Raw genomic sequence first — 46,195 nt, 5'->3', positions numbered from 1 at the left:
CACCTACGCCCGGCAATGGCGGCGGAGACAACAATGCACTAACTAACAACCCGGACCACCCGGTGGGGGCTGCTCATGGCCGTCGAAGTGAGTGGTGGTGCGATAGTGTGAGTATCCACTGCAGCGGGTGGAGCAAGTGACCCGGCAATGTTCGGGACAGCGCTTTACGAAACAGGGAGCGGTGCCTCTCGCCAACTCGCATGCGATCGGTGGGAGAGGTTGTTTGACCCACACTCCCCCCCGCCGAATCACCTCGACGCGCGTTCATTTGATCGCATTTCGTCTGACGATGTTTTCCGTACATTTTCCGTACGGCCGTCGCGCTGCTGCGCTAAGTCATTGAAAAGATGGCGCACCCGACAGGATTCGAACCTGTGGCCTCTGCCTTCGGAGGGCAGCGCTCTATCCAGCTGAGCTACGGGTGCGTGGGCAGTCCGCCTAGCAAAGCAAATCGGCGAAGGCCAGCCCGTTTCGCCGGACTACGCATTTCCGATGTAGGAAAGCCTATGCCGCTTTTCCTGCGGGCGGCGGCGTCTTCGGTTTGAAGGCGCACAGATCCGCCACCGGGCAGCGCCAGCAATCGGGAGTCCGTGCCTTGCAGATATAGCGGCCGTGCAGGATCAGCCAGTGATGGGCGTGCAGCCGGAAGGGCTGCGGCACGGCCTTTTCCAGCTTCTGCTCCACCGCCAGCGGCGTCTTGCCCGGCGCCAGCCCGGTGCGGTTGCAGACGCGGAACAAATGGGTGTCGACGGCAAAGGTCTCGTGGCCGAACGCCACGTTCATCACCACATTGGCGGTCTTGCGGCCGACGCCGGGGAGCTGCTCCAGCGCGTCCCGATCGGCGGGCACCTCCCCGCCATGATCGCGAAGCAGGGCCTCGGAAAGGGCGATGACGTTCTTGGCCTTGGTGTTGAACAGGCCGATCGTCTTGATGTGTTCCTTCAGCCCCGCCTCGCCGAGGGCGATCATCTTTTCGGGCGTATCGACGGTGGCGAACAAGCGGCGGGTGGCCTTGTTGACGCCTGCGTCGGTCGCCTGGGCGGAAAGCACGACCGCCACGAGCAGCGTGAAGGTGTTGACCGATTCGAGTTCGGTTTCCGGATGCGGATTGTCCGCCGCCAGCCGAGCAAAGAACGCGACGACGTCTGCCTTCTTCACACGCCGAGAACCTGGTCCATCGTGTAGCGGCCGGGTTCGCGGCCCGCGAGCCACAGCGCCGCGCGGATCGCTCCCTTGGCGAAAATCGCGCGATCGTCGGCGCGGTGGGTCAATTCGATCCGTTCGCCTTCGGTTGCGAAGACGACGCTGTGATCACCGATCACCGATCCGCCGCGCAGGCTGGCCATGCCGATGGTTCCGGCGGCGCGCGGGCCGGTGAGGCCGGCGCGCCCGCTCACCCCCGCTTCGGCCAGCGTCGTGCCGGTCGCCTCGGCGGCGGCGGTGCCCAGCATCAGTGCCGTGCCTGACGGCGCATCCGCCTTGTTGCGATGATGCATCTCGACGATCTCGATATCCCAATCCTGGCCGAGCCGGCTCGCTGCCTCGCGCACCAGCGCGGCGAGCAGGCCGATGCCGAGCGAGGTGTTGCCGGTCTGCAGAACCGCGATTTCGGCGGTGGCGGCATCGATCATCCGGTGGTGGCGCTCGGCCAGGCCGGTGGTGCCGACGACAATCGGGGTTCGTGCCGCGCGTGCAGCGGCGAGATGCGCCTCAAGCGCTGCAGGTGCCGAGAAATCAACGATCACATCGGCCTTGCGGGCCAGCGCCGCGGGATCGCCGCCCACGTCCACGCCGCCCGCTGCCTGCGCGCCGAATTCGGGAAGGGCGGCGCTGATCGCCTGGCCCATCCGCCCCATGCTGCCGAAGATGCCGATGCTCGTCATGGCTCGCGCTGTTGCACGATCCCGGCGCCGAACGACAGAGGCTATTTTTGATCGGCCTGCGGCTTTTTCTTGTGCCTGCCGAGCGGGATCCGAAGGGTGACCATCGCGGCCGGCACCACGGCGATGCCGGCATCGTGCGGCACCGCCCCCGCCCGTGCCTCGCTCCCGTCTGGCAACCGCACCGCCGGTACGAAACCTCTGCGGCGGGGCAGATCGGGAAGGCGGCCCAGCCGGTCGCCGTTCGGATCGGCACGCCGGCACACGACGATCTCGTCGCCTCGATTCTCGCGGCAGCCCCGTTGTCGGGTGCGGCCGGTGCCGTCGTCATCGGCGACCGGGCCGCGCACTTGCAGTTGCGGCAGCAGGAGAAGCACCAGGGCGAGCGCGTGCATGATCGTCTCCAGCGATGAGGCGTTGATCCAAACGTCGGTTTGCGGCGAAGATAGGGCGGAGCGGGAGAGACCATGCCGAACATGCGCAATATCCTCGTCCTCACCGGAGCCGGCATTTCGGCGGAAAGCGGCGTCGCGACCTTCCGGGGACCCGGCGGCCTGTGGGAAGGGCATCGAGTGGAGGATGTCTGCACCCCCGAGGCGCTGGCGCGGGATCCGGCGCTCGTGCACCGCTTCTACGATCTGCGGCGGACGGCGCTGGCCGGCGTGATGCCCAACGCGGCGCACCGGGCGTTGGCGCGGCTGGATGCGGCATGGCCGGGCGGGTTGCTGATCGTCACCCAGAATGTGGACGATCTGCACGAGCGCGCGGGTGCCCGGCGGCTGCTCCACATGCATGGCGAGTTGCTGTCCGCGCTGTGTGCGGCGTGCGGCGTGCGCGAACCTTGGGGCGACGCACTGCCGCCGCAATCCGAATGTCCCAATTGCGGGATGCTGGCATTGCGCCCCGACATCGTGTTCTTCGGCGAGATGCCCTATCAGATGGAACGGATCGAAGCAGCGCTCGCGGAAGCGGACCTGTTCGTCTCGATCGGAACGTCGGGCGCGGTCTATCCGGCGGCCGGATTCGTACGGCTGGCGCGGCATCATGGCGCGGATACGCTGGAGATGAATTTGGAGCCATCCGAAGGCAGCCACTGGTTCGCGGAGACCCGGAGGGGCCCCGCCGGCAGGTTGGTGCCCGACTGGGTGGAAACGCTGCTGGCCGATGCGGGATAGCGCTTCTTTCCGCCACTCGGCAGACGGCCGCTTGATCCCGCGGGCGGCGCGTCCCATGTGGGCGCCATGCTGATCGAGACCGAACTGACGCCAAACCCCGCCACCATCAAGTTCCTGCCCGGACGGGTGGTGATGGAGGTAGGCACGCGCGACTTCGCCAGCCCCGAGGATGCGGAGGCGTCGCCGCTCGCGATCGCGCTGTTCGGGCTGGGCGACGTGACCGGCGTGTTCTTCGGGCGGGACTTCATTTCGGTGACGGCTGCACCCGGCGTCGACTGGGCCGGGCTCAAACCGGACGTGCTCGGCATCCTGCTCGATCATTTTTCGGCCAACATGCCGCTGTTCGTGCAAGGTGCCGCCGGCTTCAGCGTGCCGCCCGAAAGTGCCGATTTCGGTGACAATCCCGAGGATGCCGATATCGTCGCCCAGATCCGTGAATTGATCGATACACGCATCCGCCCGGCGGTGGCCAATGACGGCGGCGACATCATCTATCGCGGGTTCGATGCGGGGAAGGTTTATTTGCAGATGCAGGGTGCCTGCGCCGGTTGCCCTTCGTCCACCGCGACGCTGAAGAATGGTATCGAGCAATTGCTGAAATATTATGTTCCAGAAGTGACTGAGGTGCGCGCCGTCTGAGCGTTGTCGCCTTCGTCTTCCTCCCCAAGCTGAAAAGGACTGAATTCGATGGGCCAGCCGCTCAACGATGTCGCGCTCGACACAATCTTCCGCACCGCGCGCAGCTATAACGGCTATACCGATGCGCCGGTCACCGAGGCGGATATCGCGCGCATCTATGATCTACTCAAGATGGGGCCGACGTCCGTCAACCAGCAGTCGGCCCGGTTCGTCTGGATCCTCAGCCAGGAAGGCAAGGACAGGCTCGCGAGCTTCGCCAGCGGCAGCAATGCCGATAAGATCCGCAAGGCTCCGGCCAGCGTTATCATCGGCTACGACATGGACTTCCACGAACATCTGCCGGAACTGTTCCCGCATGCCCCCGAAGCCAGGAACTGGTTCCCCACCGACGAAGGCCGGCGCGAGCATGCGTTCCGCAATTCTTCGCTGCAGGGCGCCTATTTCATCATCGCCGCGCGTGCGCTGGGCTTCGATACCGGCCCGATGTCGGGCTTCGACAACGCCAAGGTCGACGAAGCCTTCTTCGCGGATCAGCCGCGCGTCAAATCCAACTTCATCTCGACGCTCGGCGTTGGCGATCCGTCGACGATCTACGATCGGTCGCCGCGGCCTGCCTTTGATCGCTTCAATCGCGTCATTTGACCTTTTGTCCAACTTCTGGCTAGCGCGGGGCAATGGCTGAAGCCCCGCGAACGCTTATCATCGAAACCGCCACGGCCGCCTGTTCGGTGGCATTGCTGGCGGGGGATATCCTGCTGGCCGAGCGGCACGAAGTGGTCGGACGCGGCCATGCCGAACGGCTGATCCCGATGATCGCCGAGTTGCCCGGCGGTGGCCGGGCCGATGCCATCCTTGTGGATGTCGGCCCGGGCAGCTTCACGGGCGTCCGCGTTGGCCTGGCGGCGGCGCGCGGTCTGGCGATCGGTTGGGGCGTGCCGGTGCGGGGCTATTCCTCGATGGCGCTGCTCGCAGCGGCGGCCTTCGCTGCGGAGCGCGATCTCGACCGCCTGGCCGTTGTGTTGGAAGGCGGTCATGGCGAAGTCTTCGTCCAACATTTCACGGGCGGACCATTGCTTGAAACCGGCCCGCTGGCGTCGCTGGTGCCGGAGGCGGCGCTGCAGGAACTGGATGGCCGGCCGGCGGTCGGCAGCGGTGTCCGCCGCTTGATCGCGCTGGCGGGGGAGCTGGATGTCCGCGATGCGCTGCCGCGCGCGGCCGATGCGGTGCTGCTTCCACCCGCCTGCACGGAACTGGCACCGCGCCCGCTCTATGGCAGGGCGCCCGATGCGAAAACGCTCGCGGAGCGCGGACTGGCATGAGCACGACTCTTCTTCCCATCGAACTGCGCGAAGGCGGCGCGCAGGATCTCGCGTCGGTCAATGTCATCATGCAGGCGGCCTTCGATCCCCAATATGGTGAGGCCTGGACCACCCCGCAGTGCATGGGGATGATGGCGCTTTCCGGGGTCTGGCTGACCATCGCAAGTATCGACGGCAAGGATTGCGGCTTCGCGATGGCGCGGGCGATGCTGGACGAAGCGGAATTGTTGTTGCTGGCTACCCATCCCGAAATGCGCGGGCGGGGCATCGGCGGTGCTTTGTTACGTGCAGTGATCGCAGAGGCGCTCGGACGTCGTGCCGTTAAATTGCATCTCGAAGTGCGCGCCGGCAATGATGCCATGCGGCTTTATCATCGCCAGGGCTTTTGTAAGATTGGTGAAAGGCGCGGCTATTATCGTGGAACTTCTGGGCAATCTTTCGATGCTCTCACATTGGCACGATCGCTAGGATAAAAATTTTTCTGGACTTGTGATGTCATCTCTTGCCATTCGTTCGACTTGGTACGATAGGGCTGTTCAGGCGGCACGCTTGATAGTCGCCAGTATAACGGGTCGAAAGGAATATCATGGACGCTTCATCTGACATTCACGAAACGCTTATTGCGCTGACCGCTGATATTGTTGCTGCGCACGTCAGCAATAACAGCGTCGCCGTTTCGGACGTTCCGCAGCTCATTCAGAACGTGCACACGGCGCTGACGGGCCTCGGCACCGTGCAGCCCGAGCCGGAAGTGAAGCAGGAGCCCGCGGTTTCGGTACGCGCTTCGGTGAAGCCGGATTACATCGTCTGCCTCGAAGACGGCAAGAAGCTGAAGATGCTGAAGCGTCACCTGATGACTCACTATCAGATGACCCCGGAACAGTATCGCGCCAAGTGGAATCTCCCGGCCGATTATCCGATGGTTGCGCCGAACTATGCGGAACAGCGCCGCAGCCTGGCGAAGAAGATCGGTCTCGGCACCAAGCGTCGCAAGACGCGCTGATCGGCTTCGATCCTCGGGATCAGCAATTGCGAACGCCGGCCTGGGGGATGCCCCCGGGCCGGCGTTTTCGCATGGGATCGATCAGCGTGATAGCAAGACATGCTCTTTTCCCTGCGGCGTAATCGGGCTACACGGGCGCAATGTCTCGCAAGATCGATCTCGAAGCGCTGTGCCACGAAAAGGGGTTGCGCATCACCGAACAGCGCAAGGTGATCGCGCGCGTTCTCTCCGACGCCGACGACCACCCCGATGTGGAAAAGGTCTATGAACGTGCCGCAGCGATCGATCCGGGCATCTCGATTGCCACGGTGTATCGCACCGTGCGGCTGTTCGAAGAGGCGGGCATTCTCGACCGACATGATTTTGGCGATGGCCGCGCCCGCTACGAGCCGGCGCCCGAGGCGCATCACGATCATCTGATCGACGTCGAAAGCGGCAAGGTGATCGAGTTCGTCGATCCCGAGCTCGAGTTGCTGCAGAAGCAGATCGCAGAACGGCTGGGCTTCCGCCTGGTCGATCACCGCATGGAACTGTACGGGGTTGCGCTCGACCGCAAGAACTGAGCGCGCCCGGCGCCGCCGCGAGGAAGCGACCCAGGGGCTGCCGACGCAGCTGACCGCCAGCGAGCGCGCGCGCGTCTGGTTCCGCGTCGCTCGGTTGGTGCTGGCGGTGCTGATCCATGTGCCGCTCCATTATCTGTTCCGGTTGGTGCGGCTGCCCTCGCCCTGGCCGCGCCTGTTCCTGGCCAGCGCAGCGCGGATCGCCGGCGCCAAGGTGCGGTGCGTCGGTACGCCGCTCAAGCGCGACGTGTTCTACGTATCCAACCATCTCAGCTGGATCGACATCCTGGCGCTGGGCGGGGCGAGCGGCACCGCCTTCGTCGCCAAGGCGGAGATCGGCGCCTCGCCGCTGGTCGGCTGGCTCGCCGGGCTCAACCGCACCGTCTATGTGAAGCGCGAGAACCGCATGGGCGTGGCCGAGCAGATTAACCAGCTGCGCGATGCGCTGGCCGAGACCTGGGCGGTCACCGTCTTCCCCGAAGGCACGACGACCGACGGCAAGTCGCTGCTGCCGTTCAAGACGCCGATGCTGCGCGTGCTGGAACCGCCGCCGCCCGGCGTGATGGTGCAGCCGGTGATGCTCGATTACGGCGCGGCGGGCGAGGACATCGCCTGGATCGGGCAGGAACGGGGCCTCAACAACGCCAAGCGCGTGCTGGCCCGCAGGCAGCGTTTCCGGCTGCGCGTCCATTTCCTCGAGCCCTTCGATCCGCGCGACTTCCCCGGCCGAAAGGCGATCGCTGCGGAGAGTCGGCGGCGGATCGAGGAGGCGATGGTGCGCGCGCTAGGACATCCACTGCGGCCCTTCCGGTTCGCGGAAGACCCGATCGGGTACAAGGCGCCGCGAGCGGGCGCGACGGCGCAAGCCTCATAAGTCGTCGTCCCGGCGAAAGCCGGGAGGACGGTGCGGGTGTGGTGCTCGCGTAAACATGCCCAAGGCCTGTTTCTCGCCTGCTTTTGCGCGTATAGGCGCGCCGATCATGACCACCCCAAAGACCTATCACGTCAAGTCGTACGGCTGCCAGATGAACGTCTATGACGGCGAGCGCATGGGCGAGCTGATGGCCGCCCAGGGCCTTGTCGCCGCCGAGGCGGATCAGGCCGATCTCGTCGTGCTCAACACCTGCCACATCCGCGAAAAGGCGACCGAGAAGGTCTATTCGGAGATCGGGCGGCTCAAGCTGCGCGAGGCCGGCAAGCCCATGATCGCGGTCGCCGGCTGCGTCGCGCAAGCCGAGGGCGAGGAGATCGCCCGTCGCGCCAAGGTGGACGTGGTGGTCGGCCCGCAGGCCTATCACAACCTGCCCGATCTGGTCGCCAAGGCGGCCGAGGGCCAGCTCGGCCTGGATACGGACATGCCGATCGCCAGCAAGTTCGGCAAGCTGCCCGCGCGGCGCAAGGTGGGGCCGAGCGCGTTCCTCACCGTGCAGGAAGGCTGCGACAAGTTCTGCACCTACTGCGTGGTACCCTATACGCGCGGCGCCGAGGTCAGCCGGCCTTATGCAGCGATCGTCGACGAGGCGAAGGCGCTGGTCGATGCCGGCGCCCGCGAGATCACGCTGCTCGGCCAGAACGTCAACGCCTGGGGCGACGCCGATGGCCGCGGCCTGCACGACCTGATCGTGGCGCTGGACCGGATCGAGGGGCTCGCCCGTATCCGCTACACCACCAGCCATCCCAACGACATGGCCGAGGGGTTGATCGAGGCGCATGCCTCGGTGGCCAAGCTGATGCCGTTCCTCCACCTGCCGGTGCAGGCGGGCAGCGACCGCATCCTCAAGGCGATGAACCGGAGCCACACCCGCGACTCCTACCTGCGGATCCTGGAGCGCGTCCGCGCCGCGCGGCCGGACATCGCGCTCTCGGGCGACTTCATCGTCGCCTTCCCCGGCGAGACCGAGGCCGAGTTCGAGGAGACGCTGCAGCTGGTCGACGCGGTCGGCTATGCCCAGTGTTTCAGCTTCAAATACTCGCCGCGTCCCGGCACGCCGGCGGCCGAGATGGTCGATCAGTATTTGCCAGCGGACGTGGCGGACGTGCGGCTGCAGCGGCTGCAGGCCGCGCTGGGCCGCCATTCGCAGGCATTCAACGACGCCAGCGTCGGTCGGCGCTGTTCGGTGCTGATCGAGCGGGTGGGGCGGCGCCCCGGCCAGATGATCGGCAAATCGCCCTGGCTGCAATCGGTCCATCTGGAAACGGACGCGAAGATCGGCGATCTGATCGAGGTCGAGCTGGTCAGCGCCGGCCCCAACTCGCTGGCTGGCAGGATCGTCGCGGCCGGCTGAAGCGCGGCGACGTTGCGAATGTCGCATGTGCGTCACACCGAGCTACTATCGCGGCTTTGGGCATCTAAGCCCTGTGCAGCCGCGATTTCCTCTGCCATCCTCGTTTTCGATCATGCCGCAAGGAACCTCCGCACCATGCCAAGGTTTGCCCCGCCGGGGCCGCGTGATCCGCGTGACTGCTCCCAGCATTGAAAGGACCGCATGAGCCGCAAGCCTGTCCCCGCCCAGTCCGGTGAACGCTCCCGGGTAGAGGTGAATTTCGACAAGCCCCAGCTCCTGCCGCAGCTCTTCGGGGAGTTCGACGCAAACCTGCTGATGCTGGAGGAGCGCCTTGGCGTGTATATCCACGCGCGCGGCCAGCGCGTCGTGATCGAAGGCACGGCGGAAGCGGTCGCCCACGCTCGGGAAGTGCTGCAGGAACTGCACAGCCGGGTGATCCGCGGCGAGGAAGTCGATGGCGGGCTGATCGATGCCGTGATCGCGATGTCGAGCGAACCGATGTTCACCGGCATCGTCCGTGCCGAGCCGGCCGGCAATGCGCCCAAGCCCTCGGTCATGATTCGAACCCGGAAGAAGACGATCGTGCCGCGTTCGGTGACGCAGACGCATTACATGCGCGAGCTTGCCTCGAACGACCTGATCTTCGCGCTCGGGCCGGCGGGCACGGGCAAGACCTATCTCGCCGTTGCCCAGGCGGTGGCGCAGCTGATCACCGGCAGCGTCCAGCGGCTGATCCTGTCGCGTCCGGCGGTGGAGGCGGGCGAGCGGCTCGGCTTCCTGCCCGGCGACATGAAGGAGAAGGTCGATCCCTATCTTCGCCCGATCTACGATGCATTGTACGACTGCCTGCCCGCCGAGCAGGTCGAACGGCGCATTGCCTCGGGCGAGATCGAGATCGCGCCGATCGCCTTCATGCGCGGCCGCACGCTGGCGGACGCGTTCGTGATCCTCGACGAGGCGCAGAACACCACGCCGATGCAGATGAAGATGTTCCTCACCCGCTTCGGCCAGAACAGCCGGATGGTGATCTGCGGCGATCCCAAACAGACCGATCTGCCCGGTGGCCCGAACGCCTCGGGGCTCAACGACGCGGTCAACCGGCTGGAAGGCGTGGAGGGCATCTCGATGGTGCGCTTCGGCGTGGGTGACGTGGTGCGGCACCCGATCGTCGGTCGCATCGTCGCGGCGTATGAGGGCGACGACGTTGCATAGTCGCTGGCGTTACGTGCGCTGCCTTCCGACCAAGGCTACCATGCACCTTTTCTTCAAGACGGACCTCGCCTGATGCTCGACGTTGCCGCCCTTCCCGAAACTCCCTGGCCGGAAGGCGATTGGGATGCGCTCGCGTTGCGCGCGGCCGAAGCGGCGATCGCCCAGACGCCCTATGCCGAATGGCGTGGCTTGCCCACGGTGATCGAAGTCGCGGTGCGCTTCACCAGCGACGACGAAGTCCACGCGCTCAACCGGCAATATCGCGACAAGGACAAGCCGACCAACGTGCTGTCCTTCCCGATGATCCAGCCCGATCTGCTCGATGCCGTCACCCAGAACAGCGACGATGGCGAAGTATTGCTGGGCGATATCGTGCTTGCGCACGGCGTCTGTTCGGTGGAAGCCGGTGAGCGCGGCATTTCCGTGGACGATCATGCCACGCATCTGATTGTCCATGGGATGCTGCATCTGCTAGGCTATGACCATATGGGGGATGCCGAAGCGGAAGCCATGGAAGCAATGGAACAGGCCGCGATGGCAGCCCTGAATCTGCACGATCCCTATCCCGTACGCGAGGACTGAACACCAACATGAAAGAGGGCCCCAGTACCGGCTCGCCCGACCATCAACACGAAAGCGGCGGCATCTGGCGCAGCTTGCGCGCGCTTCTGTTCGGCGAGGAACAGGAAGAAACGCTGCGCGAGCGCCTGGAAGAAGCCATCGACGAGCATGAAAGCGACGGCGCCCGTGCGCCGGCCGGCGATCTTGCGCCGATCGAACGGCAGATGCTCAAGAACCTGCTGCATTTCGGCGAGCGCGATGCGGGTGACGTCGGCGTACCCCGCGCAGACATCATCGCGGTGGAGGAGCAGACCAGCTTCGCCGACCTCGTCCAGCTCTTCGCCGAGGCGGGACACAGCCGCCTGCCGGTCTATCGCGAGGAACTCGATACGATCATCGGCATGGTCCATATCAAGGACGTGTTCGAGATCCTGGCCAAGGGCGAGGACCATCCCGCCAGCATCGCCGGTCTGATCCGCCAGCCGCTCTACGTGCCGCAATCGATGGGCGCGCTCGATCTGCTCGCGCAGATGCGGGTGAAGCGCACCCACCTCGCCGTGGTGCTCGACGAATATTCGGGTACCGAGGGGCTGATCACGATCGAGGACCTGATCGAGGAAATCGTCGGCGAGATCGAGGACGAGCATGACGAGGCCCCCGCCGCGTTGATCGTGCCGATCGATGGCGGCGGCTGGGAAGCCGATGCCAGGGCCGAGCTGGAGGACGTCGCCGAGATGGTCGATCCTCGGCTGGCCGAGGTGGAGGAAGATGTCGATACGATCGGCGGCCTCGCCTTCGTGCTGGCGGGCCATGTCCCCGAAGTCGGCGAATGCCTCGAACATGGCAGCGGCTGGACGCTGGAAGTGATCGACGCCGACGAGCGCAAGGTGAACCGCTTGCGCCTCCATCCCCCCGAAATCCTGGTGGAAGACGCGGCCTAACGGCCGCGTCGTCTATCCGGCCAATCCGATCAGGCTGATCTGTCGCCCGTAATCGGGCTCGCCGCGGTGCGTCGCGCGGCGAAAGCTGAAGAAGCGGGCCTCGTTCGCATAGGTGTCCATGCCCAGCGCTTCGATCGTCCGCAGTCCGGCCAGCGCCAGGCGGTGGACGACATAGGCCTCCAGGTCGAACTGGAAATGCTCTGGCTGGCCATCGGCGAAGAAGCGTTCGTTGGCCGGGTCCTGCTCGCAGAAGCGCTGGAAGAAGGCGGCATCGACCTCGTAGCTGGCGCGGGCGATGCACGGGCCGACCGCGGCGGCGATCCGATCGCGGCGCGCGCCAAGCGCTTCCATCGCCGCGATCGTCGAATCCGTCACGCCGCCGATCGCGCCTTTCCAGCCGGCATGGGCGGCGGCGACCACGCCCGCCTCGCGATCGGCGAACAGCACCGGCGCGCAATCGGCCGTCAGAATGCCGAGCACGAGCCCGGGCCGGCGGGTCGCCAGCGCATCGGCGCGGGGGCGATGACCGTCCTCGAACGGGGCGATCACCGAAACCGCGTCGGCCGAATGCACCTGATAGGCCGTCACCAACGGCGCGCCCGGCAATACCGCTCGCACCGCTCGGCAGCGATTCTCGGCAATCGCGGCAGGATCGTCGTTCGATCCGGTGCCGACGTTCAGCCCCGCGACCAGCCCGGTCGAAACCCCGCCGGCGCGGCCGAGAAAGCCGTGCGCCACGCCGTCAAGTGCGCGGGCGCGGATCGTTTCCACGCCGCTCACAGCGCCAGCCGCATCAGCCGATCCTCATCGGCATGGTTGCCCACCATGAAGGCATAGGGTCCCCGATCTTCAAAGCCGTAGCGCTGGTAGAAGCGCCTGGCGCGGTGATTGTCGATATAGACGGAAAGCCAGAGCTCCGCCGCGCCGCGCGCGCGCGCGGTGGCCAGGGCCCAGCCCATCAGCGTCTGGGCAGCGCCGCTGCCCTTGGCGCGATCGCGCAGATAGAGCTGGCGCAGCTCGATCGCCGGTCCCTCGGGCGTCACGGGCAGGCTGGTAGGGCCGAGCTTGCAATAGCCGGCCAGCCCTTCGCCATCCTCGATCACCCGGAACGCGAAATCGGGGCTGGCGAGTTCCCCAGTCCAGCCCGCCACGGTGAAGCCGGCAAAGAAACTGGCGAGATCCTCCGGCGCATAGAGGTGCGCAAAGGTCGCCGCGAAGCTTTCGCGGAACAGGGCGTCGATCGCAGCGGCATCGGCTGGCGTGGCCTCGCGATCGTTCATGCGAACCCGGCCGGCACCGGCCATCCCGGCGCGGTCAATGCCAGCACCTTGAACAGCGATCCCATCTGATCGTCCGCGACCAGCCGGTTGCGATCGGCGGCGATCGCGTCGCCACGCTCGGGCGCGCTGCGGGCGAGCGCCCGGGCGCGCGCGTCGATGCCAAGCGCTTTCAGGAAATCGCCCTGCGTCACCGGGCCATGGACGGTGAGCCCTTCGGCCGCCGCGGCTTCCTTGAGCGTGCCGAAATCGACATGCGCGGTCAGGTCCGCCTCACCGGGCGCGTCGAACGGATTGGCGAAGGCATGGCCGCGCACCGCCTGCAGCGTGTCGCCGATCGCCGGGCCTTCATAGCCATAGTCGAGGATCAGCGCCGCGCCGCCTTGCGCGCGCAGCCGCTGGGCGAGCGCGCGCAGCAGGGCCACGCAGGCCGGCGAGGTTTCCAGGATCGCACCAGGCGCGGCGTGACGCAGCGCGGGGGGGATCACCGCGTCGAAGCCGCGATCGCCGATCACCGGCAGGAACAGCGTGTCCTGGCAGGCGACCAGGCGTTCGCGCCAGCCCTGCGCAGTATGCACCAGCTGGCGGATCGGCAGTGCGTCGAAAAATTCGTTGGCCACCACCAGCAGCGGCGCATCGTCGGGCAGGCCGGCAAGGTCGAGATGCCATGCTGCGTGCGGCACGCGCTCCTTCTGGGCGGCGCGCAGCACCGGGCTGGTCTCCAGAAAGTCGACCGGCGGCGCGAACCCGGCCTTGCCCATCGCCCGCAGCGCGTCCGCCGCCAGCGTGCCGCGGCCGGGACCGAATTCGACATAGCGGGCAGGCTCCGGGCGGCCGGCGCGGTCCCACAGATCGGCCAGCCACAGGCCGATCAGTTCGCCGAACATCTGGCTGATCTCGGGCGCGGTGGTGAAGTCGCCGCGCGCGCCCAGCGGATCGCGGGTGCCGTAATAATGCGCGTTCGCCGCACCCATGAACTGGGAGAGCGGGATCGGCCCGGCAAGGGTGATCGCCCGCGCCAGCCGCTCGGGCAGCGCAGGCTCCGCGGCATTGTCGCGGCGGTCTTCGGGCTTGGCGTCGAGAGGATTGGTCATCGCCGGCAGGTCAGGCCACGCTCGGCCCGGTGATCGCTTCCACGCGCTTGCGGCGCCCCTTGGCGGTGACGATCAGCAGGATGCCGCCCGCGATCATCGGCAGGCACAGCCACTGGCCCATGTGCAGCCCCGTCCGGTCCACCAGCCAGATCAGCTGGCGATCGGGTTCGCGGAAGAATTCGACGAAGAAGCGGCACAGGCCATAGCCGAGCAGGAAGATGCCGGCGAGCTTGCCGGGCTGGTAGCGCGCATCGGTGCGCCAGAAGAAGAACCAAAGGATGACGAACAGCAGCAGGCCTTCCAGCCCCGCTTCGTACAGCTGGCTCGGGTGGCGGGCCGGCTCGATCAGGCCGGCGCGAACCGTGCCCGGAAACACGATCGCCCAGGGCACGTCGCCCGGCTTGCCCCACAGCTCGCCGTTCACGAAATTGGCGAGCCGGCCGAAGAACAGCCCGAACGGCGCGCAGCAGACGACATAGTCGTGGATGCGCAGCCAATCGAGCTTGTGCTGGCGGGCGAGCCACAGGATCGCCAGCGAGGTGCCGATCACGCCGCCATGGAAGCTCATGCCGCCTTCCCACAGCATCAGGATCTGCAGCGGGTGAGTCAGCATTTCCGGCGCGTAGAACAGCACATAGCCCAGCCGTCCGCCCAGGATGATGCCCAGCGTCGCATAGAATACCAGATCGTCGGCATGGCGTTTGGCCATCGGCGCGCCCGGTGCAGCCAGCAGCTTCATCAGATACAGCCAGCCCAGCAGGATGCCGCTGATATAGGCCAGCGAATACCATTTGATGTGAAAGAAGCCGAGGTTGATGGCCACCGGATCCAGATGGAGATCGGTGAAATGAAGATGGCCGCCGGCAGCGGCGAGCAGGGTGGGCAGCACGTTCGATCCCCGGCGTAAGAAACAGTGGTGCCTGCGATAGAGCCAAAACGCGCCGAACCCAAGGGGGCGATCAGGGTGATCGAAAGCCCATGCTGGCATCCCGCGTGCACCCGCGATAGAGCGGGCCGATGGCTGGCAAACCCGCATCCCGCATCAGGCTCGATCGGCGCAGGCTGTTGATCGGCGGCGGGGCGGGGCTGGGGCTCGTCGTCGCCTGGAGTTTCTGGCCGCGCAGCTATGCGCCCAACCTCACAGCCGCGCCGGGGGAAAGCCTGTTCGGCGCCTGGCTGAAGATCGGGCGGGACGGCCATGTCGCCATTGCCGTTCCCCAGGCGGAAATGGGCCAGGGCGTCTATACCGCTCTGCCGCAGATCCTCGCCGATGAACTGGGCGCCGATTGGCAGCGCGTCGGTGTGGAGCCGGCGCCGCTGAACCCGTTATATGCCAATCCGCTTGCGGCGCGCAGCCTGTTCGAACTGGCGCTGGGTGGCCTGCCGGAACAGTTGCAACGCAGCCATGCCGCGCGCGCCGGGCTGGTGCTCACCGCCTGCTCCACCTCGGTGCGGAATTTCGAGGAGCCGTTGCGCCAGGCCGGCGCGGCCGCCCGCGTGCTGTTGTGCAAGGCAGCCGCAGCCCGCTGGGGGGTTGATTGGCAAGCCTGCGGCACTGCCCACGGCGTGGTGATTCATGGCAACCAGCGGCTCGGCTTCGGCGAACTGGCCGAAGCGGCGGCGCGCCATCGGCCGCCGTCGCAACTGCCGCTGCGGGGGGAGGGCGCCCGGCTGTACGGCCAGCCGCTGCCGCGGCTCGATGCGCCGGCGAAGATCGATGGCAGCGCCAATTTCGCGGCCGATGTCCGCCTGCCCGGCATGGTGTTCGCGGCGATCCGCCAGGGGCCTATCGGGGAAACCGAATTGGCGCAGGTCGATCGTGCCGCGGCCGATCGCGTGCGCGGCGTGCTTTCGGTCGTCACCACACGGCATTGGGTGGCGGCGGTCGCGACGAACTGGTGGGCGGCGGAACGCGCACTGCACGCGATGCGCCCGCGCTTCCGCCTGCCCGCGGCGGTGGTCAACGATGATTCGATCGACGCCGCGCTCACCACGGCCTTTGATGGCGATGGCCGCCGGATCGAGGAGCGGGGCGATCTCGCCACCGCGTTTCGCGGCGCGCGGGTGGTGACGGCGGAATATCAGGTCGGCCTTGCCCCCCATGCGGCGCTGGAACCGATGACCTGCACGGCCGACTATGCCCATGGTCGCCTTTCCCTGTGGCTGCCCACCGAGGCGCCGGGCCTGGCGCGGGCGGCGGCGGCGGATGCGCTGGGGATCGATCCGGCGCGGGTGATCGTGCATCCGATGCTGGGCGGTGGCGCGTTCGGCGCGAGGCTGGAACATGCGGTGGCAGTGCAGGCGGCGCTGCTCTCGCAATCCGTGGCGCGGCCGGTGCAACTCACCTGGCCGCGGGACGAAGATCTGCGCCGCGATCGTTTCCGTCCCCCGGCGGCGGCGCGGCTCACCGCGAAGCTGGGGCAGGGGGGCACGATCGAGGCGTGGCTGGCCAAGGTCGCCGCCCCGGAAACCGGGCGTGAACTGGCATCGCGGCTGATCGGCGGGGATCCGGTGGTGGCGGCATCGCTGGCGCTTCCGGGCGGCGGCGATCCTTCGGCAGTGGCGGGGGCGATGCCGGCCTATGCGATTCCCCATGCCGCGATCGATCATCATCCTGCCGAAATCGGCGTGCCCACCGGCTATTGGCGTTCAGGCGCACATAGTTACACCTGCTTCTTCGCCGAAAGCTTCGTCGATGAACTGGCGCATGTCGCCAATCGCGATCCGTTGTCGTTCCGCATGGCGATGCTCGGCGATCAGCCGCGACTGGCGCGCTGCCTGCAGACGGCGGCGCAACTCGGCGGCTGGCAGGGGGGCGAACCGGGCAGCGGCCAGGGGCTTGCGGCGCACGCCTTTCGCGGATCGTTCATCGCGGTGATGGCCGAGGCGCGGCTGACGCCGCAGCGCGAGATCGTCGTGGAGCGGCTGGTGGCCGCGGTGGATTGCGGCCGCGTGGTCAACCCCGATCTCGTGCGTCAGCAGATCGAAGGCGGCCTGCTCTTCGGCCTGGCCGCCGCGCTGGGCGCGAGCACCAGCTTCACCGAAAATGTCGCCGATGCGCAGGGCCTTGCCGATCTTGGCCTGCCCACGCTTGCCGGCACGCCCGACATCACCGTCGAGATCCTGCCCAGCGGATCGGATCCCGGCGGGGTGAGCGAACTGGCGGTTCCGCCGACCGCGCCGGCGATCGCCAATGCGCTGCAAACCGCCACCGGCACCCGTTTCCGGCGCCTTCCCCTGCTATCGGAGGTCGAATGACCCTGCCTGCCGACCATCCCGCGATCCCGCCCGCCCGCATCGGCGTGCTCCTCACCAATCTCGGAACGCCCGACGCGCCCGACGCGCCGGCGGTGAAGCGCTATCTGGGCGAGTTCCTGTCCGATCGGCGGGTGGTGGAGATCCCGCCGCTCCTTTGGCAGCCGATCCTGCGGGGCATCATCCTGCGCACCCGGCCCAAAAAGTCGGCCCATGCCTATGCGCAGGTCTGGCGCGAGGACGGTTCCCCGCTCGCCGCGATCACCAAGGCCCAGGCACGCGCGCTGGAAGGCGCGTTCGGGCCGCAGGTGCTGGTCGATTATGCGATGCGATATGGCCGGCCCTCGATCGGCGACCAGCTTGCCGCGATGAAGGCGAAGGGGTGTGAGCGCATCCTGATCGCGCCGCTCTATCCGCAATATTGCGCGGCGACGACCGCGACCGCGAACGACAGTGCCTTTGCCGCGCTGGCGGCGATGCGCTGGCAGCCGGCGATCCGCACACTGCCGCCCTATCACGACGATCCGGCCTATATCGCCGCGCTGAAGGCCAGCGTGGAGGGGGCAATCGCCGCGCTCGATTTCGTGCCCGATGCGGTGATCGCCAGTTTCCACGGGATGCCGCAGCGCACGCTCGAACTGGGCGATCCCTATCACTGCCATTGCCGCAAGACCGGGCGCTTGCTCGGCGAGGCGCTGGGCCGTGACCTGATCGTTACCTTCCAGTCGCGCTTTGGCCGCGCCAAATGGTTGGAGCCGGCAACCGATACGGTGCTGGAAGCATTGCCCGGCAAGGGCGTGAAGCGCATCGCGATCGTCGCGCCGGGCTTTTCCGCCGACTGTCTGGAAACGCTGGAGGAACTCGCGATTCGTGGCCGCGAATCCTTTCTCGCTGCGGGCGGCACGGATTTCGCATATTTGCCTTGTCTCAATGATAGCGCGCCGGGCATGGAGTTGCTCAGCAATATCATCGGGCGCGAACTTTCCGGCTGGGTGGTCCCCGCCTAGCCATTTCTTGGGTTGATTGTGGAGAGGAAGGCATATGGCACGAGTAGCGATCGTTACCGGTGGTACCCGCGGTATCGGTGAGGCGATCAGTCTGGCGCTCAAGGACGCGGGGGTCACCGTCGCTGCCAACTATGCCGGCAATGACGAAAAGGCTGCGGCCTTCACCGAACGCACCGGTATCAAGGCGTATAAGTGGGATGTCGGCGATTTCGATGCCTGTGCCGAAGGCGTGAAGAAGGTCGAGGCGGATCTCGGCCCCGTCGATATCGTCGTCAACAATGCCGGCATCACCCGCGACGGCACCATCCTGAAGATGTCGCGCGAGATGTGGGAAGACGTGATCCGCATCAACCTGGGCGGCTGTTTCAACATGGCCCATGCGGTGTTCCCAGGCATGCGCACGCGCAAATGGGGCCGCATCGTCAATATCGGCTCGATCAACGGTCAGGCCGGTCAGTACGGCCAGGTGAACTATGCCGCTGCCAAGTCCGGCATCCACGGCTTCACCAAGGCACTTTCGCAGGAAGGCGCGCGCTTCGGCGTTACGGTCAATGCGATCGCCCCGGGCTATATCGATACGGACATGGTCTCGGCGGTTCCCGCCGACGTGCTGGAAAAAATCGTCGCCAAGATTCCGGTCGGTCGCCTCGGCCAGGCGCATGAAATCGCCCGCGGCGTGGCATTTCTCTGCTCGGAAGATGCCGGCTTCGTCACTGGTTCGACGCTGTCGATCAACGGCGGGCAGCACATGTACTGAAAAACAGAGGGGGGCCGGACCCTTGCGGTCCCGGCCCCCCTTCGCCTCTCGATACGCTACGCGAGAAGCTGGTACGCGCTTACAACAAAGCCTCTCTATCGCAGTTCCCTTGATCGAACGCTGAACGAGATGGTTATCCTGCGTTCATATTCGCACGTGCAGCGCTGGTCGTGCCGCATCGAACCGCTAAGGAGGGGCGATGCGTTCCTGGCTCCGAATTGTCGCCTTTCCGCCCCTGGCGTTGGCGCTGCTGTCGCTCAGCGCGTCGGGCAAGGTCTTGCGAACGCCGATCGGTCGGATTCCGGTGATGGCGGCGCAGCCCGTTCCCTTGGCACCGGGGGACCCAGTCCGTACGCGAATCGGCAGGCTTCGCTATCTGGGCGGGGTGCGGCTCACCAGCCCGGATCGCGGCTTTTCCGGCTTCTCCGCACTGCAGGTGATCGGCGACCAGATCGTCCTGCTCAGCGATCGCGGCAATATCGTCCGGTTCCGCATGGGCGCCGACTGGCAGCCGTTCGACATCCGATTCGGCGAAGTTCCGAACGGCCCGGGGATTGCCGCGTTCAAGGGTGATCGCGACTCCGAATCGCTAACCCGCGATCCCGCGACCGGAAAATTCTGGGTAGGCTTCGAATCGCATAACGCCATCTGGCGCTATGACGCGGATTTCCGCCATGGCGAGCGGGTGGCACACCCGCCCGAGATGCGGAATTGGCCTGCCAATGGCGGGCCCGAATCGATGGCGCGCCTGCCCGATGGCCGCTTCGTCGTTATCGGCGAAACGGCGAGGCCGCCCGGCAAGGGGCACGGTGCGGAACGCGACGTACTGCTGTTTCCGGGGGATCCAGTCCGCGATTCGCCGCGCCCGATCCGTCTGCGCTTTGTGCCGCCGCCCGGCTATGATCCCAGCGACGCGGTGGCGCTGCCGGACGGGCGCTTGCTGGTGCTGGAACGGCGATTCGGGTTCCCTGCGCTATTCACCGTCAAGATCGACCTGGTCGATCTGCGCGGTGCAGCGGCGGGCGACGTGCTGCGTGGAACCGAGATCGCCGACTTCTCGCCGCCGTTCCAGCATGACAATTTCGAAGGCCTCGCGGTCGCGCGCGAAGGCAATGCGCTCGTCCTGTGGATGGTCTCTGATGACAATGAGCAATGGTGGCAGCAGACGCTGCTGCTCAAATTCCGGCTGGAGCTCTGAGTCGTTTCGATTCGGGCGGCCGCGCCGGATCGATCGAGACCTCCGCCGGCATCGGGCGTCGGTGCCGGCGTCGCCCACGACAAAACCCGCTGCCGCGATGCGCCAGCGGGTTTTGTTCGTACCTGTACGAAGAATCAGGCGGCAGCGGTGCCGGCGCTGGCCTTGCGCACTTCGCGCTTCAGACGGCGCGCACGCAGCGACAGATCCTCGTCATTGGTCTTCAGCAGCCAGTTGTCCAGGCCGCCGACATGCTCCACCGAACGCAGGCCATGGGTGGAAACGCGCAGACGCACGCCCTTGCCCAGCGCGTCGGAGAGCAGCGTCACGTTCTGCAGGTTCGGCAGGAACGTACGCTTGGTCTTGTTATTGGCGTGGGAAACATTGTGTCCCACCTGCCGGCCCTTGCCGGTCAGCTCGCAAATGCGCGACATCGCTTCAAATCCTGAGTTGGGCAGAAAGCCGGAAAGGCCGCGCAGGTAGCGGCAAAGCGGGCCGCCGTCAACCGATTCACCGCGATCCGGGCGCAACTCGCGCGGGGCGCAAGGCGTTAGGCAGGTGAAACGATTAGGAGATACGGGTCATGCGCGCAATATTGGGGCTGTTGGGCATTCTCGTGCTGATTGCCGTGGTGCTGATTGCGCTGGGTTTTATCAATCTCGATGTTCGCGGCGGCAAGTTGCCGACGGTTTCGGCCGAGACCGGATCGGTAACAGTGGGCGAATCGAACAGCACCGTGCGCGTGCCGACCGTCGAAATGAAGGAAAAGCGCGTTTCGGTGCCGACGATCGACGTGAAGAAGGCGCCGGCGCCCGCGCCCTCGCCTGCACAGTGACGCCGCCACCTACCGGCCGGATCGCCGCCGCGGCCCTGCTGCCGCCGCTCGGCGTCTATCTGGCGGAGGGACCGGGCCGGGCCTTCGGCATCGCCTGTGGATTGACGGCATTGGGGTTCCTGCCCGGCTCCGGCTATGCGCTGTGGCGACTATTCCATCCCGCGCCGGGCGGCTAAGCGGGTGCGATGTTCCCGCTCCCCCCCGCCATGCGTGCCGCGCTCGATGCTGCCGCGCAGGCTGCTGCCGAAGGCGAGGTTCCGGTTGGCGCCGTCGTGGTACGCCATGCGATAATCGTTGCGGTGGCGGGCAACGCGCCGCGGCGACTGCACGATCCCAGCGCCCATGCCGAAATGCGCGCGATTCGCGCGGCGGCGAAGGCGCTGGGCCGCGATCGACTGGAGGATTGCGACCTTTGGGTGACGCTCGAGCCATGTGCGATGTGCGCAGGCGCGATCGCCCATGCCCGGATCGCCAGGCTCTATTACGGTGCCGGCGATCCCAAGGGCGGTGCCGTCGAACACGGGCCTCGACTGTTCGGCCAGCCCACCTGCCACCACCGCCCCGAGGTCTATCCGGGGATCGGCGAGCGCGAGGCCGCGCTGTTGCTCCGGGACTTCTTCCGCGACCGCCGCTGACGTCGTCGCGTCGACTCCAGCCCGGATTCGTGCGAGACTTGATTGCTGCCCTTCGGAGTGGAGGTTGTGATGCGCGCCGTCCATTGCCTTTTCCTGCTGCCCCTGCTCGCGCCGCAGGTGGCGCTTGCAGCCAAGCCGCCGATGCTGAGTTGGGGCAAGCCCGGCGTTACGCTGGCAACCTATCGCGACGATGCGGTCGCCTGCGGTCGCGAAGGCTATTATCTCGACGTCTCCAACACCGAAGCGGCAAAGGTGTTCAAGGATGCGTCGAAACAGCTCGAGAACAACGAGAACAATCTCGGCGTCTCGGCGATGACGGGCGACGTCAACCGCATGATGGGCGTTGCCGTCGATTCGGCGCGAATCGTCGAACGGACGCAGCCTGCCCGCCGGATGAAGCAAGTGCGGACGTTGCTTCAGGATACGGTCGCCGCCTGTCTGCGCGCGCGGGGCTATCGTCAGTTCCGGCTCAGCGATGCGCAGCAGCGGCAGTTGCGCGCCTTTCGCTTGGGTTCGCCGGAACGTCACGCCTATCTCCACGCCTTGGCGAGCGACCCGGCAATCCTGGCGGCGCAGCAGCTTTGATGCTTCTATTCCATCGGTAGGAACTTCCGATTCGCATCGCTGGGCACCCGCCGTCCGACGGTGGCAGAGGCTATGATTGCCGGCGTGGTTTCGGTCTGCGACGTCGGAAGCGGGCAGATTCGCGGCACTGCCGTGCGAATTGCACCTGCGAAAGGTTGTGAACGGGGCGCGGCTGCTTGTATGGGGGTGTCGCACCATGAGCGCGCCCTTTCCCTGGATCGACCTTGCGATCATCTTCGTGCTGATCGCGATCAACGGCATCTTTTCCATGTCCGAGCTGGCGATTGTTTCCGCCCGCCCGGCGCGGCTGGAGGCGTTGGCCCGTGTCGGCCGGCGCGGCGCCAAGATGGCGATCGAGCTGGCGGCCGATCCCGGCAAGTTCCTTTCCACGGTTCAGATCGGCATCACGCTGATCGGCATCGCCACCGGCGCCTATTCGGGCGCCAGCCTGGGCGGGCCCGTGGCCGAACGCATGGCGGCGCTGGGCGTCCCGGCGGATATCGCCGATACCGTGGCGATCACCCTCGTGATCGGGCTCACTACCTTCTTCTCGCTGGTGGTCGGCGAGCTGGTGCCCAAGCAGTTCGCGCTGCGCTCGCCCGAACCGATCGCCGCGGCGGTTGCGCTGCCGATGCGCTGGCTTTCCGGCGCTACCGCACCTCTGGTCTGGCTGCTCGATTCGTCGACCGGGCTGGTCTTCCGCGTGCTCGGGCTGAAGCGCGAATCGGAAAATCGCGTAACGGCAGAGGAACTGCACCTGATCGTCGCCGAAGCCAGCAAGTCCGGCGTGATCGAGGAGCATGAACGCTCGATCATCTCCGGTGTGGTGCGCCTGGCCGATCGGCCGGTGCGCGAAGTGATGACGCCGCGTACCCAGGTCGACTGGCTCGACGTGAATCTCGACGGGGCGGGCATCCGCGAGGAACTGCTGGCCACGCCGCATACCCGGCTGCCGGTGGCGGAAGGATCGATCGATTCGGTGATCGGCGTCGTGCAGGCGCGCGATATCGCTGCCGCGCTGTTCCGCGGCGAGCCGTTGGACCTGCGCAAGCTGATGCGCCGCGCCCCGATTCTGCCCGATCAGGTCGATGCGATGGATGCGCTCACCGCGCTGCGCCAGGCGGAAGTGCCGATGGGGCTGGTCCATGACGAATATGGCCATTTCGAAGGCATCGTCACGCCTGCCAATCTGCTGGCCGCCATCGCCGGCGAGTTCGCTTCGGATGCCGAGCCGGGCGATAATCCCAACATCGTCGTGCGCGACGACGGCTCGCTGCTCGTCGCCGGCGCGACGCCGGCGGATACGCTGGCCGAACGGCTCGGTATCGAATTGCCCGACGATCGCGATTACGCAACGGTGGCGGGGCTGGCGTTGGCGGTACTCAAGCATCTGCCCGGCGAAGGCGAATCCTTCCTGGTGGAAGGCTGGAAATTCGAGATTGTCGATCTCGACGGCCGCAAGATCGACAAGCTTCTGGTGCGCCGGGAGCAGGCGTAAGCAGCCTCCGGCGCCGGCCCGGCGCCGGTTTCCAGGCCAGGGTGTCAGAGCTTTCCGAACACCGCCTCATATCCGGCCTTATCCCCGGCCGCCAGGAAGCGCGCCTGTTCGATCCAGCGATCGCGGAACATCCGGCCTTGGAAACTGCCGAGCTGGGCGTCGAGGGCGTGGGCCTGGGCATCATCCAACGCAGCCAGCGCGGCGAAGCCGGTGATTCCCAGTTCTCCCAGCCGGGCCGCGAGCTTCGGGCCGACGCCCTTCAGCCGGGTGAGGTCCTCCTGTGCGGCAGGGGCGGGAGGTTGGGCGGCCGCCGCGTCGGCGGCCAGCGTCGCCGGGCTTTCCGTCAGCGCGGCGGCAGCGGCGATCGGCTCGTCGGCGATCGGCGTGGGCGCCGGCTGGGAAGGGGACTCGGGTGTCGTCGCTGCCGGCAGTTCCGCGGCCGGGGCAGGCGGGTCGGCATCATGGACGGGCAGTTCGCCACGCTCTGCCAGTTCGGCGCGGGCCTGCCTGCGCTTGACCGCCAGACGCGTGCCCCAGAACAGAATGAACAGGGCCAACGCGATCCCGATCGCAATCAGTACGAACGACAGGGTCAGCCACCCCGATTCCGTGGTCGCCGCCACTGTTCCATATCCCTGCGCCGCCTGATCGTTCATGTCCTACGCTCCGGATCCGTCGATGTTTCTGCATTAGCGCGCGTTGCCGCCGCGTCCAGCGCTTCGCCATGGACCCCGCGCGGGAAATCCGGCAGGCAAGGTGGTGCGCGCATTCGCCCGGCGAACGGGAGCAAATATGCGGGGCGGGTAGAAAGGTGAATCGATGAAAATGCTGGTGTTGGCGGCGCTTGCCAGCCTGTCGCTTGCGGCCCAGGCCGAGGCGCAGGTGCGATCCTCCGATCCGCAGAGCGTAGCTCGGGCGCTGAAGGATGCAGGGTATAAGTCGGAACTCACCAAGGACGGCGAAGGCGATCCGATTATCCGCAGCGTCGCTTCCGGGTACAAGTTTACGATCTTCTTCCTCAATTGCGAAGCGCACCGGAATTGCGGCGATATCCAGTTCTATATCGGTTGGACGAACAAATTGTCCCCGGAGCGCGCCAATGTCTGGAACAGCAAGCATCGCTTTGCCCGCGCCTATTCGGACGGACAGGGCGAAGCCGCGCTCGAATATGACGTGAATTTCGAAGATCAGGCGATTCCCGACGCGCTGTTTCGCAAGGATCTGGAACTGTGGGACATGCTGGTCGGGCGCTTCGCGACGTTCGTCGACGAAAAGCCCTGAGGCTAGGCGCTTCGGGGGCAGCCGCGGCTGCCGCTGCCCCCGGCGCATTTCAGCCCCTGGTGCGTGCCACTTCGCGCCAGCCAATGTCGCGGCGGCAGAATCCGGTAGGGAAATCGATCGCGTCGATGCCGCGATAGGCGGCGGCCTGGGCGGCGAGGATATCCGGCCCGATCGCGGTGACGTTCAGCACCCGGCCGCCGCTTGCCACCAGCGCATCGCCCTGGCGCCGGGTGCCGGCGTGGAACACCTGCACGCCCCCCGCCTCGGCCGCCGCAAGGCCCTCGATCCGGCCGCCGGTCTCCGGCGTGCCGGGATAGCCGCGTGCCGCCATCACCACGGTCAGCGCCGTATCGGGGCGGAAGCGCGGGGCGGGGCGGCCGGCCAGCTCGCCGCGCGCGGTGGCGAGCAGCAACGCCAGCAGGTCGTCCTCCAGCCGCAGCATCAGCACCTGGCATTCGGGATCGCCGAAGCGGGCGTTGTATTCGATCAGCTTGGGGCCGGTCTTCGTCAGCATCAGCCCGGCATAGAGCACGCCCGAATAGGGAATGCCCTCGGCGGCGAGCGTGGCGATGGTGGGCAGCACGATCTGATCCATCGCGGCGCGCTCCTGCGCGGGCGTGAGCACGGGGGCGGGGCTATAGGCGCCCATGCCGCCGGTATTGGGGCCGACATCGCCTTCGCCGACGCGCTTGTGGTCCTGCGCCGATCCGAACAGCACGGCATCCGTCCCGTCGGTGATGACGAACAGGCTGGCTTCCTCGCCGTCGAGAAACTCTTCGATCACCGCGCTCGCGCCGGCATCGGCGAAGATCGCGGTAAGTGCGCCCATCGCCTCGTCGCGGGTCATGGCCACCGTCACGCCCTTGCCGGCGGCGAGGCCGTCGGCCTTTACGACGACCGGCAGGCCGAACGGCTCCAGCGCCGCCAGTGCCTCGTCGAGCGCATGGACGTGGACATAGCCGGCGGTGGGGATGCCGGCGCGGGCGCACAGATCCTTGGTGAAACCCTTCGATCCTTCCAGCTGCGCCGGCAGGCGATTCGGCCCGAACACGGGGATGCCGGCGTCGCGCAGCACATCGCCGACGCCCGCCACCAGCGGCGCTTCGGGGCCGACGACGACCAGGCCGATGGCATGCGCCTGCGCGAAGGCGAGCACAGCCGCCGGATCGGTCGCGGCGAGGTCGACGCAGGTCGCATGCGCCGCTATGCCCGGATTGCCCGGTGCGGCGAAGAGCTGCGTCAGCAGCGGCGATTGCGCGAGTTTCCAGGCGAGCGCATGTTCGCGACCCCCCGACCCCAGTAGCAGGACGTTCATGGCCGACCCCCTTTTCGAGACTTCATCGGCGCGGCTCGTAGCCGAGGCGGTGCCCGGGGACAACGCGGCACCGATGAGCGTGAGCGAACTCTCCGGCCGGCTGAAGCGGATGGTGGAGGGCGAGTTCGGCCATGTCCGCCTGCGCGGCGAGATTTCGGGCTGGAAGCGCGCCGCCTCGGGGCACGCCTATCTGGCGCTCAAGGACATGGACGCGGTGATCGACGGGGTGATCTGGCGCGGCGCGGCCTCGGCGCTGCCGTTCCAGCCGCAGGACGGGCTGGAGGTGATCGCCACCGGCAAGCTCACCATCTATCCCGGCCGCTCCAAATACCAGATCGTCATCGAGCGGATGGAGCTGGCCGGCGAAGGCGCGCTGATGGCGCTGCTGGAGAAGCTCAAGGCCAAGCTGGCGGGCGAGGGGCTGTTCGACCGGGAGCGGAAACAGCCGCTGCCCTATATGCCGAATGTGATCGGCGTGGTGACCTCGCCTACGGGCGCGGTGATCCGCGACATTCTCCACCGGCTGGAGGACCGCTTCCCCAGCCATGTTCTCGTCTGGCCGGTGAAGGTGCAGGGCGACGGATCGGCGCAGGAGGTCGCTCGGGCGGTGCGCGGGTTCGATGCGATCGCGCCCGGCGGCCCAGTGCCGCGCCCGGACCTGGTGATCGTCGCGCGCGGCGGCGGCTCGGTCGAGGACCTGTGGTCGTTCAACGAGGAAGTCGTGGTGCGGGCGGTGGCCGAGTGCCGCATTCCCATCATCTCGGCGGTGGGCCACGAGACCGATACGACGTTGTGCGACTTCGCTGCCGATCTCCGCGCACCGACGCCCACCGCGGCGGCGGAGATCGCGGTGCCGGTGCTGGCGGAGGTGCGCCACGGCATCGCCACGCTGGCGCACCGCACCGAGCGCTGCGTGCGCCGCTACCACGAACGCGCCGGCGAGCAGCTGGCGGCGCTCGTCCGCGTGTTGCCGCGCCGCGATGCGCTGCTGGGGCCGCAGCGCCAGCGACTTGACGATGCTGGCGCGCGGCTAGGCCTTGGGCTCGAGCGACGGGTGACGGCAGCGCGCGGCCAGCTGGATCGCGCCGGCGCCGCGCTGCGCCCGGCGACGCTGGAGCAGCGGCTGGCGACGGCACGGCAGCGGCTGGGCGGCATCGCGCTCGATCGGGCTGCGGATCGCGAGCTGGCAGCACTCCGCCAGCGTTTCGCCCGCCCGGCCGAGGCGCTCAAGCTCGCCAGCCTCGAACGCCGCTTCGCCACCGCCGCCGAACGGCTGGCGGCGATGGGCCGGCATCTCGAACTGCTCGATCCCGAACTGCCGCTGAAGAAGGGCTATGCCTGGGTGGAGGGGCGCGGCACCGGCAAGGTGGTCGCCTCGGCCGAGGATGCGCGGGCGGCACAGGCCGTGACGCTGCATTTCGCCGACGGATCGGTGGATGCCCGGGTTGAGCGCGGGCAGGCCAAGGCCTATGTTCCGCCCAAGCCCGAGCAGCCGACGCTGCTGTGAGGCGCACCCGAACCACCACTGAATTGCAGGAATGGCGCCGCCCATGCTGATGTCCAACACTGCCCGCGTCGCCAAGCTGCACTATATGGCCAATGGCTTCCGCGTGCTCGCGCCCGGCGACCATGTGCTGTGCGCCGTCACCGGCGAGCGGATCCCGATTGACGAGCTTCGGTATTGGAGCGTCGGTCGGCAGGAGCCCTATGTGAGCGCCGAAGCGGCCGTTAAGGCGCTTTCCGCCTGATGCTCGGCCGGCGGCGGTTCGCCGCGGGGCTGGTAGCACTGTCCTCGTTGGCCGGTACGCGCGCTGCGGCGCTCGCCGCCCCGACTGGCCCGTTCGCGCTGGATGGTCGGATGGAGCAAGGGGGGTGGGCGCTGGGGCGCGTCCCCCCTGGCACCGTTCGGCTCAGCCTGGAGGCGCAGCCGATCGCCTTTGCGGCGGACGGGTGCTTTCCGATCGCTTTCGACCGCGATGCCGCGCCCGTCGCCAGGCTGGAGGCGGTGCTGCGAGATGGCGGCAGCGTTCGGGAGGACCTCGCCATTGCCGTTCGGCACTGGAAGATTTCGCGGCTCGACAGCCTTCCCAAATATCCCGTGCCCAGCGCCGAATTTGCGGCCCGCCGTCCGGCCGAACTCGCGCAGATCGTTGCCGCGCGTGCACGCGAAACCGGTGCCGACGGTTGGCGGCAGGCCTTTCGCTGGCCGGCAATCGGCCGGATTTCCACCCTGTTCGGTTCGCAGCGCATTTATGCCGGCGAGCCTGGGGCCTATCATTCGGGCATTGATCTGGCCCTGCCCACCGGAGCGCCGGTGCGTGCGCCTGCGGACGGCGTGGTGATCCTGGCCGCGGAGGCGCCCTTCACGCTGGAAGGCCATCTGCTGATGCTCGATCATGGGATGGGCCTGTCGAGCGCTTTTCTTCACCTGTCGCGGATCGATGTGCGTCTCGGTGATCGCATTGCCCAGGGACAACCCATCGCCGCCGTCGGCGCGACCGGCCGGGCGACGGGACCGCACCTGCATTGGGGCCTGATGTGGCGCGGCGCGCGGATCGACCCGCTTCTGGTTGCGGGCGCGATGCCACGGATGCGCTGAACTTCGCAAAAAAATAGGGGCGGTACTCCGAATAGTACCGCCCCCAAACCTTTCGGTTCCGATCGGATCAGAACTTGAAGGTCGCACCCATGTACAGCATGCGGCCGTACAGGTCGTAGGTGTCGGCCACGGTCTGCGTGCCCGGCCAGGTCACCGGGTTGGTGTCGCCGAAGCGCGGCGGCTTGGTGTCGAGCAGGTTGTTGATGCCGGCATACAGCTCCATCCTCTGCTTGCCGCCCACCATCACCTTGCCCTGCAGGTTGTGGTAGACATAGGCCGAGATCCGGGTCGGCGGCGTGCTGCCGTCGAGGTTGTCGGTCAGCGGGCCCATATAGTCGAGGCGGTAGTTCAGCTGGAACTTCGGCGCGCTGAACGTGACGTTCGCCACGCCGCGATCCTTGAATCCCGAACCGAGGCGGCCGCAGCTATAGCAATCGGCCTGGCCCAGTTCGTTCTGCACCGGACCACCCGGGAACGGCGTCTGCTCCTGCTTGAAGCGGTGGTTGTACATCACGTCGAAGTCGAACCGCGACGCACCGACCGGGATGGCATAGCGCGCCTCGACGTCGATGCCCGAAACCAGGAACGAGCCCGTGTTCAGGTTGAGCGCGTTGACCCGGCTGATGAAGCCGTTGGCATCGCGCACGATGTTGCTGCAGAACAGCGGGTTGTTCGTCTGGAAGCACTGGCTCACCGAAACCTGCTGGCCGATGATGCCGATCGCGTTCTTCACCTTGATGTGGTAATAATCCACGGTCATGCTGAAGTTCTTGAAGAACGTCGGCGTGATCACCGTGCCGACGGTGATCGTGTCGGCGGTTTCTTCGCGCAGCTTCGGGTTGCCGCCCAGCAGACCGTCGATCGTCTGGATCTGCGAGGTGGTGTAGGCGAACGAACCGCGCGTGGCGACCGTGTTGGCGATACCTGGGATGGTCCGGCACGCCGCCGGCAGCGCACCGATCGCGGCGCCGTCGCCATTGCCGCCGCCCTGGTCGCACGGATCGGTGACGGCCGGGAAGGTCTGGCTCAGCGACGAATAGAGTTCGCCGATGTTCGGGGCGCGGGTCGCGCGCGAATAGATCGCGCGGAAACGGATGTCGCTGGTCGGGGCATAGCTGCCGCCGCCCTTGAAGCTCCACACGCCGCCAACGGTCGAATAGTCGGCATAGCAGGCGGCGCCTTCGAGGCCGAGATAGTGCAGGCCCGGACGGTTTTCCACGATCGGCGCGACGACTTCGACGAAGCCTTCCTTGACGTTGAAGCTGCCCTTGGTGTTGGTGATCTGGTTACCCGAGCTGAGGCCGGCCTGGGTGAACGGATCATAGACTTCGGTGCTCTTCTCGTGGCGATATTCGCCGCCGAACGAGATCGCCACCGGGCCGCCCCACAGCGAGAACAGGTCGCCGTTGATGCTGCCGGACACCACGTCCTGCTTCACCTTCGCCAGATAGTCGAACGCGACGTTCGAGCCGTTGGTCAGCTGGACGGTGTTGCCGTCGACCAGCGTGACGTTGCGGGTCGGGCCGGTATAGGTCTGCAGGAACTTGGCGGGCGCCGCGGTGACGGTGTTGAAGCCGAAGATGTTGATCGGCACGCAGCCCGCAGCCCGCGCCGCCGCATCCGAACAGCGCACATTGCCGTCCGGCCCGATCTCGTTGTTCAGCGCCGCACCATAGTTGGGCGTGTAGATCGCCTGCGCGGTGGTGTGATCGCGGCTTTCCGAGTGCTCGTAATAGAGGTCGTACGACCAGGTCGTGCCGGCGTTGAACTCGCCCTTCGCGCCGATCACGCCGCGATAGAAATCGCGATCGTTCTTGTTGCTGCGGCTGAAGATGTCGTTCGAACGGCGACGGAACTGGATCACGTTGGTGCCGTTGGCGATCGCCGCTGCGCGGATTGCGGCCGGCACGTACGGGCTGGTGATCGGGATGCCGGCATAGGGCGATCCGTCGAAGCTCAGCGCCGCGCCGGGGCCGGTGTTGGCGATGGCCGAGGGCTCGAGCGAGGCGTTCGAGTTGGTGTGGGTGTACTGGCCCTGGGCGTAGAGCTTGAACGCATCCGAGAAGTCGTAATGCGCCAGCAGCGCACCCTGGTAGCGCTCGACCGGCACCGACAGCAGGCGATCGCCGTTGCGGTTATAGCCGTCGGTGTTCGCGCCCTGATAGCCCTTCAGGTTGTTCGCGCCGTTGAAGGTGAAGGTGCGTCCGGTGCTCGGCGAGAATTGGGTCTGGTTCGGGTTGCTGACGTCGAACAGGCCCTGCGCGGCATAGGAGCTGCGGTTCGGCACGTCGGTCGCCGAGAAGCTGCGGTTGCGCGACGGCAGGCCGTGGTCGTTGTCATAGCTGAAGTTGGCGGTGACGTTACCGCGACCTTCGGCGAAATTGTGCCCGCCGGTGATCGATACATACTGGCGCGGCGCATCGCCCTTGTCCGACACGGTGTTCTGTGCGCGCAAGCGCAGGCCTTCGAAGTTGTTCTTGAGGACGAAGTTCACCACGCCCGCAACCGCTTCGGAACCGTACACCGCGGAGGCGCCGCCGGTAACGACTTCGACGCGCTCTACCAGATCTGTTGGAATGTTGTTGACGTCCACTGCCGAGCTGCCGGCGATGCCGAGCGAACGGCGGCCATCGATCAGCACCAGAGTGCGCGAAGAACCGAGGTTGCGCAGATTGACGGTTGCGGTGCCGTTGCCAGTGTTCGAGAAGTTCGAGCTGGTACGGCTGACATTCTGGCCCACCGCCGGCAGCGTCGCGAGTACGTCCTGAATGTTCGATGCGCCTGTCTGCTCGATGCGTGCCGAGCTAATGACGGCGACGGGGACCGAGGCCTGGAGATCGGGCCTAGCGATACGCGAGCCGGTTACGATGATTTCGCTGGGGCCGGCCTGCTCAGCTGTTGCCGTTTCGGCCTTGTCCTGCGCCCATACAGGCGTGGCGGCCAATACGGCAGTGCCGAGAGCGGCAACCGCAGTCGTGGCACGCAGCGCATACGCGAACTGCTTCATACACATTCCCTTTTTTGCCGGCAATCGCTGAACTGCGATCCGGGATTTGAGCTTCGTGCGAAACTGCGAAAGCCATCGCGGGAAGCCTTTCGACCGCATGGAACTGGCACGCCTACGTGTAAACCCTTAGATGGGGGCGGTAAGATCAATGCTGCGCGGGTGTAACCGTATCGACACATATCGCCTTGGCGGGTAGGCGTTGGAGGATGCAATGGCCCGGTTCGGAGGCCCGAAATCTCGTTTCGGCCGAGCACCCGCTTCGTCTTCGCCAGCGTGCCGCGAAATGCCGTTGCACATCAGCATGGGAGCTTTGGCGCAGTCCCCCCTATTCGGCTTCTGAAACAGGAGACGGGCGCGGCGTCGTGATCCGCTCCATTCCGGCGTCAAGCTTTCTGGCAAAGGCGATGCCACCGTAGCTCCTTGCGCATTCTACCTTCTCTTGCTGCCTTTCGTTGCGCAACGAAGTGGAGTTATATTGCATGGGCGACAATTCTGCTGAGGGGACGGCGGAAATGATGCCCGAATTTTCGGCGTACTGCTCGCGATCGCGTAACATTATGTCTTTCGGAAAGTTTCGAGCGATACTTTCAAACTGAGGTGTTGCTAATCGGCGACACGCTGATGAAACCGTTGCCAGAAAGTACGATGTAATCTTTACAGCGCAGGGGCTTCCTTGTTTTCTTGAGAACATGCTCTGCCCGGTGCGTATGAGGCGTCGCTGGGATCGAGCGGGGAGTATACTCCGGCCTAGCCGGCACGGGGCAAACGAGGGAAATTCATGAAGAACACGCAACTGAAGCTGCGGGGGGGGATTGCCTTATCTGCAGTCGTCCTAGCGGGGATGCTTACGGCGTCTCCTGCCCTGGCCCAGGATACGGTACCGCAGACGGATGAAACTGCGCAAGGCTCGCAGGATATTGTGGTCACCGGATCACGCATCCCGCAGCCGAACCTGACCTCCACGGCACCGGTTACGGTTGTTTCGAGCGAGGATATCAAGGCGCAGGGTGTGACTCGTGTCGAAGACATGCTGAACTCGCTGCCGTCCGTCGCCGCCAGCCAGGCAAGCTCGCTCGCCAATGGTGCAACCGGCACCGCCACGGTCGACTTGCGCGGCCTTGGCACCAGCCGCACGATGACGCTGGTCAACGGTCGCCGGCTGATGCCGGGCACCCCGGCCCCCGGCGGCGGGTCCGCTGCCGACATCAACATCATCCCGGCGGCGATGGTGAAGCGCGTAGAAGTGCTCACCGGCGGCGCATCGTCGACGTACGGCGCGGATGCCGTTGCGGGTGTCGTCAACTTCATCTTGGATACCGACTTCGAAGGGTTCCGGGTCGACGGCCAATACAGTGTCTATCAGCATAGCAATCGCAACAAGCTCACCCCGCCGTTGCTGAACGCGCGGACAGCCGCCGGGCAGAAGGGCTTCGACTATCCGACGGGTAGCGTCGTCGATGGTGGCGCGTTCGACAGCACCGTGGCGTTCGGAACCAAGCTGGGCGACGGTGGTCACGCCATGGCCTATTTCGGCTATCGCAAGGTAAAAGCCGTTACGCAGGCGAAGCGAGATTACAGCGCTTGTACGATCCAGAACAACGGCGCCGGCCGTCCCCAGTGCGGCGGCTCGCTGACGTCCGGCAACGGCACGGCGATTCTGTTCGATCCGCGGCTCAACACCAGTTCGTCGACCGTATACACGTTCATGCCGAACGGTGGTTTCGAGAATACGACGACCCGCTTCAACTTTGCTCCGACCAACTATTTTCAGCGTCCGGATACGCGCTTCACTGCCGGGGCCTTCGTGAACTATGAGGTCGAGGACGCGTTCAAGCCGTATCTCGAGTTCATGTTCATGGATGATCGCACGGTGGCGCAGATCGCGCCGTCGGGCGATTTCGGCAACACGCTGACGGTCAATTGCGACAATCCGCTGATGAGCGCGGCGCAGCGTTCGGTGATTTGCGCATCGGGCAACCTTATCAATGGCTTCCTGGGCGATTTCCCGCTTGCAGCAGCGGCACCATATAACCCGAATCCCGGTGCGGCTCCGGTTACCTTCTTCGATCCGCGCACCGGCACTCCGTATAACCGCGCGTTCATGCAGCTGTTGCGCCGCAACACCGAAGGTGGCCCGCGTCAGGCCGATCTGCAGCACACCAATTTCCGCGGTGTGCTCGGCGCCAAGGGGGACCTGTCGCCGGTCTGGAGCTACGATGCTTCCTATCAATACGGTCGGGTCAACTACTCGCAGACCTATCTGAACGAGTTTTCGGTCGCACGTTTGACCCGTGCGCTCGATGTCGTCGATGATCCCCGCGTTCCGGGCGTCAATCCTGTCTGCCGCTCGGTCCTCGACGGCAGCGACGCGGCGTGCGTGCCTTATAACGTGTTCGCTGGCCCCGGCCAGGCTAGCCCGGCATCGGTGGCCTATCTGTCGGCCACCGGCTTCCAGCGCGGCAACACCACCGAGCAGGTGGCGAACGTTTCGTTCACTGGCGATCTCGGCCAATATGGGGCGCGCCTGCCCTGGGCTACCGACGGCATCGGCGTCAACCTTGGCGTCGAATGGCGTCGCTCGTCGCTTGATCTGCAGACCGACAGTGCCTTCCAGGCTGGCGATTTGACCGGCCAGGGCGGCAAGACGCTGCCGATCTCCGGTAATTTCCGCGTCTACGAATTCTTTGGCGAGACGCAGATCCCGATTGTGCAGAATGGCTTTGTCGAAGCGTTGTCGCTGAATGCTGGCTATCGTCGCTCGTCGTACAAGACGAGCCGTGACAACAAGTTCGATACCGATACCTACAAGGTTGGCATCGATTTCGCGCCGGTTTCGGATATTCGTTTTCGCGGTACGTATAACCGCGCCGTCCGTGCACCGAACCTGCAGGAGCTGTTCTCGACGGCGACGGTGGGTCTAAACGGCTCGGTCGACCCATGCGCGGACATCGGCCCGATCACTGCAACCAATTATGGCTGCCGTGCGCAGGGTATCGCTGTCGGGCAGGGCGTGACGGGCAATCCAGCCGGCCAGTATAATGGCCTGATCGGGGGCAACCCGAACCTGCAGCCGGAAATCGCGACGACCAAGACGGTCGGTCTCGTGTTCCAGCCCAGCTTCGTACGGGGCCTGGCGGTCACGGTCGATTACTTCGACATCAAGATCAAGAACGCGATCCGCGCTTTCGGTCAGGACGCAATCCTGCAGGATTGCGCAAAGGCAACGGCGACGTTCACGCCAGCATCGTGCGCGTTGGTACGTCGTGACGCAGCAGGTTCGCTGTGGTTGACTCCGGGCGGCTTTGTTTCGGATCTGCCGAACAATGTCGGTTCGCTGCAGAACAAGGGCATCGAAGTCGGTGCGAGCTACGCCGTTGGATTGGGGTCGCTGGGCCGCCTGTCGTTCAACATGCAGGGCACTTATCTGGATAGCTATCGGGTCGATAACGGCTTGAGCAAGCCCTATGATTGCGCAGGCTATTACGGTTCGACGTGCAGCATCGGCGGCACCACCAATGCCGGTGCGCCGCTGCCGAAATGGCGGCATAAGCTGCGCACCAGCTGGCAGGTGAACCAGACCGTCGGCATTTCGGCGCAGTGGCGTTACATCGGTGCGATCCACTCGCAGGCGACGAGCCCGGATGAAGCGCTGAAGGGGGCTTTCGCGTTCGACCCTGGCAGCCGCCTCAAGCCGTATAACTATATCGACCTGATGAGCACGGTGCAGATCGGTAAGACCTACACGTTCCGTTTGGGCGTAAACAATCTGTTCGATCTGGAGCCGCCGCTCGTTACGTCCGGCAACGCCGGCCGTGCGGGTTCGAACCAGTGCCCGACCGGGCCCTGCAACGGCAACACCTATCCGGCGACCTATGATGCGCTTGGCCGCTATATTTTCGCCGGCGTGACGCTCAACTTCTGACGCGAGCGATTACGGTTCTTCTCGGGGCGGTCGGCGGGTTGCCGGCCGCCCCACTTGTTTTCCGGCTTGCGATACGCGCACAAGGGACTGCCATGAAATCAGCCGCTTCCTCATCTGCACTTGAATCCCCTGCGCTCCGTCAGGCGATGGGCCTCGCCCAATCCGGCGATCTGGTTGGGGCGCGGGCGTTGGCGGAAGCGGCGTTGCCGGCAAGCCCGGATCCGGCGCCGCTCCGTGCGTTTCTCGGCATGGTTTGCGCTAGGCAAGGCGCATTGGAAACAGCGGCGATACACCTAGAGGAGGCCAGCCGTTTGCGGCCGGAGGATGTTACCATCGCCTGTAATCGTATCGCGATCGAAATCGATCGCGGCCGCCATGCCGAGGCGTTCGGCATCGCGACCATGGCACGGGCGGCGGCGGACCCGTCCTTGCGGATCGCGCGGTATCGCGGCTTTGTCGCGCAGACACTGTCTCGGTTCGAAGAGGCGGTGGAAGCCTATGCATTCGTCATCGCGCGGATGCCGAACGATGTCGATAGCTTGAACAATCTCGGCAATGCTCGTTCCGCCGTCGGGGATCTGGAAGGCGCCCTTTCGGCGCTGGAGCGCGCGGTCGCGCTGGACCCTGCGGCCGCGCCGACGCGGCTCAATCTGGCGCTCACCTATCGGGCGGCAGGCAGAATGGCTGAGGCCGAAGCCGCTTTGCGGAATGCGGCACGTGACTTTCCCCAAGACCCTCGGCCGCTGCACGAACTGTATATCCTGTTGAAGGAGCAGGCGCGTCACGAACTTGCGTTGGAGGCGCTGGAAGCGGCAGCCGATCGCGATCCCGACGATATGGGGATGCAGCTCAAGCTCGCCATTGAATATGGCATTCTGATGGAAACGGACAAGGCCGAACAGGCCTATCTCCGCGTCTTGGCAAACCGCCCACAGGAGGCGTTGGCCTATTTGGGGCTTGCGATCCATTATGAACATCACAATCGGGGCGACGAACTGGCACCGCTTCTCGAGCGTGCCGCCGCCAACGCCATCGACGCGGGAACGCGCGCTTTCTTGGCTGCACTTGATCATCGTCGCGCCGATCGCTTTCAGGAAGCGCTCGATTGCTTAGAGCGCGTCCCAGCGGAGATCGAACCTGAACGCACCGCCCATCTGCGTGCGATGGTGCTGGATCGCCTCGGCCGGGCGGACGAGGCATTTCACTGGATCGAAGAAACCGGGCGGCTTCATGCGGGGCATGAATCTGCGCCGTTATCTCGCGCCGCGCAATTGCGGGCCCAGGTACGCGGTGAGATCGGCAGGATGCAATCCGATTGGGCGCGGGGCTGGACGCCAGACCCAGCCTTCACCGAGGCAGATCCGGTCTTTCTTCTGGGCTTTCCGCGGTCAGGGACAACGTTGCTGGACACGATCTTGATGGGCCATCCCGACACGATGGTTCTGGAAGAAAAGCCTGCACTGAACGCCGTGGAGGATGCCATCGGTGGAATGGAGGCGTTGGCGGCGATGGACGAAGGCGCCGTTCGTGCGGCCCGTGCACATTATTTTGCCGAAGTGGAACGGTATGGCGCGGCGCCCGCAGGGCGGATGCTAATCGATAAGTCGCCCCTCTATCTCTACAAAGTGCCCCTGATCCGCCGGCTTTTCCCGCAGGCGCGGATCATCCTGGCGCTTCGCCACCCGTGCGACGTTCTGCTTAGCTGCCTTATGAGCAATTTTCGGCTGAATCGGGCTATGTCGAACTTCCTGCGGCTCGAGGACGCTGCGGATTTCTACGATGCGAGTTTTGCGCACTGGGAGCGAGCGCAAGCATTGCTCGGCGTGCCGACACGCTCCGTCGTCTATGAACGGCTTGTGCAAGACGTGGAGGCGGAAGTGCGTCCGCTATTCGATTGGCTGGGGCTTTCGTGGACGGCCGAAGCGCTCGACCATCGGCGTACAGCGCGTGAACGTGGTCTCATCACTACCGCCAGTTATTCGCAGGTTACCGAACCGATCTACCAGCGGGCTGCGGGGCGTTGGCACCGCTATCGGGATCATCTCTCGTCGATCTTTCCGGTGATCGCGCCGTGGGCGAAGAAATTCGGATACGAACTATAGTATCGTACGGCATGTCTTAGTGAGTCGTGGATTGGGGAGAAATTGTGTGAACAGCAATCGTCTGGTTTGGGGGGCTGCGGCGCTGGTAGGGTTGCTGTCGATGGGCGTGGCTGCGGCGCAGCAGCCCGATACGGCGACGAAGAAGCCGGAGACGTCGACGCGTGGCGCGCGCGATCCGAACGAAATGGTCTGCGTGAAGGAAGAGGTACTTGGAAGCCGGTTGCAGAAGCGCAAGGTCTGCCACACCCGCGCGCAATGGGCTGAACTTCGTCAGTCTGACCGGCAGAATATCGAGCGGGTGCAAACGGGGAGCTGTCAGCCCAATGGCGGCTGCTGACTTTCGCTTGCTCGGGGTAGGAGGAAGGGCTGTTATAGCCCTTCCTCCGGACCTTCATTCTACGCGTAGCGCCAGTGCCCCGTCGCCTTCGTCGACATGCACCGTAGACCCGTCCTTCACCGCGCCGCGCAGGATCAGGTCGGCCAGCGGATCCTGTAGATAACGCTGCACCGCGCGCTTCAGCGGTCGCGCGCCGTACACCGGGTCATAGCCCACCCGGCCCAGCCACTCGCGCGCTGCCGGGGTGAGGTCGATCGTCACCTTGCGGTCCTTGAGCAGCTTGCCCACACGGCCGACCTGGATGTCGACGATCGGCGCCATATGGTCCGCGCCCAGCCGGTGGAACAGGATGATCTCGTCCAGCCGGTTGAGGAACTCGGGGCGGAAATGCGCCCGCACCACGTCCATCACCTGCGGCTCGACTTCCTCCACCGGATGGCCATCGGCCAGGTTGGTGAGGAACTGGCTGCCCAGGTTCGAGGTGAGGATCACGATCGTGTTCGAGAAGTCCACCGTGCGGCCCTGGCCGTCGGTCAGGCGACCGTCGTCCAGCACTTGGAGGAGGATGTTGAACACGTCGTTGTGCGCCTTCTCCACCTCGTCGAACAGCACCACCTGATAGGGGCGCCGCCGCACCGCTTCGGTGAGGACGCCGCCTTCCTCATACCCCACATAGCCCGGCGGGGCGCCGATCAGCCGCGCGACCGCGTGCTTCTCCATGAACTCGCTCATGTCGATGCGCACCATCGCGTTGGGATCGTCGAAAAGGAACTCGGCGAGCGCCTTGGTCAGCTCGGTCTTGCCCACGCCCGTCGGCCCGAGGAACAGGAAGGAGCCGAGCGGTCGGTTCGGATCCTGCAGCCCTGCACGGCTGCGGCGCACGGCGGTGGAGACCGCCTTCACCGCATCGGCCTGGCCGATCACGCGCTTGCCGAGCTGTTCCTCCATGTGGAGCAGCTTCTCGCGCTCGCCCTCGAGCATCCGCTCCATCGGGATGCCGGTCCAGCGCGCGACCACCCCGGCGATGTCGTCGGCGGTCACTTCCTCGCGCAGCATCGCGCCCTTGGTGACGTTCTGCGCTTCGTCGAGCTGGCGGGTAAGCTGGGGGATCACGCCATAGGACAGCTCGCCGGCGCGCGCGAGGTCGCCCGCACGCTGTGCCTGGTCGAGTTCGATCCGCGCCTGGTCGAGCTGGGCCTTGATCGTCGCCTCGGCGTTGATCTTGTCCTTCTCCGCCTGCCAGCGGGTGGTCAGCTCGGCCGATTGCTGCTCAAGATTGGCGAGATCCTCTTCCAGCGTGGCGAGCCGGTCGCGCGAGGCCTCGTCGGTTTCGCGCTTCAGCGCCTCGCGCTCTATCTTGAGCTGGATGATCCGCCGGTCGAGATTCTCGATCTCCTCGGGCTTGCTCTCCACTTCCATGCGGATGCGGCTCGCGGCCTCGTCCATCAGGTCGATCGCCTTGTCGGGCAGGAAGCGGTCGGCGATGTAGCGGTTGGAGAGCGTCGCGGCACTGACGATCGCCGCGTCGGTGATCCGCACGCCGTGGTGCAGCTCATACTTCTCCTTGAGCCCGCGCAGGATCGAGATCGTGTCCTCGACCGTCGGCTCGCCGACGAACACCGGCTGGAACCGCCGCTGGAGCGCGGGGTCCTTCTCGACATGCTTCTGATACTCGTCGAGCGTGGTGGCACCAATGCAGTGCAGTTCGCCGCGCGCGAGCGCGGGCTTCAGCAGATTGCCGGCGTCCATCGCGCCCTCGGCCTTGCCGGCGCCGATCAGCGTGTGCATCTCGTCGATGAACAGCACGACATGGCCCTCGGCGGCCTTCACCTCATCGAGCACGCCCTTCAGCCGCTCCTCGAACTCGCCGCGATATTTGGCACCCGCAATCAGGCTGCCCATGTCGAGCGCCATCAGCGTGCGGTCCTTCAGCGTATCGGGCACGTCGCCATTGGCGATGCGCAGCGCGAGGCCTTCCGCAATCGCGGTCTTGCCGACGCCGGGTTCGCCGATCAGCACGGGGTTGTTCTTGGTGCGGCGGGCAAGGATCTGGATCGTGCGGCGAATCTCCTCGTCGCGGCCGATCACCGGATCGAGCTTGCCGGCGCGCGCCGCCTCGGTCAGGTCGCGGGCGAATTTCTTCAGCGCGTCATAGCGATCCTCGGCCGAGGCGGTGTCGGCGGTGCGGCCGCCGCGCATGGAACTGATCGCGGTGTTCAGCGCCTCGGGCCTGGCGTTCGCGGCCTGCAGCGCCTTGCCGGCAGCCGTGTTGAGGCTGAGCGCCAGCGCGACGAGCAGGCGTTCGACGGTGACATAACTGTCGCCGGACTTCTGCGCGATCGTCTCTGCCTGGTCGAGCACGCGCACCAGGTCGTTATCAAGGCCGGGCGTCGACTGCGCGCCCGAGCCGCTGACGGCGGGGATCTTGGAAAGGGCGAGGTCGGTCTCGCTCAGCGCGCGCTTGGCGTCGCCGCCCGCCGCCTGGATCAGGCCGCTGGCCATGCCCTGCTCGTCCTCGAGCAGCGCCTTCAGAAGATGTTCGGGGCTGATCCGCTGATGGTTCATGCGGATCGCCACGGTCTGCGCCGATTGCAGGAAGCCCTTGGCGCGTTCGGTGAATTTCTCGAGGTTCATGCCTGATCCCTGTTCGAATGTGACCAGCAGATAGTGTTGCAATTGGGCAACACAAGGGGGCAATCTTGCGTGCCAGCCGGATCATCGCATCGCTGCCCCCTCCCGCAAATGCGGAGATTTCCGCGTGTTTACGGCTTCGTCACCGGAATGTCGCGCAGCTGCCATCGTTCTGCAACGGCAACAGCCAAATGTTGCAACGCAGCGCGCGTAGCCGCCGCGAAGCACGGGCACTGGGCCTGGTGCTTTCCAAGGGGTTCATGCGCATGCGCATTCGTATGCTCGCCGCCGGCCTGCTTGCCGGCACGTCGTTCTTCGTTTCCGGCGCGGCCTTCGCGCAGACGACCACCGCCGCCGTGCTGCCGGATACCGACACCGCAGGGGGCAGCGACGAAATCGTCGTGATCGGCAAAGGCGAAACCCGCCAGATCCAGACGCTGACGCAGAGCGACATCGCGCTGCTCGCGCCGGGCACCAGCCCCTTGAAGGCGATCGAGAAGCTGCCGGGCGTCAATTTCCAGGGCGCCGATCCGTTCGGTGCCTATGAATGGGCGGGCCGCATCTCGATCCGCAGCTTCAACCAGAACCAGCTGGGCTTCACGCTGGACGGCATTCCGCTGGGCGACGCCAGCTACGGCAACGTCAACGGCCTGCACATCAGCCGCGCGATCATCAGCGAGAATATCGCCGAGACGCGCGTGTCGCAGGGTTCGGGCTCGATCGACACCCAGGCGACCAACAACCTTGGCGGCACGCTCGAATTCCTGTCGAGCGATCCCAAGGAGACGCTGGGCATCGACGTCAACGCCACCGGCGGCAGCAACAATTTCTGGCGCGTGTTCGGCCGGCTCGATTTCGGCGAGCTGACCCCGGGCGGCACCCGCGCCTACCTCTCCTACCTCCACTCGGATACCGACAAGTGGAAGGGCTGGGGTTCGCAGCGCATCAACCAGGTCAACGGCAAGATCGTCACCCCGCTCACGCCGGAGCTGCGCGCGGTGGGCACGTTCGACTTCTCCGATCGTCGCGAGAACGACTATCAGGATATGTCGCTCAATATGATCAAGCGTCTCGGCTATGGCTGGGACAATATCTCGAACGACTATGCCAAGGCGATCCTGGTTTCGGATATCGGTGCGAACAATCGGTACACCGGTGTGGTCCCGACGAACCCGGGTGCCGGCACGGTCTATCCCGCGCCGTTCCTCAACCCGGACGACGCCTATTACAACGCCGCCGGCTTGCGCCGCGACTATCTCGCGTCGGCAGGGCTCGAGACGACCAGCGATTCGGCGATCCATGGCGTGCTGAAGGGCTATTACCACAACAATCACGGCCAAGGCCTGTGGTACACTCCCTATCTCGCCTCGCCCAACGGCGTGCCGATGTCGCTGCGCACTACCGAATATGACATCCGCCGCGGCGGCGTGTTCGGCAATATCGGCACCAAGATCGGCGCCAACGACATCACCGTGGGCGGTTGGTACGAGCGGAACAATTTCCGCCAGGCGCGGCGCTTCTACGCACTGGATAGCCGCACCGATCCGGGCCGTGACAGCCTGGAATTCCAGAGCAACCCCTTCGCCACCCAATGGTATTGGCGCTACCAGACCGACACCGTCCAGTATTTCGTGCAGGACAAGATCGAGCTCGGCGCGCTGACCGCGAACCTGGGCTGGAAGGGCTTCGCTGTCACCAATCGCGCGACGCCGATCGTCGCGGGCGGACTGGCCGGCGGCAAGATCAAGGTGACGGACTGGTTCCAGCCGCATGTCGGCCTGAACTACCGCGTTACGCCGAACGCCGAACTGTTCGCCGGCTTCACGCAAGTGACCCGCGCCTTCGTGTCCGCGGCGACCAGCGGTCCGTTCGCGACGACGCAGGCCGGCTTCAACGCGCTCAACAACGGCGCGACCAAGCTCAAGCCGGAAGCCTCGGATACCTATGAAGTGGGCGGCCGTTTCCGCTCCGGCATCTTCACCGGCTCGCTGGCGGGCTATTATGTCAACTTCCGCAACCGCCTGCTGGCGGTGACGACGAGTGCCGGCATCGTCGGCAACCCGGCGATCCTGCAGAATGTGGGCGACGCGCGCTCGATCGGTGTCGAGGCGACGGGCGATGTGCGCCTGCCGATGGGCTTCGGGCTGTTCGGCTCGTACAGCTACAACGACTCGACCTATCGCGACAATGTCACCACCGCGACGGCGGTGATCCCCACCAAGGGCAAGACCGTGGTCGATTCGCCGAAGCACATGCTGAAGGGCGAAGTGACCTGGACCGGCCAGGGCTTCAACGCCCGCGTCGGCGCCAACTATATGAGCAAGCGCTACTTCACCTACACCAACGACCAGTTCGTGGACGGCCGCGTGGTGGTGGATGCGACGCTGGGCTACAAGTTCGACCTTGGCGGCCGCAAGCTGGAGCTGCAGGGCAATGTCACCAACCTGTTCGACAAGAAGTACGTATCGACGATCGGCACGAACGGCTTCGGCAACAGCGGCGACAACCAGACGCTGATGATCGGCGCACCGCAGCAGTTCTTCCTGACGCTGAAGGTTGGCCTCTAAAGGCTGCCGGAGGGGAAAAAAAGGGGGGCGGGGCACCAAGTGCTCCGCCCTTTTTTCTTTTCGTCATCCCGGCTTTCGCTTGGATGACGGCGCGAGGGGTCAGCCGGTCACGATCGGGTAGGTGATCCGCAGCTCGTCGAGCAGCTTCTCCACTGCGGCGACGTCGCCCGCCGCGCCGCTGGGGGCCAGCGACCAGTTGCAGTGCGGGTGCGTCTCGGCGTCATAGACGCGCACCTTGCCCAGCACCGTCTTCCAGCGCCGCACGGTGCCGCCATGGCGGCGGACGAGCTGCGCGACGATGCGGTCGATCAGGTCGGCGGCGGTCATCAGGCCCCGGCGGCCGTGAGGCGATCAAGCTGGTCGTGGGTGAGTTCCACGTCCCAGGCGCCGATCAGTTCGTCGAGCTGCGCGATGCTGGTCGCGCTGGCGATCGGCGCGGTGACGCCGTCCTGCGCCGCCAGCCAGGCGAGCGCGATCTGGGCGAGGCTGGCGCCGGTCTCGGCCGCAACCTCGTCCATCACCGCCAGCATCGGGCGCCCTTTCCCGGCGAGCAGCTTGGCCATGCCGCCGCCGCGCACGCTCTTCGAAAGATCGGCTTCGCTGCGATACTTGCCGGTGAGGAAGCCCGAAGCGAGGCCATAATAGGGGATCACCCCCAGATTATGGGTGATGCACAGGTCCTGCAGTTCGCCCTCGAACTTGCGGCGGCTGACCAGGTTATATTCGGGCTGGAGCACGCGGAAGTGCGGCAGGCCCTCCTTCGCCGCCAGATCGAGCGCCGACTTGAGCCGCATCGCATGGAAGTTGGATGCCCCCAGCGCGCGGACCTTGCCCGCGTCGATCAGCTTGCCGAACGCCGCGAGATAGTCCGCCTGGGCCACGTCCTCATCGTCCTGATGCGCGAAATAGAGATCGATCGTCTCGACGCCGAGCCGCCGAAGCGAGGCTTCGGCCGCCGCCGCGATGCGCGCCGGGGCCAGCTTCTCGCCGCCTTCGCCGGGCAACATGCCGACCTTGGTGGCGATCAGCACCTGGTCGCGCTTGCCCGAGCTGCGCAGCCACTCCCCGATCACGCTTTCGGATTCGCCGCCCTGATGGCCCGAGACCCAGGCAGAATAGACATCGGCGGTGTCGATCATCACTCCGCCGCGCTCGGCGAAGCGATCGAGGATGCGGAAGCTGGCGGCCTTGTCGGCGGTCCAGCCGAAGACGTTGCCGCCGAGAACGAGCGGCGTGATCTCAAGACCTGAGGCGCCGAGCGGGCGAAGAGGCGGCATTGGCATGCTCCGGGAAAGGGGGAAGGCTGGGCAAACGCCTCAATCGACGATCTCGTTGCCGATCGCTGTCGTGTTGCCCGTATAGGCATTTTCCGCATCCGCGAACGCGGCGTCTTCGGCTGCGTTCACATCGGCCACCGCGTCGCCCATCGTGTTGCTGTCGCCGGCCATCGCCTCATTGGCTTCGGCGGCTTCGTTCTTCGCCTGGTTGCCGCAGGCCGCAAGGGCGGTGAGCGCAACGGCGGCGACGGGGAGGAGGAGAAGCTTGCGCATGGAAAGGGGTTCCTTCACGGGGTTTGGGCTCGGGCTAGCCAGAGCCGCAAACGCACGCAACCGCGCAGCGATGCGTTGACCAGATATAAAGATATCTTTATATCTCTATCCCACCCATGACCGAACCTCTCGCCATCTTCCGCGCGCTTGCGGATTCGACCCGGCTGCGGATCGTCGCGCTGCTGCGCGCGATGGAGCTGAGCGTGGGGGAACTGGCGCAGGTGTTGGGGCAGAGCCAGCCGCGCGTCTCGCGCCATGTGAAGATCCTGTGCGACGCCGGCGTGGCCGAGCGCCGCAAGGAAGGCAGCTGGGTGTTCGTGGCGCTCGGCCGGCAGGCGGTGACCGTTCCGGTGCTGGCGGCACTCGATGCCTGGGAGATGGCGGGTGACCCCTGGGTGGTCGCCGATCAGGCGCGGCTCTCGGCGGTCCGTGCAGACCGGGCCAGTGCTGCGGAAAGCTGGTTTGAGGCGAATGCCGGCCAGTGGGACGCGATCCGCTCGCTCCACGTCGCCGAGAGCGAAGTCGAGGCGGCGATGGGGGCGGCGCTGGGCGAAGGGTCACTCGGCACGCTGGTCGATATCGGCACCGGTACCGGTCGGATGCTCGAGCTGTTCGGGCCACGCGCCGCGCAGGCGCTGGGGATCGATCGTTCCTCCGAAATGCTGCGGCTGGCGCGCGCCAAGCTCGCCGATCTCGGCCATGCCGAATTGCGCCAGGCCGATCTCTATGCGCTGCCCTTGGCGGATGGCGCTGCGGATACTGCTATATTGCATCATGTGCTCCACTTCGCACAGCAGCCGGCGGCGGCGATCGGCGAGGCCGCACGCGTGCTCGGCCCCGGCGGGCGGCTGCTGATCGTCGATTTCGCGCCGCACGAGCGCGAGGAGCTGCGCACCCGCGATGCGCATGCGCGACTGGGGTTCTCGGACGAGCAGATGCTCGGCTGGTTCGATCGCGCCGGGCTCGCCCCGGTGCAGGTGCAGACGCTGGAAGGCGGCGCACTGACGGTGAAATTATGGCTCGGTCGCAAGACCGGGGAGAGCGTGGAAAAGGTGAAGGCGGCATGAGTATCGTAGACCCCATGGCACCGCCCCTGTTCGCCGATGTGGCGGGCGATGTGGCGGTGAGCTTCGAATTCTTCCCGCCCAAGACCGAGAAGATGGAAGAGACG

The 46,195-nt window shown here is 65.9% G+C and carries 47 protein-coding genes, 1 tRNA gene and 1 pseudogene (1 of these 49 cut by a window edge); 32 read left to right on the top strand and 17 right to left on the bottom strand.

What is annotated here, in order from left to right; genetic code table 11:
• Window positions 1-348: 348 nt before the first annotated feature.
• From DD559_RS01310 to DD559_RS01295, 4 genes are all read right to left on the bottom strand, one after another.
• Window positions 349-425 (bottom strand) — tRNA-Arg (locus DD559_RS01310).
• Window positions 426-504: 79 nt separating this feature from the next.
• The gene (gene nth, locus DD559_RS01305; protein ID WP_116467604.1) at window positions 505-1,158 is read right to left on the bottom strand and encodes an endonuclease III; all 654 of its coding nucleotides are present in this window, start codon (window positions 1,156-1,158) and stop codon (window positions 505-507) included.
• Complete coding sequence (gene dapB, locus DD559_RS01300; protein WP_116467603.1) at window positions 1,155-1,883, bottom strand: 4-hydroxy-tetrahydrodipicolinate reductase; 729 nt, start codon at window positions 1,881-1,883, stop codon at window positions 1,155-1,157. Before dapB ends, nth begins: the two co-directional genes overlap by 4 nt.
• Window positions 1,884-1,924: 41 nt before the next feature.
• Window positions 1,925-2,275 carry a hypothetical protein gene (locus tag DD559_RS01295; RefSeq protein WP_116467602.1) on the bottom strand — a complete coding sequence of 117 codons (351 nt, stop codon included), beginning with the start codon at window positions 2,273-2,275 and terminating at the stop codon, window positions 1,925-1,927.
• Window positions 2,276-2,347: 72 nt separating this feature from the next.
• Between DD559_RS01295 and DD559_RS01290 the strand changes: the two genes are divergently transcribed.
• From DD559_RS01290 to DD559_RS01235, 12 genes are all read left to right on the top strand, one after another.
• A complete protein-coding gene (locus DD559_RS01290; protein ID WP_116467601.1) occupies window positions 2,348-3,055 on the top strand; it encodes an NAD-dependent deacylase in 708 nt (235 codons plus the stop codon).
• Window positions 3,056-3,121: 66 nt separating this feature from the next.
• Window positions 3,122-3,694: a NifU family protein gene (locus tag DD559_RS01285; RefSeq protein WP_116467600.1), complete on the top strand. Its 573-nt coding sequence runs from the start codon at window positions 3,122-3,124 to the stop codon at window positions 3,692-3,694.
• Window positions 3,695-3,742: 48 nt separating this feature from the next.
• Window positions 3,743-4,336 carry a malonic semialdehyde reductase gene (locus tag DD559_RS01280; RefSeq protein ID WP_116467599.1) on the top strand — a complete coding sequence of 198 codons (594 nt, stop codon included), beginning with the start codon at window positions 3,743-3,745 and terminating at the stop codon, window positions 4,334-4,336.
• A 32-nt stretch (window positions 4,337-4,368) separates the two neighbouring features.
• Complete coding sequence (gene tsaB, locus DD559_RS01275) at window positions 4,369-5,013, top strand: tRNA (adenosine(37)-N6)-threonylcarbamoyltransferase complex dimerization subunit type 1 TsaB (RefSeq protein WP_116467598.1); 645 nt, start codon at window positions 4,369-4,371, stop codon at window positions 5,011-5,013.
• Window positions 5,010-5,486 carry a GNAT family N-acetyltransferase gene (locus tag DD559_RS01270; RefSeq protein ID WP_116467597.1) on the top strand — a complete coding sequence of 159 codons (477 nt, stop codon included), beginning with the start codon at window positions 5,010-5,012 and terminating at the stop codon, window positions 5,484-5,486. The genes tsaB and DD559_RS01270 overlap by 4 nt, the downstream gene beginning before the upstream one ends.
• Window positions 5,487-5,599: 113 nt before the next feature.
• On the top strand, window positions 5,600-6,016 hold the full coding sequence (locus tag DD559_RS01265; protein WP_116467596.1) for a Ros/MucR family transcriptional regulator: 417 nt from the start codon (window positions 5,600-5,602) through the stop codon (window positions 6,014-6,016).
• A 140-nt stretch (window positions 6,017-6,156) separates the two neighbouring features.
• Entirely contained in the window at window positions 6,157-6,579 is a 423-nt protein-coding gene (locus DD559_RS01260) for a Fur family transcriptional regulator (protein WP_026008925.1), read from the top strand.
• Window positions 6,557-7,450, top strand: coding sequence for a lysophospholipid acyltransferase family protein (locus DD559_RS01255; protein WP_438270347.1), 894 nt, complete (start codon window positions 6,557-6,559; stop codon window positions 7,448-7,450). Before DD559_RS01260 ends, DD559_RS01255 begins: the two co-directional genes overlap by 23 nt.
• Before the next feature lie 106 nt (window positions 7,451-7,556).
• A complete protein-coding gene (gene miaB / locus DD559_RS01250; RefSeq protein WP_116467595.1) occupies window positions 7,557-8,861 on the top strand; it encodes a tRNA (N6-isopentenyl adenosine(37)-C2)-methylthiotransferase MiaB in 1,305 nt (434 codons plus the stop codon).
• A gap of 201 nt (window positions 8,862-9,062) precedes the next feature.
• Window positions 9,063-10,073, top strand: coding sequence for a PhoH family protein (locus DD559_RS01245; protein WP_116467594.1), 1,011 nt, complete (start codon window positions 9,063-9,065; stop codon window positions 10,071-10,073).
• Between the two features lie 72 nt (window positions 10,074-10,145).
• Window positions 10,146-10,655 (top strand): rRNA maturation RNase YbeY, encoded by a 510-nt coding sequence (gene ybeY / locus DD559_RS01240; protein ID WP_116467593.1) that lies wholly within the window; start codon window positions 10,146-10,148, stop codon window positions 10,653-10,655.
• 8 nt (window positions 10,656-10,663) lie between these two features.
• Window positions 10,664-11,575, top strand: coding sequence for a hemolysin family protein (locus DD559_RS01235; protein WP_116467592.1), 912 nt, complete (start codon window positions 10,664-10,666; stop codon window positions 11,573-11,575).
• Window positions 11,576-11,587: 12 nt separating this feature from the next.
• Here the strand turns inward: DD559_RS01235 and pgeF are convergent, their stop codons facing one another.
• The 4 genes from pgeF to lgt are packed head-to-tail and all read right to left on the bottom strand — an operon-like array spanning window position 11,588 to window position 14,835.
• A complete protein-coding gene (pgeF, locus tag DD559_RS01230) occupies window positions 11,588-12,355 on the bottom strand; it encodes a peptidoglycan editing factor PgeF (protein WP_116467591.1) in 768 nt (255 codons plus the stop codon).
• A complete protein-coding gene (locus DD559_RS01225; protein WP_116470635.1) occupies window positions 12,352-12,855 on the bottom strand; it encodes a GNAT family N-acetyltransferase in 504 nt (167 codons plus the stop codon). Before DD559_RS01225 ends, pgeF begins: the two co-directional genes overlap by 4 nt.
• The gene (locus DD559_RS01220) at window positions 12,852-13,946 is read right to left on the bottom strand and encodes a class I SAM-dependent methyltransferase (protein WP_116467590.1); all 1,095 of its coding nucleotides are present in this window, start codon (window positions 13,944-13,946) and stop codon (window positions 12,852-12,854) included. Before DD559_RS01220 ends, DD559_RS01225 begins: the two co-directional genes overlap by 4 nt.
• Before the next feature lie 10 nt (window positions 13,947-13,956).
• Window positions 13,957-14,835, bottom strand: a complete 879-nt coding sequence (lgt, locus tag DD559_RS01215; RefSeq protein WP_116467589.1) for a prolipoprotein diacylglyceryl transferase — start codon at window positions 14,833-14,835, stop codon at window positions 13,957-13,959.
• A gap of 128 nt (window positions 14,836-14,963) precedes the next feature.
• On the opposite strand from lgt, the gene DD559_RS01210 reads away from it, so the two are divergent.
• The 4 genes from DD559_RS01210 (at window position 14,964) to DD559_RS01195 (ending at window position 20,163) form a co-directional block, all read left to right on the top strand.
• Entirely contained in the window at window positions 14,964-17,204 is a 2,241-nt protein-coding gene (locus DD559_RS01210; protein WP_116467588.1) for a xanthine dehydrogenase family protein molybdopterin-binding subunit, read from the top strand.
• Window positions 17,201-18,208, top strand: a complete 1,008-nt coding sequence (gene hemH / locus DD559_RS01205; protein WP_116467587.1) for a ferrochelatase — start codon at window positions 17,201-17,203, stop codon at window positions 18,206-18,208. The genes DD559_RS01210 and hemH overlap by 4 nt, the downstream gene beginning before the upstream one ends.
• A gap of 34 nt (window positions 18,209-18,242) precedes the next feature.
• On the top strand, window positions 18,243-18,965 hold the full coding sequence (phbB, locus tag DD559_RS01200; RefSeq protein ID WP_116467586.1) for an acetoacetyl-CoA reductase: 723 nt from the start codon (window positions 18,243-18,245) through the stop codon (window positions 18,963-18,965).
• Between the two features lie 199 nt (window positions 18,966-19,164).
• The gene (locus DD559_RS01195) at window positions 19,165-20,163 is read left to right on the top strand and encodes an esterase-like activity of phytase family protein (RefSeq protein WP_116467585.1); all 999 of its coding nucleotides are present in this window, start codon (window positions 19,165-19,167) and stop codon (window positions 20,161-20,163) included.
• Between the two features lie 134 nt (window positions 20,164-20,297).
• On the opposite strand, the gene rpmB is transcribed toward DD559_RS01195, so the two are convergent.
• Window positions 20,298-20,594 (bottom strand): 50S ribosomal protein L28, encoded by a 297-nt coding sequence (rpmB, locus tag DD559_RS01190; RefSeq protein WP_116470634.1) that lies wholly within the window; start codon window positions 20,592-20,594, stop codon window positions 20,298-20,300.
• A 149-nt stretch (window positions 20,595-20,743) separates the two neighbouring features.
• On the opposite strand from rpmB, the gene DD559_RS01185 reads away from it, so the two are divergent.
• From DD559_RS01185 to DD559_RS01165, 5 genes are all read left to right on the top strand, one after another.
• Window positions 20,744-20,995 carry a hypothetical protein gene (locus DD559_RS01185; protein WP_116467584.1) on the top strand — a complete coding sequence of 84 codons (252 nt, stop codon included), beginning with the start codon at window positions 20,744-20,746 and terminating at the stop codon, window positions 20,993-20,995.
• Window positions 20,992-21,171 carry a YqaE/Pmp3 family membrane protein gene (locus DD559_RS01180; RefSeq protein ID WP_116467583.1) on the top strand — a complete coding sequence of 60 codons (180 nt, stop codon included), beginning with the start codon at window positions 20,992-20,994 and terminating at the stop codon, window positions 21,169-21,171. Before DD559_RS01185 ends, DD559_RS01180 begins: the two co-directional genes overlap by 4 nt.
• Before the next feature lie 30 nt (window positions 21,172-21,201).
• On the top strand, window positions 21,202-21,630 hold the full coding sequence (locus tag DD559_RS01175; RefSeq protein WP_116467582.1) for a nucleoside deaminase: 429 nt from the start codon (window positions 21,202-21,204) through the stop codon (window positions 21,628-21,630).
• Window positions 21,631-21,699: 69 nt separating this feature from the next.
• Window positions 21,700-22,215, top strand: coding sequence for a hypothetical protein (locus tag DD559_RS01170; protein WP_116467581.1), 516 nt, complete (start codon window positions 21,700-21,702; stop codon window positions 22,213-22,215).
• Between the two features lie 196 nt (window positions 22,216-22,411).
• Entirely contained in the window at window positions 22,412-23,713 is a 1,302-nt protein-coding gene (locus tag DD559_RS01165; RefSeq protein WP_116467580.1) for a hemolysin family protein, read from the top strand.
• Window positions 23,714-23,757: 44 nt separating this feature from the next.
• Here the strand turns inward: DD559_RS01165 and DD559_RS01160 are convergent, their stop codons facing one another.
• Complete coding sequence (locus tag DD559_RS01160; RefSeq protein WP_116467579.1) at window positions 23,758-24,369, bottom strand: helix-hairpin-helix domain-containing protein; 612 nt, start codon at window positions 24,367-24,369, stop codon at window positions 23,758-23,760.
• A 163-nt stretch (window positions 24,370-24,532) separates the two neighbouring features.
• Here DD559_RS01160 and DD559_RS01155 point away from each other — a divergent pair, with 163 nt between their 5' ends.
• Window positions 24,533-24,994: a YbjN domain-containing protein gene (locus DD559_RS01155; RefSeq protein WP_116467578.1), complete on the top strand. Its 462-nt coding sequence runs from the start codon at window positions 24,533-24,535 to the stop codon at window positions 24,992-24,994.
• Between the two features lie 49 nt (window positions 24,995-25,043).
• Here the strand turns inward: DD559_RS01155 and purD are convergent, their stop codons facing one another.
• Window positions 25,044-26,309, bottom strand: coding sequence for a phosphoribosylamine--glycine ligase (gene purD, locus DD559_RS01150; protein WP_116467577.1), 1,266 nt, complete (start codon window positions 26,307-26,309; stop codon window positions 25,044-25,046).
• Here purD and xseA point away from each other — a divergent pair.
• The 3 genes from xseA to DD559_RS01135 are packed head-to-tail and all read left to right on the top strand — an operon-like array spanning window position 26,308 to window position 28,908.
• The gene (xseA, locus tag DD559_RS01145) at window positions 26,308-27,816 is read left to right on the top strand and encodes an exodeoxyribonuclease VII large subunit (RefSeq protein WP_116467576.1); all 1,509 of its coding nucleotides are present in this window, start codon (window positions 26,308-26,310) and stop codon (window positions 27,814-27,816) included. The genes purD and xseA overlap by 2 nt on opposite strands.
• 43 nt (window positions 27,817-27,859) lie before the next feature.
• The gene (locus tag DD559_RS01140) at window positions 27,860-28,057 is read left to right on the top strand and encodes a DUF2093 domain-containing protein (protein WP_116470633.1); all 198 of its coding nucleotides are present in this window, start codon (window positions 27,860-27,862) and stop codon (window positions 28,055-28,057) included.
• A complete protein-coding gene (locus DD559_RS01135; protein WP_116467575.1) occupies window positions 28,057-28,908 on the top strand; it encodes a M23 family metallopeptidase in 852 nt (283 codons plus the stop codon). Before DD559_RS01140 ends, DD559_RS01135 begins: the two co-directional genes overlap by 1 nt.
• Before the next feature lie 67 nt (window positions 28,909-28,975).
• Here DD559_RS01135 and DD559_RS01130 read toward each other — a convergent pair whose 3' ends face one another.
• Both DD559_RS01130 and DD559_RS19545 read right to left on the bottom strand, forming a co-directional pair.
• Complete coding sequence (locus DD559_RS01130) at window positions 28,976-31,915, bottom strand: TonB-dependent receptor domain-containing protein (RefSeq protein WP_240610073.1); 2,940 nt, start codon at window positions 31,913-31,915, stop codon at window positions 28,976-28,978.
• A gap of 325 nt (window positions 31,916-32,240) precedes the next feature.
• Entirely contained in the window at window positions 32,241-32,471 is a 231-nt protein-coding gene (locus DD559_RS19545) for a hypothetical protein (protein ID WP_133243755.1), read from the bottom strand.
• Between the two features lie 222 nt (window positions 32,472-32,693).
• Here DD559_RS19545 and DD559_RS01125 point away from each other — a divergent pair, with 222 nt between their 5' ends.
• From DD559_RS01125 to DD559_RS01115, 4 genes and pseudogenes are all read left to right on the top strand, one after another.
• The gene (locus DD559_RS01125; RefSeq protein ID WP_116467574.1) at window positions 32,694-35,837 is read left to right on the top strand and encodes a TonB-dependent receptor domain-containing protein; all 3,144 of its coding nucleotides are present in this window, start codon (window positions 32,694-32,696) and stop codon (window positions 35,835-35,837) included.
• Window positions 35,838-35,929: 92 nt separating this feature from the next.
• Window positions 35,930-36,151, top strand: a pseudogene (locus DD559_RS20435) (hypothetical protein); the annotation flags it as partial.
• A gap of 87 nt (window positions 36,152-36,238) precedes the next feature.
• Window positions 36,239-37,939, top strand: a complete 1,701-nt coding sequence (locus tag DD559_RS01120; protein ID WP_240610071.1) for a tetratricopeptide repeat-containing sulfotransferase family protein — start codon at window positions 36,239-36,241, stop codon at window positions 37,937-37,939.
• A gap of 46 nt (window positions 37,940-37,985) precedes the next feature.
• Window positions 37,986-38,276, top strand: coding sequence for a hypothetical protein (locus DD559_RS01115; protein ID WP_133243754.1), 291 nt, complete (start codon window positions 37,986-37,988; stop codon window positions 38,274-38,276).
• 54 nt (window positions 38,277-38,330) lie between these two features.
• Here DD559_RS01115 and clpB read toward each other — a convergent pair whose 3' ends face one another.
• Complete coding sequence (gene clpB, locus DD559_RS01110; RefSeq protein ID WP_116470631.1) at window positions 38,331-40,910, bottom strand: ATP-dependent chaperone ClpB; 2,580 nt, start codon at window positions 40,908-40,910, stop codon at window positions 38,331-38,333.
• Window positions 40,911-41,167: 257 nt separating this feature from the next.
• Here clpB and DD559_RS01105 point away from each other — a divergent pair, with 257 nt between their 5' ends.
• On the top strand, window positions 41,168-43,474 hold the full coding sequence (locus DD559_RS01105) for a TonB-dependent receptor domain-containing protein (protein WP_206364546.1): 2,307 nt from the start codon (window positions 41,168-41,170) through the stop codon (window positions 43,472-43,474).
• A gap of 99 nt (window positions 43,475-43,573) precedes the next feature.
• Here the strand turns inward: DD559_RS01105 and DD559_RS01100 are convergent, their stop codons facing one another.
• The 3 genes from DD559_RS01100 to DD559_RS01090 are packed head-to-tail and all read right to left on the bottom strand — an operon-like array spanning window position 43,574 to window position 45,024.
• The gene (locus tag DD559_RS01100; protein WP_010543862.1) at window positions 43,574-43,801 is read right to left on the bottom strand and encodes a hypothetical protein; all 228 of its coding nucleotides are present in this window, start codon (window positions 43,799-43,801) and stop codon (window positions 43,574-43,576) included.
• On the bottom strand, window positions 43,801-44,751 hold the full coding sequence (locus tag DD559_RS01095) for an aldo/keto reductase (RefSeq protein WP_116467571.1): 951 nt from the start codon (window positions 44,749-44,751) through the stop codon (window positions 43,801-43,803). Before DD559_RS01095 ends, DD559_RS01100 begins: the two co-directional genes overlap by 1 nt.
• Before the next feature lie 39 nt (window positions 44,752-44,790).
• Window positions 44,791-45,024 (bottom strand): hypothetical protein, encoded by a 234-nt coding sequence (locus tag DD559_RS01090; protein ID WP_116467570.1) that lies wholly within the window; start codon window positions 45,022-45,024, stop codon window positions 44,791-44,793.
• Between the two features lie 116 nt (window positions 45,025-45,140).
• Here DD559_RS01090 and DD559_RS01085 point away from each other — a divergent pair, with 116 nt between their 5' ends.
• Together DD559_RS01085 and metF are read left to right on the top strand one after the other, a co-directional pair.
• Window positions 45,141-46,091 carry an ArsR/SmtB family transcription factor gene (locus DD559_RS01085; protein WP_116467569.1) on the top strand — a complete coding sequence of 317 codons (951 nt, stop codon included), beginning with the start codon at window positions 45,141-45,143 and terminating at the stop codon, window positions 46,089-46,091.
• Window positions 46,092-46,105: 14 nt separating this feature from the next.
• A protein-coding gene (gene metF / locus DD559_RS01080; RefSeq protein ID WP_116467568.1) for a methylenetetrahydrofolate reductase crosses the window boundary here: on the top strand, window positions 46,106-46,195 show its start. The gene runs 810 nt beyond the window's last position; only the first 90 of its 900 coding nucleotides appear in the window; it begins with the start codon at window positions 46,106-46,108; its stop codon lies beyond the right edge, outside the window.

This window comes from Sphingomonas pokkalii (assembly GCF_003096275.1).
In the GTDB taxonomy this organism is placed as follows: domain Bacteria; phylum Pseudomonadota; class Alphaproteobacteria; order Sphingomonadales; family Sphingomonadaceae; genus Sphingomonas; species Sphingomonas pokkalii.
This window is presented reverse-complemented; position numbering and strand designations above follow the sequence as displayed.

Bases quoted from the DNA above. Each gene is read 5' to 3' on its own strand.
- dapB (WP_116467603.1), bottom strand. From the start codon at position 1,883: ATGACGAGCATCGGCATCTTCGGCAGCATGGGGCGGATGGGCCAGGCG.
- DD559_RS01295 (WP_116467602.1), bottom strand. From the start codon at position 2,275: ATGCACGCGCTCGCCCTGGTGCTTCTCCTGCTGCCGCAACTGCAAGTG.
- DD559_RS01290 (WP_116467601.1), top strand. From the start codon at position 2,348: ATGCCGAACATGCGCAATATCCTCGTCCTCACCGGAGCCGGCATTTCG.
- DD559_RS01285 (WP_116467600.1), top strand. From the start codon at position 3,122: ATGCTGATCGAGACCGAACTGACGCCAAACCCCGCCACCATCAAGTTC.
- DD559_RS01280 (WP_116467599.1), top strand. From the start codon at position 3,743: ATGGGCCAGCCGCTCAACGATGTCGCGCTCGACACAATCTTCCGCACC.
- tsaB (WP_116467598.1), top strand. From the start codon at position 4,369: ATGGCTGAAGCCCCGCGAACGCTTATCATCGAAACCGCCACGGCCGCC.
- DD559_RS01270 (WP_116467597.1), top strand. From the start codon at position 5,010: ATGAGCACGACTCTTCTTCCCATCGAACTGCGCGAAGGCGGCGCGCAG.
- DD559_RS01265 (WP_116467596.1), top strand. From the start codon at position 5,600: ATGGACGCTTCATCTGACATTCACGAAACGCTTATTGCGCTGACCGCT.
- DD559_RS01260 (WP_026008925.1), top strand. From the start codon at position 6,157: ATGTCTCGCAAGATCGATCTCGAAGCGCTGTGCCACGAAAAGGGGTTG.
- miaB (WP_116467595.1), top strand. From the start codon at position 7,557: ATGACCACCCCAAAGACCTATCACGTCAAGTCGTACGGCTGCCAGATG.
- DD559_RS01245 (WP_116467594.1), top strand. From the start codon at position 9,063: ATGAGCCGCAAGCCTGTCCCCGCCCAGTCCGGTGAACGCTCCCGGGTA.
- ybeY (WP_116467593.1), top strand. From the start codon at position 10,146: ATGCTCGACGTTGCCGCCCTTCCCGAAACTCCCTGGCCGGAAGGCGAT.
- DD559_RS01235 (WP_116467592.1), top strand. From the start codon at position 10,664: ATGAAAGAGGGCCCCAGTACCGGCTCGCCCGACCATCAACACGAAAGC.
- DD559_RS01225 (WP_116470635.1), bottom strand. From the start codon at position 12,855: ATGAACGATCGCGAGGCCACGCCAGCCGATGCCGCTGCGATCGACGCC.
- DD559_RS01220 (WP_116467590.1), bottom strand. From the start codon at position 13,946: ATGACCAATCCTCTCGACGCCAAGCCCGAAGACCGCCGCGACAATGCC.
- DD559_RS01210 (WP_116467588.1), top strand. From the start codon at position 14,964: ATGGCTGGCAAACCCGCATCCCGCATCAGGCTCGATCGGCGCAGGCTG.
- hemH (WP_116467587.1), top strand. From the start codon at position 17,201: ATGACCCTGCCTGCCGACCATCCCGCGATCCCGCCCGCCCGCATCGGC.
- phbB (WP_116467586.1), top strand. From the start codon at position 18,243: ATGGCACGAGTAGCGATCGTTACCGGTGGTACCCGCGGTATCGGTGAG.
- DD559_RS01195 (WP_116467585.1), top strand. From the start codon at position 19,165: ATGCGTTCCTGGCTCCGAATTGTCGCCTTTCCGCCCCTGGCGTTGGCG.
- rpmB (WP_116470634.1), bottom strand. From the start codon at position 20,594: ATGTCGCGCATTTGCGAGCTGACCGGCAAGGGCCGGCAGGTGGGACAC.
- DD559_RS01185 (WP_116467584.1), top strand. From the start codon at position 20,744: ATGCGCGCAATATTGGGGCTGTTGGGCATTCTCGTGCTGATTGCCGTG.
- DD559_RS01175 (WP_116467582.1), top strand. From the start codon at position 21,202: ATGCGTGCCGCGCTCGATGCTGCCGCGCAGGCTGCTGCCGAAGGCGAG.
- DD559_RS01170 (WP_116467581.1), top strand. From the start codon at position 21,700: ATGCGCGCCGTCCATTGCCTTTTCCTGCTGCCCCTGCTCGCGCCGCAG.
- DD559_RS01165 (WP_116467580.1), top strand. From the start codon at position 22,412: ATGAGCGCGCCCTTTCCCTGGATCGACCTTGCGATCATCTTCGTGCTG.
- DD559_RS01160 (WP_116467579.1), bottom strand. From the start codon at position 24,369: ATGAACGATCAGGCGGCGCAGGGATATGGAACAGTGGCGGCGACCACG.
- DD559_RS01155 (WP_116467578.1), top strand. From the start codon at position 24,533: ATGAAAATGCTGGTGTTGGCGGCGCTTGCCAGCCTGTCGCTTGCGGCC.
- xseA (WP_116467576.1), top strand. From the start codon at position 26,308: ATGGCCGACCCCCTTTTCGAGACTTCATCGGCGCGGCTCGTAGCCGAG.
- purD (WP_116467577.1), bottom strand. From the start codon at position 26,309: ATGAACGTCCTGCTACTGGGGTCGGGGGGTCGCGAACATGCGCTCGCC.
- DD559_RS01140 (WP_116470633.1), top strand. From the start codon at position 27,860: ATGCTGATGTCCAACACTGCCCGCGTCGCCAAGCTGCACTATATGGCC.
- DD559_RS01135 (WP_116467575.1), top strand. From the start codon at position 28,057: ATGCTCGGCCGGCGGCGGTTCGCCGCGGGGCTGGTAGCACTGTCCTCG.
- DD559_RS01130 (WP_240610073.1), bottom strand. From the start codon at position 31,915: ATGAAGCAGTTCGCGTATGCGCTGCGTGCCACGACTGCGGTTGCCGCT.
- DD559_RS19545 (WP_133243755.1), bottom strand. From the start codon at position 32,471: ATGTTACGCGATCGCGAGCAGTACGCCGAAAATTCGGGCATCATTTCC.
- DD559_RS01125 (WP_116467574.1), top strand. From the start codon at position 32,694: ATGAAGAACACGCAACTGAAGCTGCGGGGGGGGATTGCCTTATCTGCA.
- DD559_RS01120 (WP_240610071.1), top strand. From the start codon at position 36,239: ATGGCACGGGCGGCGGCGGACCCGTCCTTGCGGATCGCGCGGTATCGC.
- clpB (WP_116470631.1), bottom strand. From the start codon at position 40,910: ATGAACCTCGAGAAATTCACCGAACGCGCCAAGGGCTTCCTGCAATCG.
- DD559_RS01105 (WP_206364546.1), top strand. From the start codon at position 41,168: ATGCGCATGCGCATTCGTATGCTCGCCGCCGGCCTGCTTGCCGGCACG.
- DD559_RS01100 (WP_010543862.1), bottom strand. From the start codon at position 43,801: ATGACCGCCGCCGACCTGATCGACCGCATCGTCGCGCAGCTCGTCCGC.
- DD559_RS01095 (WP_116467571.1), bottom strand. From the start codon at position 44,751: ATGCCGCCTCTTCGCCCGCTCGGCGCCTCAGGTCTTGAGATCACGCCG.
- DD559_RS01090 (WP_116467570.1), bottom strand. From the start codon at position 45,024: ATGCGCAAGCTTCTCCTCCTCCCCGTCGCCGCCGTTGCGCTCACCGCC.
- DD559_RS01085 (WP_116467569.1), top strand. From the start codon at position 45,141: ATGACCGAACCTCTCGCCATCTTCCGCGCGCTTGCGGATTCGACCCGG.